The sequence below is a fragment of the Arenibacter certesii DSM 19833 genome (assembly GCF_000429545.1).
In the GTDB taxonomy this organism is placed as follows: Bacteria; Bacteroidota; Bacteroidia; order Flavobacteriales; family Flavobacteriaceae; genus Arenibacter; species Arenibacter certesii.
Genome location: NZ_AUCB01000013.1, coordinates 1 through 57,671 on the forward strand (window position 1 = coordinate 1; position 57,671 = coordinate 57,671).

General features: G+C 37.8%; 42 protein-coding genes (1 of these 42 running past the window's edge). 18 read left to right on the plus strand and 24 right to left on the minus strand.

Annotated features, from left to right (window positions below; translation table 11 throughout):
* The coding region (locus G466_RS0107985) for an outer membrane beta-barrel family protein (protein ID WP_026813199.1) at nt 1-1,578 on the plus strand (1,578 nt) is incomplete at its 5' end.
* 166 nt (nt 1,579-1,744) lie between these two features.
* Nucleotides 1,745-2,800 carry a formylglycine-generating enzyme family protein gene (locus G466_RS0107990; protein ID WP_051315566.1) on the plus strand — a complete coding sequence of 352 codons (1,056 nt, stop codon included), beginning with the start codon at nt 1,745-1,747 and terminating at the stop codon, nt 2,798-2,800.
* Nucleotides 2,801-2,877: 77 nt separating this feature from the next.
* Here the strand turns inward: G466_RS0107990 and G466_RS0107995 are convergent, their stop codons facing one another.
* Entirely contained in the window at nt 2,878-3,276 is a 399-nt protein-coding gene (locus tag G466_RS0107995; protein WP_026813201.1) for a hypothetical protein, read from the minus strand.
* A gap of 225 nt (nt 3,277-3,501) precedes the next feature.
* Here G466_RS0107995 and G466_RS0108000 point away from each other — a divergent pair, with 225 nt between their 5' ends.
* A complete protein-coding gene (locus G466_RS0108000) occupies nt 3,502-5,787 on the plus strand; it encodes a relaxase/mobilization nuclease domain-containing protein (protein WP_026813202.1) in 2,286 nt (761 codons plus the stop codon).
* Between the two features lie 114 nt (nt 5,788-5,901).
* Here the strand turns inward: G466_RS0108000 and G466_RS0108005 are convergent, their stop codons facing one another.
* Both G466_RS0108005 and G466_RS23490 read right to left on the minus strand, forming a co-directional pair.
* Complete coding sequence (locus tag G466_RS0108005) at nt 5,902-7,128, minus strand: site-specific integrase (protein ID WP_026813203.1); 1,227 nt, start codon at nt 7,126-7,128, stop codon at nt 5,902-5,904.
* 367 nt (nt 7,129-7,495) lie between these two features.
* Nucleotides 7,496-7,633, minus strand: coding sequence for a transposase (locus tag G466_RS23490; protein WP_229797188.1), 138 nt, complete (start codon nt 7,631-7,633; stop codon nt 7,496-7,498).
* A 293-nt stretch (nt 7,634-7,926) separates the two neighbouring features.
* On the opposite strand from G466_RS23490, the gene G466_RS0108010 reads away from it, so the two are divergent.
* Both G466_RS0108010 and G466_RS0108015 read left to right on the plus strand, forming a co-directional pair.
* On the plus strand, nt 7,927-8,406 hold the full coding sequence (locus tag G466_RS0108010) for a Dps family protein (RefSeq protein ID WP_026813204.1): 480 nt from the start codon (nt 7,927-7,929) through the stop codon (nt 8,404-8,406).
* A gap of 110 nt (nt 8,407-8,516) precedes the next feature.
* The gene (locus G466_RS0108015; protein ID WP_026813205.1) at nt 8,517-8,819 is read left to right on the plus strand and encodes a monooxygenase; all 303 of its coding nucleotides are present in this window, start codon (nt 8,517-8,519) and stop codon (nt 8,817-8,819) included.
* Between the two features lie 127 nt (nt 8,820-8,946).
* On the opposite strand, the gene G466_RS0108020 is transcribed toward G466_RS0108015, so the two are convergent.
* From G466_RS0108020 to trpB, 5 genes are all read right to left on the minus strand, one after another.
* Nucleotides 8,947-9,783: an alpha/beta hydrolase gene (locus tag G466_RS0108020; protein WP_026813206.1), complete on the minus strand. Its 837-nt coding sequence runs from the start codon at nt 9,781-9,783 to the stop codon at nt 8,947-8,949.
* A 231-nt stretch (nt 9,784-10,014) separates the two neighbouring features.
* Nucleotides 10,015-10,503 (minus strand): hypothetical protein, encoded by a 489-nt coding sequence (locus tag G466_RS21630; protein ID WP_051315567.1) that lies wholly within the window; start codon nt 10,501-10,503, stop codon nt 10,015-10,017.
* Nucleotides 10,504-11,128: 625 nt separating this feature from the next.
* The gene (locus G466_RS0108035; RefSeq protein ID WP_026813208.1) at nt 11,129-11,578 is read right to left on the minus strand and encodes a GNAT family N-acetyltransferase; all 450 of its coding nucleotides are present in this window, start codon (nt 11,576-11,578) and stop codon (nt 11,129-11,131) included.
* An 81-nt stretch (nt 11,579-11,659) separates the two neighbouring features.
* Nucleotides 11,660-12,271, minus strand: coding sequence for a class I SAM-dependent methyltransferase (locus G466_RS0108040; RefSeq protein WP_026813209.1), 612 nt, complete (start codon nt 12,269-12,271; stop codon nt 11,660-11,662).
* Nucleotides 12,272-12,439: 168 nt separating this feature from the next.
* The gene (gene trpB, locus G466_RS0108045) at nt 12,440-13,639 is read right to left on the minus strand and encodes a tryptophan synthase subunit beta (RefSeq protein ID WP_026813210.1); all 1,200 of its coding nucleotides are present in this window, start codon (nt 13,637-13,639) and stop codon (nt 12,440-12,442) included.
* Here trpB and G466_RS23805 point away from each other — a divergent pair.
* Nucleotides 13,638-13,778, plus strand: a complete 141-nt coding sequence (locus tag G466_RS23805) for a hypothetical protein (protein WP_157373834.1) — start codon at nt 13,638-13,640, stop codon at nt 13,776-13,778. The genes trpB and G466_RS23805 overlap by 2 nt on opposite strands.
* A 1,040-nt stretch (nt 13,779-14,818) precedes the next feature.
* Complete coding sequence (asnA, locus tag G466_RS0108055) at nt 14,819-15,862, plus strand: aspartate--ammonia ligase (RefSeq protein ID WP_026813211.1); 1,044 nt, start codon at nt 14,819-14,821, stop codon at nt 15,860-15,862.
* A gap of 58 nt (nt 15,863-15,920) precedes the next feature.
* Here asnA and G466_RS23815 read toward each other — a convergent pair whose 3' ends face one another.
* The 3 genes from G466_RS23815 to G466_RS0108070 form a co-directional block, all read right to left on the minus strand.
* A complete protein-coding gene (locus G466_RS23815; protein WP_157373835.1) occupies nt 15,921-16,097 on the minus strand; it encodes a hypothetical protein in 177 nt (58 codons plus the stop codon).
* A gap of 451 nt (nt 16,098-16,548) precedes the next feature.
* Complete coding sequence (locus tag G466_RS0108065; protein WP_026813212.1) at nt 16,549-17,478, minus strand: PD40 domain-containing protein; 930 nt, start codon at nt 17,476-17,478, stop codon at nt 16,549-16,551.
* Between the two features lie 600 nt (nt 17,479-18,078).
* Nucleotides 18,079-19,056 (minus strand): NAD(P)-dependent alcohol dehydrogenase, encoded by a 978-nt coding sequence (locus G466_RS0108070; RefSeq protein ID WP_026813213.1) that lies wholly within the window; start codon nt 19,054-19,056, stop codon nt 18,079-18,081.
* A gap of 671 nt (nt 19,057-19,727) precedes the next feature.
* Between G466_RS0108070 and G466_RS21635 the strand changes: the two genes are divergently transcribed.
* Entirely contained in the window at nt 19,728-20,564 is an 837-nt protein-coding gene (locus tag G466_RS21635) for a phosphatase PAP2 family protein (RefSeq protein WP_051315568.1), read from the plus strand.
* 43 nt (nt 20,565-20,607) lie between these two features.
* On the opposite strand, the gene G466_RS0108080 is transcribed toward G466_RS21635, so the two are convergent.
* Nucleotides 20,608-21,174, minus strand: coding sequence for a cupin domain-containing protein (locus G466_RS0108080; protein WP_026813214.1), 567 nt, complete (start codon nt 21,172-21,174; stop codon nt 20,608-20,610).
* Nucleotides 21,175-21,559: 385 nt separating this feature from the next.
* On the opposite strand from G466_RS0108080, the gene G466_RS0108085 reads away from it, so the two are divergent.
* The 3 genes from G466_RS0108085 to G466_RS0108095 all read left to right on the plus strand — a co-directional run bounded on the left by G466_RS0108085 (nt 21,560) and on the right by G466_RS0108095 (nt 24,564).
* Nucleotides 21,560-22,243 (plus strand): type ISP restriction/modification enzyme, encoded by a 684-nt coding sequence (locus tag G466_RS0108085; RefSeq protein WP_026813215.1) that lies wholly within the window; start codon nt 21,560-21,562, stop codon nt 22,241-22,243.
* 279 nt (nt 22,244-22,522) lie between these two features.
* Nucleotides 22,523-23,785 (plus strand): putative DNA modification/repair radical SAM protein, encoded by a 1,263-nt coding sequence (locus tag G466_RS0108090; RefSeq protein ID WP_026813216.1) that lies wholly within the window; start codon nt 22,523-22,525, stop codon nt 23,783-23,785.
* On the plus strand, nt 23,785-24,564 hold the full coding sequence (locus G466_RS0108095) for a TIGR03915 family putative DNA repair protein (protein ID WP_026813217.1): 780 nt from the start codon (nt 23,785-23,787) through the stop codon (nt 24,562-24,564). Before G466_RS0108090 ends, G466_RS0108095 begins: the two co-directional genes overlap by 1 nt.
* A gap of 55 nt (nt 24,565-24,619) precedes the next feature.
* Here the strand turns inward: G466_RS0108095 and G466_RS0108100 are convergent, their stop codons facing one another.
* Together G466_RS0108100 and G466_RS0108105 are read right to left on the minus strand one after the other, a co-directional pair.
* On the minus strand, nt 24,620-26,047 hold the full coding sequence (locus G466_RS0108100; RefSeq protein ID WP_026813218.1) for a bifunctional metallophosphatase/5'-nucleotidase: 1,428 nt from the start codon (nt 26,045-26,047) through the stop codon (nt 24,620-24,622).
* A 263-nt stretch (nt 26,048-26,310) separates the two neighbouring features.
* The gene (locus tag G466_RS0108105) at nt 26,311-26,754 is read right to left on the minus strand and encodes a GNAT family N-acetyltransferase (RefSeq protein WP_026813219.1); all 444 of its coding nucleotides are present in this window, start codon (nt 26,752-26,754) and stop codon (nt 26,311-26,313) included.
* A gap of 338 nt (nt 26,755-27,092) precedes the next feature.
* Here G466_RS0108105 and G466_RS0108110 point away from each other — a divergent pair, with 338 nt between their 5' ends.
* Nucleotides 27,093-28,649, plus strand: coding sequence for a serine hydrolase (locus G466_RS0108110; RefSeq protein WP_026813220.1), 1,557 nt, complete (start codon nt 27,093-27,095; stop codon nt 28,647-28,649).
* Nucleotides 28,650-28,798: 149 nt separating this feature from the next.
* Here the strand turns inward: G466_RS0108110 and G466_RS0108115 are convergent, their stop codons facing one another.
* From G466_RS0108115 to ccoS, 9 genes are all read right to left on the minus strand, one after another.
* Nucleotides 28,799-29,608 carry a carbohydrate-binding family 9-like protein gene (locus tag G466_RS0108115; protein WP_026813221.1) on the minus strand — a complete coding sequence of 270 codons (810 nt, stop codon included), beginning with the start codon at nt 29,606-29,608 and terminating at the stop codon, nt 28,799-28,801.
* 367 nt (nt 29,609-29,975) lie between these two features.
* On the minus strand, nt 29,976-30,815 hold the full coding sequence (locus G466_RS0108120) for a metallophosphoesterase (RefSeq protein ID WP_034235062.1): 840 nt from the start codon (nt 30,813-30,815) through the stop codon (nt 29,976-29,978).
* A 272-nt stretch (nt 30,816-31,087) separates the two neighbouring features.
* A complete protein-coding gene (locus G466_RS0108125; RefSeq protein WP_026813223.1) occupies nt 31,088-31,789 on the minus strand; it encodes a sulfite exporter TauE/SafE family protein in 702 nt (233 codons plus the stop codon).
* A gap of 37 nt (nt 31,790-31,826) precedes the next feature.
* Nucleotides 31,827-32,273 carry a FixH family protein gene (locus G466_RS0108130; RefSeq protein WP_026813224.1) on the minus strand — a complete coding sequence of 149 codons (447 nt, stop codon included), beginning with the start codon at nt 32,271-32,273 and terminating at the stop codon, nt 31,827-31,829.
* 80 nt (nt 32,274-32,353) lie between these two features.
* Nucleotides 32,354-33,772: a cytochrome c oxidase accessory protein CcoG gene (gene ccoG, locus G466_RS0108135; RefSeq protein ID WP_026813225.1), complete on the minus strand. Its 1,419-nt coding sequence runs from the start codon at nt 33,770-33,772 to the stop codon at nt 32,354-32,356.
* Nucleotides 33,773-33,978: 206 nt separating this feature from the next.
* The gene (locus G466_RS0108140; RefSeq protein WP_026813226.1) at nt 33,979-34,860 is read right to left on the minus strand and encodes a cbb3-type cytochrome c oxidase N-terminal domain-containing protein; all 882 of its coding nucleotides are present in this window, start codon (nt 34,858-34,860) and stop codon (nt 33,979-33,981) included.
* A 101-nt stretch (nt 34,861-34,961) separates the two neighbouring features.
* Nucleotides 34,962-35,135, minus strand: coding sequence for a CcoQ/FixQ family Cbb3-type cytochrome c oxidase assembly chaperone (locus G466_RS0108145; RefSeq protein ID WP_026813227.1), 174 nt, complete (start codon nt 35,133-35,135; stop codon nt 34,962-34,964).
* 6 nt (nt 35,136-35,141) lie between these two features.
* Nucleotides 35,142-37,340, minus strand: coding sequence for a cytochrome-c oxidase, cbb3-type subunit I (gene ccoN / locus G466_RS0108150; protein WP_026813228.1), 2,199 nt, complete (start codon nt 37,338-37,340; stop codon nt 35,142-35,144).
* Nucleotides 37,341-37,342: 2 nt separating this feature from the next.
* Entirely contained in the window at nt 37,343-37,552 is a 210-nt protein-coding gene (gene ccoS, locus G466_RS0108155) for a cbb3-type cytochrome oxidase assembly protein CcoS (protein ID WP_026813229.1), read from the minus strand.
* Nucleotides 37,553-37,935: 383 nt separating this feature from the next.
* On the opposite strand from ccoS, the gene G466_RS0108160 reads away from it, so the two are divergent.
* From G466_RS0108160 to G466_RS0108180, 5 genes are all read left to right on the plus strand, one after another.
* Entirely contained in the window at nt 37,936-40,584 is a 2,649-nt protein-coding gene (locus G466_RS0108160; protein WP_026813230.1) for a DUF7133 domain-containing protein, read from the plus strand.
* Between the two features lie 733 nt (nt 40,585-41,317).
* Entirely contained in the window at nt 41,318-44,527 is a 3,210-nt protein-coding gene (locus G466_RS0108165) for a SusC/RagA family TonB-linked outer membrane protein (RefSeq protein WP_084418772.1), read from the plus strand.
* A 22-nt stretch (nt 44,528-44,549) separates the two neighbouring features.
* On the plus strand, nt 44,550-46,046 hold the full coding sequence (locus G466_RS0108170) for a SusD/RagB family nutrient-binding outer membrane lipoprotein (RefSeq protein WP_051315571.1): 1,497 nt from the start codon (nt 44,550-44,552) through the stop codon (nt 46,044-46,046).
* A gap of 97 nt (nt 46,047-46,143) precedes the next feature.
* The gene (locus tag G466_RS0108175; protein ID WP_229797187.1) at nt 46,144-49,539 is read left to right on the plus strand and encodes a VCBS repeat-containing protein; all 3,396 of its coding nucleotides are present in this window, start codon (nt 46,144-46,146) and stop codon (nt 49,537-49,539) included.
* Complete coding sequence (locus G466_RS0108180; protein ID WP_051315572.1) at nt 49,526-52,906, plus strand: VCBS repeat-containing protein; 3,381 nt, start codon at nt 49,526-49,528, stop codon at nt 52,904-52,906. The genes G466_RS0108175 and G466_RS0108180 overlap by 14 nt, the downstream gene beginning before the upstream one ends.
* A gap of 140 nt (nt 52,907-53,046) precedes the next feature.
* Here G466_RS0108180 and G466_RS0108185 read toward each other — a convergent pair whose 3' ends face one another.
* Nucleotides 53,047-57,072: a hybrid sensor histidine kinase/response regulator transcription factor gene (locus G466_RS0108185; protein ID WP_026813235.1), complete on the minus strand. Its 4,026-nt coding sequence runs from the start codon at nt 57,070-57,072 to the stop codon at nt 53,047-53,049.
* Nucleotides 57,073-57,631: 559 nt separating this feature from the next.
* Between G466_RS0108185 and G466_RS21640 the strand changes: the two genes are divergently transcribed.
* On the plus strand, nt 57,632-57,671 hold the 5' end (the start) of the coding sequence (locus G466_RS21640; RefSeq protein WP_169720745.1) for a glycoside hydrolase family 5 protein. It continues 1,460 nt past the right edge of the window; 40 of the gene's 1,500 nt are visible here — the first part of the coding sequence; it begins with the start codon at nt 57,632-57,634; its stop codon lies beyond the right edge, outside the window.

Genomic DNA, 57,671 nt, shown 5'->3' on the forward strand with positions numbered 1-57,671 from the left:
CGATTTCCCTCCGATGGGGAACGCAGTTTTGATGAGGTAAATTACAGCGGAAGGTTCACGGTAGATTTTACCCCCGATTCCCAAAACTCCTATTCTTTAGGTTTTTATGCCGGAAAACGACAAAAGGACCGTTTGGCGGATATCACCTATTTTGATAATCATGAAATAACGCCTGCCCAAGGCGGGGAACGTTTAAATACCATTCCATATTATAATCATAACCTACGGGTAAGAAGAGGTGATTTTGTTTTGGGCAGTTTCGATTATGAGCATACTTTTAAAAATGAATCTCAACTTTCTTCATCATTTTTATATGAGTATACCATGCTGGGTGGGCCCACGGTAAATGACAATCTTGGTCATCCAGACCACAACATTATTTATCAACAAGAATACAATACCAACGACAATCCGTTAAACGGAATCCGACTACAGGTGGACTATGCCTGGAAACCTTTTTCTTTCGGGCAATTGGAAACAGGGTACCAATACCGTAAGCTGGACCATAAGGGAGACTTTGTCTATGATAGAAAGAATAATGATACGGGGGAGTTTGAACTGATATCCGAATTTTCTAGCGAGGTAGACCTTGTGAGGGACCTTCATTCCGCTTATCTGCAGTTCACGGGGGGTAAGAATAAATGGGAATATTCCGCTGGAATCCGAGTAGAGGGGATGAACCGTAAATTTGACTTGCGCGACAAACTGGGTACGGTAGACACCACCTATACTTACGACTATGTTAAACCTTTTCCCTCTGCTTCGGTACAATATACTTTTGAGAACAATACGAAACTAAAGGCCGCTTATAGTAAGCGGGTAGAACGTAGCACCACTTTTATGATGAACCCTTTTCCAGAAAGAGAACATTCAGAGACCCTAGAACAAGGTGACCCGACCCTCCGTCCAGAATTCATCGATCTTTTTGAACTGGGAGTGACAAAGAATTTCGGGGGCGGTAATTCCGTTTATGCAACAGCATACTACAGGGATGTTAAGAATCTGGTCAACCGTGTCAATACTATTTATAACGATACCATCCTTAACCGAATCTACTCCAATGTAGGGGACAGCCGTTCAATGGGACTGGAACTTGGAGCGCAATTGAAACCGACCAAAAATTGGTCTAGCTTCATAGGAGGGAATCTTTATCGTTATGCCATTGATGGCGAATATGACGGCAAGAGAGTTGATAGTGATGCTTTTATCTATTCCATTAATGCCAACAGCACGGTAGATTTTTCGGATACTGCCTCCGCACAGTTTACTTTCAACTATATTTCTGCTCGCAATACAGCACAAGGAGAGGATTCTAGGTTCTATTCGCCTAACCTATCCCTTCGTAAGACCTTTTTAGACAGTCGTCTTGTAGCCACCTTGCAGTGGCAGAATATGGATATGGGACTGTTGGATAGTAACGAACAACGTATAACTACCTTTAGGGAAAATGAGTTTTATACAACTACCAATTACGTGTACGAGGTAGATGTAGTGTTCTTGAATTTGTCTTATACTTTTAATAAAAACAAAAATAAATCAAAGTTTATCGAAAGTGAATTCGGGAAACAGGAGTTTTAAAGTTTCTAAAGGAATAGGTGAGTTTTTTGACGAATGCGTAGTTTATGTTAAGTTCGCAAAGCGATAAGCCTATAAGTAAAATAATCATTTGCAAACTAGTCTATAATAAGTGAAAGTAAAACAATATTTTTTCGTTTCGGTCCTTTTTATATCTGCACTACTTTTTATGAATTGCAAAAATGATGGAAAAACCAACCCAGTCAGCCAAAAAAAGAACTCCCCAGCTACTAATATTTTGGTAGAACAACCAAGTGATGTGAAGACTCCGGAAGGAATGGTATGGGTAAGGGGAAAGTCGTTTATCCAAGGTGCCAAGGAAGGCGATAGTTTCGCAATGCACGCTGAGATGCCCGCACACGAAGTAATCGTTGATGGATTTTTTATAGACATCACAGAGGTTACAAACAAAGAGTTCAGAGCTTTTGTTGATGCCACGGGCTATATTACCGTTGCAGAACGGCCCATAAATTGGGAAGAAATGAAAAAAGACCTTCCCGAAGGTACTCCAAAACCACATGATTCAATTTTGCAGCCTGGTAGTTTAATATTTAATAAAGAGGTGAACCAAGTTGCGAATATGGATAATTATACGCAGTGGTGGCGTTGGCAATTGGGAGCAAATTGGAAGCATCCGGAGGGACCAGGAAGTTCTATAGCAGGAAAGGATGACTATCCGGTAGTACATGTTGCTTACGAGGACGCATTAGCCTTCTGCAAATGGGCTAATAGACGACTACCGACCGAAGCTGAATGGGAATCTGCAGCACAAGGAACTAACTCTAATGCAATCTACACTTGGGGGGACGATCCAAATGTTTTGGATGACAGCGCCAATACTTGGCAAGGAATCTTTCCCATCAAAAACGAATCCAAAGATGGCTTTGAACATATTGCACCTGTGAAATCGTATCCCCCAAATTCAATCGGTATTTACGATCTATTGGGAAACGTCTGGGAAATGACCAGTGACTGGTACAATGTGAACTATTATAAGGAGCTTGATGTTACAAAACCACACACAAATCCAAAGGGAGCAGCTACGGCTTATAGCCCTAGCAACCCTTACCAACAGGAGCACGTAATTAAAGGAGGTTCGTTTTTATGTCATGCCTCTTACTGTGCAAGTTTTAGAATTTCTGCCAAAATGGGTATGAGTCCGGATTCAGGTTCAGACCATGCCGGTTTTAGGACGGTGGTAACAGTGGATATGCTTAAAAGATAAGAATTTAGAATATTCTCTTTTATGTTTTCATTTCCTGTTTTATCACCTAGACCTTTTCTTGATAATTTGGTCCTTAATTAATCGGTTTTCCAAAGATACAAATCGTCGATATTAGGAAAATGAATTGTCCTCAATAAAACTGTAGGAAATGGGGTAGTGTCAATTCCATTATTCAGTTTCTGAATGGATGGGATTAAATAAAATGGTTGTTTTGGTGCAATTCCAATTTCCTGCGCGGAAGTCGACAAAACCTTCCACTCTAATCCTCCCCATGCGGACTCGCTTCGCCGGTCCGCTCGGGATGTCTTTCCGTTCCAGTTTTCCTCGACCTCCTCGGGAACGCGCAAAAGCACAAACGGCAGAAAGGCCGCTTGAGCTTTTTTCTCCCTACCTACAATAAAAGGATTATTTCTATGATTTATTTGATGGATATTTTTTATAATATCAGACCAGATGGGTCGTTTGTCTGTACCCATTTGATAGCATGTGGTTTGATATGGTTTTAAGGAGTAAAGTATTGATAATTAGATTGTTATATTCAATTCTGAATTGCTATATTTAACTGTAATTATCCGTTTTTGACGGATAGCAAGTTATGTTTTGCGTAGCGCAAAACCCCTACTTCTGACGAAGTGAAAACCCTGCCTTTTGCAGACAATTGATATAAATCGAGGTAGAGCCATTAACACCAAGGATCTAAAATGATAGTAAGGATACTTTATCGTAATAATGTACATAGTGTGCTGAACTATGTCCTAAGCAAGGCCGGTAACACCATACTAGGCTTCCAGAACACCTATTCTGATACGGATACCAACACCAAGTTTTTTGGAAGGGTTCTTCATTATTTGGGCAACAGGCATGATTCCGAAAAACGGTACGTACATGCCACCCTCAATCTTCCCCGAGGCGAACAATTGGACAACGCTGATTTTTTCGAACTGTCCAAAACATATATGAATCACATGGGGTATGGAGAGCAGCCTTATATGGTGGTCCGCCATCACGATACCAAGCACGAACATGTCCATATCGTCTCGACTACCATTAAAGAGGATTGTCTGCAAATAAACCTTTCCCACGATTTTAGAAGGAGCATGGCCACCCAAAAATACCTGGAGAAACAGTTTGGGCTTTCTCCCTCTCCAGAAAAAAGAGCAGAGAGGAAACTTCCCTTAAGCGCAAACCCCCAGTTTAGGCATAAGGACATCCACGGTGTCCGCTATTATATGCAGGATATCATACACAACACCCTGCAGAAGTATATGGTGAGGGGTTTTGACGAACTTGCCAATCTATTGGAGAAACACCATATCCAAGTAAAAACCGTACACCATGCTGGCAGGGTAGGGGTATCCTATGGCATTGCCATCATGGAAGGGTACAGGTCAAGGTTCATCAATGGATATACTGTACATCCACAGCTGTCCGGACCAAAATTGCAACAGGTTTTTGAGCGCAATCAAAGTTCAAAACTGTTGCCCATGGTAAAGAAACGGCTGGAAAAGCAGTTGCTTACCACCTACAAACTTTTCAGGACCATCAACCCCGAGCATCTCCCGAATATTCTACGCTCCCATCAAAATCTGGATTGCAGGCTAGCGTACGATGCACAGGGACAGGTGGTCGATTTCAGCATTTATGATAAAACGGGCTACGTGCTCAAGAGCGTGGAAATAGCGAGCGGTATTGGAATAAGGAATAATCCCGATTTGTTCGGGACTGAATATACCCAGATGTACGCGGAGAGTGAACAGTTACTAGTAGAACTTCAGCGTTGCATCAAGGAGGCCTTTCGGAACAGCTACTACCAATCAGGAAGCAAAACCCTTTTGTCGGAACATATCCAAAGTAGGTCCATAAAACCTATAGTAACGGAAATGGCCCGAGCGGAACGCTTTCTTTTTCTTAGAAAATACCTGCATATCAATAACGGTCACCTAGGAAATCTGATACGGGCGCAGTTCGATATTATAAAGGACAAATTTTATAATACGGAATTGATAAGGGAAGAACGGGAATTGCAGGCAAAGGCCGGACTAATTAAACAGGCCATTGACCAACAGCTTTTTGATGAGCCAGAGCAAAGGGAAGTCCTTTTTGAGCTAATTCAAAGCCTAGGTGTTAAGTACGACAGCGGCGTACTGACCTATGCGAATTCTAATCTGCATAAACTAAAAGTAGATTTAGGACATAGGCTGTTATTAACCCCCAGGAATAGTTATATACCTCCTAGTTTTGTAAGGGAAAATGAAAAGCTCTTGGAAGGGCTGTTGAACAGTACAACGGCCAAGGAGATCAGGTCTGGCCCGATCGCGATATTTCTCCCATTAATGTTCCCGAAACTTTATGGGGCAATGAACCGCCCGTTTATGGAAAGGTTCGAGAGGTGGGCCCTGAATTCCTATCAGAAATATGCCGAACGCATGCAAGGTTCTTTTGAAAAATCCCCGAACGACTACATTCGGTTTTTCAATGCCAAAGGCTTTTATTTTGAAAGAAGGGAAGAAAAGCTATTTGTTGGATCTATGTATTCCAAGTATCCGGTAACTGCTGCGCTTCCACCGAAAATTCAAGCTTATTTGATATCGTCCAGTGATCTGAACAAAGCTTTGGATAATCAAGTGAAAATCTTGGATGATATCAGAATGGATGGCCGGGACAATTTGAAAAGTCTCTGGTCGGGATATTTAATGGAGAAGGGCCAGTATAAGAAGGCTGCTTATATGTATGTATCGGAGAGGGTGAGGCCCAATCTACCATTAGAAATAGTAGAACACCACATGGAACACGGATTTAAGGAAGCGCTGGTGGCTGTTTCCAAAGAACAGATAGATGCCAGACGGGCACGTCTCATTAAACGAGGTGTCTTTGCCCTAGGCAACCTATTGGGAGGCAAAAATGCCAAAGAGGAAGAAGTTTTCAACGGCTTCAAGGACGAACTGACGGATTACTCGAAGTACAAGAGTAGGGGACTTTCGATATAGCTTTTAAAGAAGTGATTAAGTTATAGAATTTGATTCTGTAAAAAGTACTATTAGGTGGATAGGGAGAAGAAGATAAATTAAGACTTTTTACGATTTTTCATTAAATCAATAAACTTATTCTTCTAATAGTTGTCCAAAAATTTCATCTTGGTACTGGTCCATTTTGCTTTTCCTCAAATTGGCTAAATATGCCTGGGTAGTGCTGATTCGCTTATGGCCTAACATTTGTGAAATAGCCGTTAAGGGTATGCCTATGTCATTTGCACCTGAAGCAAACGAATGACGGGCTGCGTAACTGGTAATTTTTTCTTCAATGCCTCCTAGTTTCGCAAGTTTTCTTAAATTGTCGTTATAACGCTTTCTAGCCCATACAATTTGGTTGTAGCTGGCAGTCGGGTCATTACTTTTGATAACATTTAAAAGATAATCAGTTCTCTGTTTTCCCTTAGAAAGGTGCACTAGTATTGGCTTAAGCTGGTCATGGATTTTTATATTATAGGGCTCATCTGTTTTTTTTCGAGAGTAATGAATGCGCCCATCAACAATGTTGGATAGTTTCAAATGTGCTATATCGACATAGGACATGCCATTTAGAAGGAAGCTCATCATAAATATATTCCTATCTCTAAATAGGGCGGTATTTTTATCCAAGTCCAATTCTGCGATTTTTCGGATAGCATCCATTGGCAAAGCACGCTTTTCAGGTTTACCACTTCTTATAATGTAGTCGTTAAAGGCGTACCCTTCTTTGTCAGCAACACCTGCCTTGATTGCTTTTCGGTTAATAGCCCGTATCGTTCGCAGATATACACTTAGCCCACCAAGTTTATTGCCCTTGCCTAAATGGCTTTTTTCAAAGCGGTTTAGAAAATCAAGATTCAATTCGTCAAAAGTGAAATCCCTATTATTCCTAAAATTCTTAACTGCGTTCAGAGTATGTTTATAAACTCTTGCATTTCCGATACGATTTGATTTAATCATATCTTGGATTTGCAGTTCAGCGAATTGATAAAACGTAACTTCGTTGGTGGATCGGGTAATATGGCTCCTAACTTCTGAAACGCTCATATATTTCAGTTTGTCTTTGTCTTCTAATTGGGTAAGGATATCCACCATATAAGCCATTTTTTTCTGCAACAGATTATTTAAACGCGCTGGAGATTCTGTACCTTTAAAAGATGGCTTTATTTTTTGCCTTTTTTGATCCCAGTCGGAAACGGCTAATTGGTGGCCTGTTCCGATGCTAGTAGTTTTTCTGTTATGGGTTAAACGGTAAATTAAAGGGTAGGTTTTAGTATCTCTACGTCTAGTATCTAAAGAAAGTTTAATGTGTGTGGCCATCTTTCTTAATTTTATTTGCACGCAGATTGCACGCAAAAGTTGGATTAGAATGGTTTTAAATGTACTTGAAGATACGAAAAACCCTTGAAAACCCCTGTATTTATTGAGTTTTTAATACAGGTGAGTTTAAATAAAATCTGCCTGTCACGCAGGGGGTCGCGGGTTCGAGTCCCGTCCGGACCGCTAAAAGCCTTGAAAACACTATGTTTTCAGGGCTTTTTTCATTTTAGGGGACGAATCAGGGGACGAATTGATTTGTTTAATAGGATTTCTTTCGACTATGTTAAAGTGTTATATTAGTGAATTAACTAAATAACCGCCAAAGTTCAATTTAAAGAGCATATCGGATCATGACCAATTGTTGTGTTTATGCAAAAATTGTAGTTAATCTGTAAAGGAAGAATTCTACATTTTTCACCCCTCTGAATTGTGCCCTGAACGCTTTAATTTTTGCATTGAATGATTCTGCAGAAGCATTGGTGCTCCTATTATTAAAATAGTTCAAAATCGGAGATCAAGTCCAATTTCTGGGTATTTGAATATTTATATACATAGTTAATTTAAGTACTATCCGTAACTTTTAAGAAGAGAATCTCTAAGAGAAACTTAAAACTGTTAAGATTGTTTTAAAATATAAGGATGTGTGACAAATGTCACATATCAATACAACTACCTTTTGTACCTTAGAGAATTGATGGAAATAAGATATTCTACAACGGTATTCCCACTAAAACTTGAAGCGAACTTCCACAGAAATCAACAGTTATTAAAAACTAATTGAATACAAAATAATAGATTATGGCGAACACAAATTTAAATGTTATTGGATTGAGCGAAAGCAGCTCTATTAAAACAGCAGAAAAGTTAAATGAACTTCTAGCAAATTATCAAATGTTCTATATGAACCTACGAGGATTTCATTGGAATATTCAGGGAAAGAAATTCTTTGAACTTCACTTAAAATTTGAAGAGATATACAATGATGCTTTGGTAAAAGTAGATGAGATTGCAGAAAGGATACTTACATTGGGGCAACCTCCTGTTCATTCCTATAAAAAATACTTGGAGCTTGCCGAAATAAAAGCAGCTGAAAATATTACTGATGGGGAAGTAGCTGTGGACAATATCCTTAAAGCATTGAAGATTTTACTGGAGCAGGAAAGAGCAATTTTAAAAATTGCAGCCGATGCAAATGATGAAGGTACCGTATCTTTAATGAGCGACTATATAGTAGAACAGGAAAAATTGGCTTGGATGCTTTCCGCTTATAGAAGTTAAGACCATCATTAGATCAAAAATTTTGAAGGTAAAAAAACCATCCTTAGGGGTGGTTTTTTAGTTTCCTTCTCACTATATCATCTTAATTTATAACTGAAAGACATAATATTATGGCAGTAATCATGTATGTAGATTTTCCACATAGAGAAGTTTGGGGAAAAGAAATGGCAAAACAAATGAACGAGCTTGCACAGAGTATTAATAATGAACCTGGTTTTATTTGGAAGTTTTGGACAGAAAATCAGGAAGAAGAAATGGCAGGAGGTGTTTATATGTTCGATACCCGTGAAAATGCAAAGAATTATCTTAGCATGCATACAGAACGATTGAAACAGTTTGGATACTCAGATATCAAAGGAAAGGTATTCGAGATTAACGAAGAGCTTTCTAAACTATGCAAAGCTCCTATCTAAGTTGATGTTGAACTTGTGCCAATGGCACATCTTGCCCATTTATAGTAGGTTGGGGGAAGGTTTGAGACTGTAGATAGATCTTTGCAGAAATTAATTTTAACGGGTGTAGCGAGTTCCCGAACTAATTTTATTCTTTGGAATTACGGCCGACTTTCTTATTAATCCGATCCATTTCTTTTAATAAAAGTTGTAGGCCAGGATCGTGCATTTCTATATGTCCAAATCCTTGAATTTCCATCAACTGGGTTTCGGTATGGCCAGCCGTAGTCATTAATCGTTTTAAATATAGATTTTCTTCATATCTGCCTTCCAAATCAACTTCCCTATCTCCCGTAATAAGTAGTAAGGGTGGCGCATTCTTTCTAACGTGATAAAGGGGTGCATATTCGTCTACAATGACCTTTGACCAAGGTATTCCTCGTTCTTTTCTTATTGTAGAATGGGTTATGGTTTGTCCGCTTAAGGAAATAAGGCCTGCAATATTATCCGCATCGATTTTAAAATTTTGAAGCCATTGTTTATCCAAACCTATCATTTTCGCTAGGTACCCACCCGCGGAATGTCCTGCTACATATATTTTATTGGGATTCCCTCCATAAGTTTTAATATTATTAAATACCCAAGCTACTGCTGCAGCGGCGTCCTCAATATAGGCCGGTGCATTAACTTTTGGAGATAACCGATAATTAACGCTTACAATGCACAGATTGTGGTTCAATAATGAATCTGGAAAATACTTGTCATAAGAATTCAGACCACCACCATGAAACCAAACTACCGTATTAAAATCTTTAGTGTTTTCAGGGTATCGTATGTCTAATTTACAACGCGAAGTAATATACTCGTCTGTGTAAGTTGAATCGTAATAGGCAATCTCTAATACCTCTTTAAAAGCAGAATTATCTTGTGCAGTTACCAAAGATGTAAATAAAAGTATGGCGGAAATCAATAGTGCTTTTAGCATGATGGTTGGTGTAGGTGGTTGGCTGTTTTGTAGATCCCTGATCTTATGGCTTCTATTCAAATATATCGATTTGTTTTTTAATCCGCCTCACCATGTCATGTATTCTTTGGGGCATGCTCCAATTAGAAGAGAATTGGTGCCTTTATTTGAGAACAACATAAAGCACCCATTAATTAACAATTGTTAATTAATGGGTGCTTTATGTTTTATTATCCTGTAATAAACTAGTTTTTATTTAGCAGCATCAAAATTCTGATTACTGTAAGGTGATAGATTGGGTATTTTCATTTCAACATATTCCATTTCCGTTGCGTGGTGACATTTGTTGCAGGTGTTTGTGAGATTGGTATAACTCTCTTTAAATTTTTCGAGATCTTTCTGATCAATAGCAATGTCTACACTATCTATCGCAGGATATATCATTCCTATTAATTGAGTTTCCTTTCTATTGGGGTGGTACTCCTCAATAGCTTCAATAGCCTCCATTAATTCGTGCACTTCAAAGTCGGCAAGTTTCCAATTTTCATGCTGTCCTGCAAACCATAGTTTAGCATGATGCGTTTGTACAGTGCCCATAAAGTCTCCAAATCCAGGTCTGTAAGTATTGGCCAGTTTAACTTCCAAACTGTCAATTCGGTTTTGTAAATCCTTATTGTTGGCCGTTTGTTGGTTGCAAGAAAATAGTCCTAAGGTCAATAGAATTAAAAATACTTGTCTCATTTTACTGTGTTTTCTGTTTTTATGGTGGTCATAAGAATCTGACTACCGTTAATACTTGTTGTATATACTCTTATTTCTCCTTTTACATGCTACACCTTTTCACATGTATTTAAAGAATTATAGTTTGAATAGTGTAACGTATTGTTATTTGGTTAGTTATGAGGGTAATCTGCAAATTTAACAAATTAAAACTGAATTTGCATATTGGTACCTAGTAAGATGCTGTTTGGTCTAAAGGTGAGGAGGTTTGGGCTTGATGAATATTAACTTTAAAACTTAATCTTGCTAATCCAATTTCCTAGAAAGTAACATAATGTTAGATACCCAGTTAACAGTAAGCCTCCCAATACCCACCCTAGATTTCCCATGCTATAAACAAAACTAAAAATGTAGGTTTCCATACTTTCTATGGGTTTTAATGAAATCGAAATATTGTTAGGCTTAGATAAGAGGTCGATTATCAATATAAAAACAAGGTATCCAACTAATACACCGATGCTTCCTGAAATTATTTTATTCTTTTTCATATAGTTTTTGTGTTACCCCCTCTGTACCTTTTGCCTACTTTAATCTAAAGAGATGGATTGGTAGTGGTTTGTTGAGTAGGTGGGCCTAGATAAATTTATTATAATAAATCTTTTGCAAAGCAGAAGCTATCTGGAATGTCTTTTAAGGGACCGTAATTTGGAATGGGCATATACCCGTTTCGGTTATAAAGTGCGTTAGCTTCCGGTTGTTTAGATCCCATAAAGAGAAGGCATTTAGTGCTTCCTAATTCTTTGGACCAATTTTCTAATTCGGATAAGATTTTTTCTCCAATTCTCTGTCTTCTAGCTATTGGAGAAACATACATCCTTTTTATTTCCATGGTGTTCAAATCATACTCTGAGATAGCGCCACAACCAATAGCCTTACCCTCTTTAACCGCTAAAACCACATGATTCAAGTTGCTTATTTTATTAAATTGAGATAGCGGATGAGTTTTTCCATCTCGTTGAGCAAGATCTGCATTGAGTAATTCCACTAGTTTTTTAAACTCGGTATTTTGAGAATCGGTTCTTTTTATCTCTATCATAGTATTATATATACGCAAATGATTTGGTAAAACAAAAGCAGCCACTTCTAGTTAAGTTTAATCAATGTAGTTATTGGGCATTTAGTTCAATTGTCTCTTAAAACTACAAAACAAGAAATTCTGCGTTGTACCAAATGGAGTGGTGTGGTCCTCTGTAGCGCACTTTATTTTATCAAACCCATTTTTAAATTCTTTGGATAATTCTTCCTCATCGTATTGATTAATCTCGAGGCCACTGCATCTTTCAGGACCAGTTTTAGAAAATGTTCCTATCGTCAAGAATCCACTTACAGACTTTCTTGCAGTTTCTATATATTTTCTTTTCTGTTCAGGGCTTGTAAGAAAATGAAATGTAGCTCTATCGTGCCACAAATCAAAAGAAGTAGTGGGTTCAAATTCTGTAATGTCGCATACAATCCACTTTACTTTATTCGCTTTTTCTCTAAGTCGGGTTTTTGCTTTTTCTAGTGCCTTAGCAGAAATATCAAGTACAGTAATGTTTGTATATCCTTCATCAAGTAAGTAATCTACAAGCTCACTGTCTCCGCCACCTATATCTATTATTTTTGCTGATTTATTTAGTTCGAAGGAATGGATAATCTCAAGGGAAGTTTTTGGCATTTCTTGCGTCCAACTAACTTGGTCTGGATTTTTTGTGTTATAAACTGTTTCCCAATGTTTCTTTCTATTCATTATTCGTTTCTCTTATAAAGCTTGTGACTAGCAGTTTATATCCTAGTAGTGTGTGAACTTCCACTTATTAAAAAAGCTCTATTGAAGCATTGTTGATCGCCAAGAAATGGTTGTTAATGCCTTCAATAGAGCTTTAAGGTGTGGGTTGGTTATTTTATCTAAAATACGTTATTCTGGTAGGCCATACGTATCCACCACAAAGTCGATATCCTTATCGCCTCTACCGCTTAAATTGACCAATATAGATTTTTGAGGTTGCTCTTTAGCGAGCTTTAATGCATAGGCTACAGCATGCGAGCTTTCAAGAGCAGGTATTATACCTTCTAATCTACTTAGTTCATAAAAAGCATCAATAGCTTCTTTGTCGTTAATAATATCGTAATTAACCGTGTTATTATCTTTAAGCATACAATGTTCTGGTCCAACAGCAGGATAATCAAGTCCGCTAGCTACAGAATAAACAGGTGCTGGTTCTCCTTTTTCATCTTTAAGCATATACGATTTAAAACCATGCATTATCCCTGGAGTTCCCAATGTCATGGAAGCAGCATTTTCGCCGTATTCCATAGAGCGTCCTGCGGGTTCCACACCATGTATTTTACACTCGTCATCATTTAGAAAAGCAGAGAATAATCCTATCGCATTACTTCCTCCACCCACACAAGCAACAACGTTATCTGGTAATTCCCCGGTCATCTCCAAAAACTGTTCACGCGCTTCAATTCCTACTACGCGTTGAAAATCGCGAACCATCATAGGAAACGGATGGGGCCCTACAACGGAGCCAATGCAATAAATGGTATTTTCAGGGTCTTTAAGGTACGCCTCGAAAGCCGAATCTACAGCCTCTTTTAAGGTTTTTAGTCCGTGGGTAGCCGGTACAATAGTCGCCCCTAATATTTTCATGCGCACCACATTTGGATGCTGTTTTTTAATATCCACTTCACCCATATGAATTTCGCACTCTAGACCAAAATAAGCGGCAGCGGTAGCCAAAGCTACACCATGTTGGCCTGCACCTGTTTCTGCAATCAGCTTCTTTTTGCCAAGGTGTTTGGCAAGAAGGGCTTCTCCCATACAGTGATTTAATTTATGTGCCCCAGAGTGGTTTAAATCTTCTCGCTTTAAGTAAATACGGCCTCCGTATTTTTCTGATAAACGAGAGCAATAATAAACAGGGGTTGGACGTCCTTGGTAGTGTTTGCGTATGCTACGCAGTTCTTGTATAAAATTATGAGATTTACTTATGGTATGGTAAGCATCCGTTATCTTTTTCATTTCAACTTCTAGTGACGGTGGAATAAAAGCACCACCATACTCACCGAAAAAACCTTCACTATTTGGATATTGTTTAAAATAATTGCTCATGAAAATATTCTTTTTAATAGTTAACAACGTAAATATGGAGAAAATTTATCACTTTTTTGCAACTGCCATGGTTTTTGGTGTTGAATGTGAAAACTATGGGCATTTTTCATTCGACTTTCTTTCCAGTCCTTCTAATTAATTGGTAATGCGCTTTGTGTATAAATGGGTTGCTCCTAAAAAACGACCAGTTTTTGGAGAAAGCCAATGGATAGCCGCGCTTTAGATACTTCGTAAAATTAGCGTTTTGTTTAATTTAAATCAGTGTCAAGGAATGCATGTAAAACACAAGGGAAGGGAAACCTTAATTTAATAAGGTGGAGCTGACAGTAGTGGAGAGAGCGATGTTCTTGCTAGGATAATGTTAATCTATATTTTAGGGGTGATTTAGTACCAGCGAGACGTCTACTGGAAACCCCCTCTTTCCTAAATTATCAAAATGTATTCTTTTCATTTGGTGGTGAACTATTTCGAGTGTCGATTATTGGTGAAACATTGCCCGAACGTTAACAGGGCCCTATAGGGTATTACCATTCTCATTTTTAAATCTTTTATCCATGCTTTTATTGGGGAATTATTTCCCTAGAAACCAAAATATATGAGTGCAATCGGAGCATACAAAACAGGTGGCACTTTTATTGGCCCAATCTAAGTTGAAGAAAGATGCTACGGCTGAATTCAGTTGAGCTCTTCTAGTCCAGAATAGATTGTTATTGCATACGGGGCATCTTAGCGTATTTCCTGATACTTCAACAGGCTGAGGTTATTTACTTTTAGATGTCTTCATCATTATTATGCATTTATTAAACTATAGTAATTTCCATTGGTTTTTTAACTTGAGATCAACACGTTGTGTACAGTTAGTAAAAACAGCAATGAAACTAATTTAACAAAAAGAAACAGAACCTTTTGGGGAAATCTAAATAACTTCTGAGAATGGAGTAGGGTGGTGCAACGTTTTTATACATCTTAAGTTTCCCTAAACCTAAATCTTGTTTTTATTGTCGGCAGCCCACAGAAGACATCTAAAATGTACCAAATAGCATAATCTCGTTATAAGTCTAACATTTTGTGACTTCTCATTCAAGACCGTTTTGATATTCTTTCTAATTATCGCATTTTTGTTTTTTAATATACAATTAAAAAAGCGAGTTGCTAATCAACTAATTAAATGTTGCCATAATGGGTTATAAATTACAAATCCCGAAAGGATATCAACCACAATTAAATATACAAGAGACAGAACAAGCAATTAAATTGATTAAAGACTTTTTTGAGCTTAGTTTATCATCAGAATTGAGGTTAAGAAGAATCACAGCGCCTTTATTCGTAAAAAAAGGATCTGGAATTAATGACGATCTTAGTGGTGTAGAAAGACCTGTGACTTTTCCAATACTATCTATGAACGATGCGGAAGCTGAAATTGTTCATTCCCTTGCAAAATGGAAAAGACTTGCTTTGGCCCGATTTGAAATTGAGGAAGGTTATGGAGTGTATACAGACATGAATGCATTACGTCCCGATGAGGTTTTTTCCAACATTCACTCTATCTATGTAGATCAGTGGGATTGGGAAAGGGTAGTTAGTAATGAAGAAAGGTCTGTTGACTTCCTAAAATATATAGTAAATAAAATTTATAGCGTTTTTAGAAGAGTTGAATATACTGTCTATGAGCGTTACCCGCAGTTAAAGCCAATTCTTCCAGAAGAAATAACCTTTCTTCATACTCAAGAATTAGCAGATATGTACCCTAACCTTTCACCAAACGAAAGAGAAACAGAAGTTGCTAAGAAGTACGGTGCCGTATTTATAATTGGAATTGGAGGATTATTATCCAATGGGGAGAAGCATGACGGTAGAGCTCCCGATTATGATGATTGGAGTACCGAAACTGAAAATGGACTTAAAGGATTAAATGGTGATATCCTACTTTGGAACCCAATTCTAGAAAAAGCTCTGGAGATTTCATCCATGGGAATTCGTGTAGATAAAGATGCTCTAAATAAGCAGTTGGCCATTGCAGGTGCAGAGGATAGAAAAGAATTAATGTGGCATAAAATGCTTCTTAATGATGAACTTCCACTGTCTATTGGAGGTGGTATTGGGCAATCTCGTTTATGTATGTTTTTCTTGAAAAAAGCACATATTGGAGAGATACAGACCAGTATCTGGCCAGATGAAATGATTGAAGAATGTAAGCAAGGAAATATTCCTATTTTATCCTAATCTTCAAAACTTTAAAACGCATAGGAAATGGCTGCCGATTTTAATTGGCAGCCATTTTTTAATTTCTTCTAATTGAAAAAACAATAAAAAGTCCAATTATTGCCAATGCATAAAAATCACCTGTTGGGGTCAGTGAAATAGATGTAAAATAAAGATCAATATTTTCGTAATGGGGTAATCCAAAATTTGTTTTGGGAGATATCATCTCAATACCTTTAAAATGGTATATCATCATCCCTTGTTTTTAAATATGGATAGTAATCTATTCCTAAGTAATATATTTTTCTTGTAATAAGGTGTGTTACGTCAATATGCACATTAGGGCTTTACGTGAGTTGTTGCCTATGCTTACTCATATCAAGTTAAATGTATATTGGCATATAAAAATCTAAAGAACTTTAGTTTTGGCATATTTAGGAACCACTGATTGGGCCATATTATATCCTTTGTTGTTCAGTATTATTTTTTTGCCATGCGGATTTTTACAATCTGCTGAACCCAATCCGAATCCTTGCTCAGTTAAAAATTGGGCGTTATTAATATGGTCTCGTATTTTCGTAATTTATGGTCATTGTTTTTTGTGAGCGACGCGGATCAAAGGCCAAAGGGGAGATAGCAGGACTTATTTAGATTCTTTTTTGTAGCATTTGATGCTTGTGCAACAGGTACTGTTGTTGAAACGAGATTTATTCAATTTTAAAAGAAGTCATGTAGATTTTACTTAGACCATTGCTGCCATGGTTAATATATTTTTTGAAATCTGAAATAGAATTAAACTTTTTAGGTTTTATATCACTTCTCTTGCTTGTAAAATACAATAATTCATTTTTTTCATCATAGAATGGAGCGTATTCCATATATTTTGTATTCAAGGGAACACCTAAATTTCTTGCCTTTTTCCATATGCCGTTAGCATCCTTTCTGGAAATATATAAATCACCACTTCCTTGCCCATCGTCTTGGTTATATTTAGAATATATTATAAAATCTTCTTTCTCTGAGATATAAGCATTAAATTCATAACCTTCACTGTTTATACTTTCGTCCAATAAAACAGGCTTTGAATATTGGTTGTCTTTCCATTCGGAAAAATAAATATCATCTTTTCCTAAACCCTCTGGTGAACTCATTGTAAAATATAGGTTGTTGTTTTTACTTACAGAAGGATAAAATTCGTCTAATTCAGAATTAATGGGTTTACCAATATTTTTAGGTTTAGACCATTCACCATTTTTTTTGTCTCGGTCTACATACCAAATGTCAAAATCTTTTTTAGTAGTAATGGAATCATTTAACGGTCTATCAGAAACAAAAAACAATCGGTTATTATTAAATGATAAGAATGGTTCTAAGTACATAAAGGAATCACAAAAGGGTAATAATTCTGGTTTAGACCATTGATTGTTTTCCTTTTTAATATAGGCTATTTGCGAGATTTCTTGATTTGGACTTTGTATAGTGAAATACGCCTCATTGCCAACTTTTGAAATAGTAAAATCTCGAACGTTATGAAACTGATTTAATGATTTGTCAAATTGTACAATTTCAGATATATGCTGAGCGGACAATAAGTTTGAGATGAGAATTAATAAAATTGTGAGTCTAATATTTTTCATTTATAAAAATTTGCAAGGTAATTATGGTCAATTTGTTTGTGTATGATTTTGTGGCGTGTTTTGGTATCAACCTCTCCAAGTGCGCATTAACTTAGCCATAACTTAATTACCGTATTGATATTTAATATAATAGTATGGCGTGTCCAGCATTAAAAATAAAAAGTGTATCGAATTCATTTTTCGGTTTACTTTTATCTAGGAAGTTTTCACCTGTGAATTTTGAGAGAAAGAGCCCTAGATATACAATACTTCCAGTCGCAATAAAAATAGACCAAACTGCTATAAAATCAGAATAAAATATCACCAAACGCCTGATAATTTACCAAACTATTAATCCAGGTAATGACGTAGCTAGAAATTTTTGATTTATAAATTCAATCCGCTGTTGTTCAAGTGCTCTTATCTTCATTGGTAAATTCAGTTAATTTTATCTTCCTCTAAAATTTAATTTTTCCAGATTACTTTTAGATGAACTTCTACGATTAGAGTATGCCGCGTGGTATTGAAACGCAAGCCAGGGTCAGTAAGAATTATTAAATCGTAAGGCAGGAAATTAAGAGCCTTTAAGAGCAATAAGGTATAGGAGTTGTTGTGGCACCGTTAACTTAATGTAATTACAATTTTACCATTGTGCAGGCCATCCCCAAATCGTTGAATCGCCCAGGGTATTTGGTCAAAATTATATGGACCATCTATGACACAATATATGCTATTTTCCTTATAAAGCTTATTGATGTACTTCAAGTCCTTGTTAGCTTTTAACATTAACATATGCACGCGTTTATTACTTACCAACTTTAGTATTGGTTTCATATAAAGCATTTGCAACAGCTTGCTGGATTTACCACCTATTGAAACATATTTTCCTTTGGGTTTAAGAACTTTTAAGAATTTCCAGAGCGATCGATTGGTCTTGCAATCAAGGATTAGATCATATTGCTCATTACTCTTTGTGAAGTCTTCTTTCTTATAGTCTATTACCTTGTCAAACCCTTGAGCTTCCATTGCTTTTAATTTTTCACCTGTATCTACCCCTGTAACATCTGCGTTGTACAGTTTGGCTATTTGGATTCCGAATGAACCAACGCCGCCACCACCGCCATTGATCAAAATTTTCTGCTTATCTTTAATACGTCCCACATCCCGCAGACCTTGTACGGCAAGCATTGCTGCGTGCGGAATACTAGTTGCCTCCTCAAAACTCATGTTATTAGGTTTTTGCGCTAGTGCTTTCTCATTTATGCAAAGGAACTCTGCAAAGCTGCCAAATCCGTATTCTGAGATATCACCGTAAACGGCATCACCCACTTTAAACTTTGTGGCATTATTCCCAACCTGCTCCACAATCCCTGCTACCTCCATTCCGGGTATCAGTAATTTTTTTTTGGGTCTAAATACCCCAAAGAACAAACGATACGATATAGGCCTGCCCGTGGTAATACACCAATCGTAATCATTGATTGTTGTTGCATAAACTTTAATCTTGACCTCGGTACTTTTAGGCTTTGGTTGTTCAACTTGTACAAGTCTAAGCACTTTTTCAGGGTCTCCGTAGTTTTTAATATTATATGCTTTCATTTTTATTAAAGGGGCCACAATGGTTTAATATATGATTGGCTGCGGAAAAAGTTCGTAGGACCTTTCCTCTGTATCATAAAATTAATAAATATGAGTAGATTTTCGTTTAGGAAATTGACAGCAATGGATTATAGGAGTTCTTATCGATCGTTTTTATTTGACCATCCATTATTTTTAACGTTCCAAATAGCATTTTTTGCTTAATTCGATAGACGACCCAAAACCATAAAAGTCCGATTGGCATTAGCAACTATTTCCATAGAGGGAAATCCGTTTGAGTGGCAAGTCCGGCTACGTCCAGATTGGAGATTCGATTTGGTGCAGATGGGAAGTCTAGATTATGCGATTAATAGGGTTTTTTAGAGAAGCAAATAGTGTTTTATAATTTATTTGTCCATAAATAATTCCATCGAAAATCTTATATAGATGTATTAATAGTTGAGCTATTCCGACTTTATCGAGTTTTAGATTAAATGAAAAAGGTTTTTATGAATCATAGCGCTAAATTCTTCAGTGTCTATAGTATCCGTGGCAATATGTTGTTGTTAGGATCGTTAATTTTATAAGGAGGTATAATAGAAAATGGTCATGTATAAGTCCACGAACTTTTTTCTTCCTCTTGTTAATGTCATTTTGTTTATTTGTAGAATCTTATTTTAATAAATTGGCGTATGAATACGGTCCTAACTGTTAAACGTTTGGTTTTCGGTCTTTTTTTTATGGCGAATGCGCTTTTGGGAACTGCGCAGGATACATTGAGTACCAAACAGATGTTTGTTTCAGACTTTAAAACTGCTCTAGGTGGCGTAAAACATGCTTATACTAGGCCTTTGCAATGGAAAGAAAAAGATTTCCTCTCGGCTGGGTCTATCATATTAGGGACCGCAGCACTATATACTTTTGATGAGGATAGTTCCAACTGGTTTAGGAACCAACAAGATGATATTCCAACCGTACTTAAAGAGTCGGGTTATTATATTGGAAAACCATTGTACAATTATTCCCTAAATGGCAGCGTGTATTTGGTGGGCTTGTTTACCAAGAACGAAAAAATAAGACATACCGGTGTTCTCTTGCTTTCCTCCTCAGCAGCTATAGGTATACTCCAGAGTATCAGTAAAACTGTTGTGGGAAGAGCGAGACCAGTTACGGAATTGGGGAAAGGAGAATTTAAACCGTTTAGTAAGGAAGCCGCTTATCATAGTTTTCCCTCAGGACACACTGCTTTGTCCGTAACTACATTTTATGCTATAGGAAAGCAATTTAAAAACCCGTGGATCAAGGGCGGATTTTATACCCTTGGGATGGTTTCCCCAATATCTAGATTATGGGATGGTGCACATTGGCTTACAGATGTAGCCGTAAGTGTTGCAGTGAGTGTGGTAGTGGTAGATACCATAGATAAATTCTTAAAAAAGGCAGAGAATAAAAATCAATTCTCAGAAGATAGGATTAGTTGGACCCTGCAAATGGGGCCTGGAACTATTGGCTTGAGGGGCACGTTTTAGAATCATGCCCTAACAGTACTCATGAAAGGCCAAGGCCATGTTCCTATTCTAACTTTAATGGTGGGCCAACTACTTTCATTCCATTATCCGCGAAAATTTGCTCAATTTCTTTTGATGTGGGTTCGTGATCCATACCTGCCATGGTAATAAAAAAATCTTCCAATTTCCCTGCGGGCTGTAAAGTAACGGTCATTCTGCTCACAACTGATTCCTGTGTCCATGCATGTGGTACTTTTCGAGGCAAGAATATGCTGTCTCCAGCGACTAAATGAAATTTCTCCTCTCCAACTTTAAAAAAGTATGCACCCTCAATGACGTAAAATATCTCGTCTTGGGAATGGTGCACATGCAATGGGGTTCCTCTGCCTGGAGAGAGTGAGGTCTGCTCAAATATAGCCAAGTCTCCTTGAGTGTCCTTTCCAGAAATTTTTACATCCAAAATATTGGAATTTACTCCTTTTAATTTTATGTGTCCGTGAAATCGACCTTCACCAGCACTAATTTTAAACCCCTTTGCTTTTCTTTGTATGGTTCTTTCATTGGAAGGAAATACCAAGAAGGGTAGGGCGGTGATGGAAAGAAGTGCTGCAAAAAATCCCTTTCTTTTCATGATAAAAGATTTATAAGAGTTATGAAGCGTCCAAATGATTTATTACTCTAATTTACGCCATAAATCAATTCCATTTTGGAATGCTTAGTTAAATTTAAGCTATTGCAATTAAGGTTGAAATTGATCACTATACCCAGTAATGTAATATTCGGCTGTGGGTAGCAAGAGCCTCGTAAAGTGGAGTCATCCAATCCTTTCGGGTTGTGCGTCATAAAGAGAGTTTAAACTGTTTTAGGGGTGAGGAAGAGGAGAATTATCTATCTAATAAGTATTTTTATGATTGATGAATTTTAATTAACTTTCAGTAAGAAACTATATTTCCTTATATCCAAAAGTGAATAAAAAAGAGAATTCTATATTTTTCCATTCTATTTTCAGAAAGAAAATGAATACATTGCTGTGTGGAGGTAAGGTGGGAGAAGATTCCATCAATTTAAACCTGTTGTATTATATAGAACAGTTGGGAAATAAATTAGGACTAACTTACTTAACCCAAGAAGAAACCGAAAGTAATGTGTGCTTTGTAAATAGTCCTGACTTAAGGGACGATTATAAAACTTCTTTTTCTTCCAAGGACATTTTAGATTTCAGTTATGCTGTATTGCATTCAGAACCTTATAGGGAAAAATACCTAGCCTATCTAGAAAACGACTTCCTGCAGTTGCCGTACCCAAAAGATTCCGGTGTGTTTTGGCGGCTGGTGGCTATAGGTAGTGAATTGTGTGCCATTCATAATATGGACGCTGCTAAAGTGGGAAAATTTATTGCAAACTTTCCACAAGAGGGGGATAATTCTGTCACAGTTAGAATTCAGGAAACGGATTGGGAAATAGTAGATGTGGAAAACAATTTAGGCCGAGTGTGGATAAATGAGAAGCAGTATTTTGATACAATCCCCATATCCGTTTGGGAGTGTAGTATTGGAGGGAAGCTACCTGCTAAAAAATGGTTGAAAGATCGTAAGGGTAGTATTTTGGAGGAGGATGATATTTTGGAATATCAAAAAATAATTTCAGCACTTGTAGAAACCGATAGGCTCATGAAAGTAATTGATAAAATGGTCGTCTAATAAGTAGTTGTAAAGAACCTCTATTGGTTTTTTAGATTAAGTATCATTTTTCATAACGGCGCAAGCATCAATAACTAGATTTTACATCCTTTACGTTAAACGATTTGCTTCTGATGTGATATTTCGTAGGTGTACTATACTAAATTCGGGTATTTAAAAGTAGCCCTTATAGATTAAAAATACCTTCGGCCAACAAGCAATTCGGCACAATTGTTGAATTGTTTTACCCGCTTTAAAATCAATTGGTTAAGCAATAAAATTTTTCTAAATCCCCCATCTATGTCTTTTGAACGAACCCAAGAAAAATTAAAGATACTCGCAGACGCTGCTAAATATGATGTTTCCTGTGCTTCTAGTGGCAGTAAGAGAAGTAACTCCTCTAAAGGGCTTGGGGATGCTACTGGAATGGGTATATGCCATTCTTATACAGAAGATGGACGCTGTGTGTCCCTCTTAAAGATTTTGCTGACCAATTATTGCATCTTCGATTGTGCGTATTGTGTCACTAGGAAAAGTAACGATATAAAGCGTGCTGCTTTTCAGGTCCAGGAAGTGGTAGATTTAACCATCAATTTTTATCGACGTAATTATATAGAAGGCTTGTTTCTGAGCTCTGGAATTTTTAAGAGTGCAGACTATACTATGGAACGATTGGTAGCTGTAGCGAAGAAACTGCGGTTAGAAGAAAATTTTCACGGGTATATCCACCTGAAATCCATACCGGGCGCTTCTGATGAATTGATGAAGGAAGCGGGTCTCTATGCAGACCGGTTAAGCGTAAATATTGAGATTCCCACTAAGGAAGGTTTAAAACTTTTGGCACCCGAAAAAAATAGGGAAGACTTTATTAAACCCATGGTAAAAGTCAAAAATGAAATCATTCTTTACAATTCTGAAAAGAAACTTATTAAGAGTACACCAAAATTTGCACCAGCCGGACAAAGCACACAGATGATTATAGGTGCAAGTGGCGAGAGTGATCAGCAGATTATGTGGACATCCAATTACTTCTATAAAAAGTTTAATTTGAAAAGGGTGTACTACTCCGGATATATTCCTATTAGTTACGATTCCCGCTTGCCGCAAATAGGTACTGCTGTACCCATGCTTCGGGAAAATAGATTGTATCAGACTGATTGGTTGATGCGATTTTATGGATTTGAAGTGCACGAGATCCTGAACAATGATCATCAGAATCTAGATTTAGAAGTAGATCCAAAATTAGGTTGGGCATTGCGAAATTTAGAGCAATTTCCGGTGGATGTAAATAAAGCCGATAAGCGAATGTTGGCCCGTGTGCCAGGTCTGGGGATGAAATCAGTATACAAAATACTTCAGGCCAGGCGGTTTCGAAATCTTAATTGGGAACATTTACAAAAGATGGGTGTCGCTTTAAACAGAGCGAAATATTTTCTAATTTGCCAGTCTCGGGATTTTGAGCGGCGCGATTTAACGGGGCCACAATTAAAATCACTGATCCTTCAAAACTCTACGAGCAAATATCAAAAAATCCTGAGCCCACAACTGAGTTTATTCGAATAATGATACTTCCTCAAGACTATACATTGGTTTACGATGGCACTTTTGATGGGTTTCTAACCTGTGTGTTCCACTTGTATGATTTAAAACTGAAGCAGGTCCATATACAACGGAAAATTCACGTTCAAGAATCTTTGTTCGGCACCAGTGAGGAGGTGCTAACAGATCTGGAAAAATCGGATCGGGTTTGGAAAGGCATTAAAAAGAAAACTTCGGCAAAAGGACGCTCCCGATTGTATTATGCATTTTTAAGCGAACAGGAACAGATAGAAAATTTGCTATTGCGATATATACAATATGCATTGAAAAGCACCATGTTAATAGATGCCGATTTTGCAAACCAAGACGTGCTAAAAGTAACCCAAGTAGCCAAAAGTGTAGGACGGGAAAAACATAGAATGGAAGCTTTTGTACGGTTTAGGTTGACGAAAGACGGACTTTATTTTGCAAATATAGAACCGGACTTTGATGTCTTACCCCTTATTTCTGCACATTTTAAACGTAGATATGCCGATCAAAAATGGGTTATTTATGACCTTAAGCGTAACTACGGACTCTTTTACGATTTAGAAAACGTGGATATTATTAACCTATCCTTGCCAGATGATTTTGATGCCACCAAAACCACTTCCGATTTTTTTGCTACCGAAGAATTGGAATTCCAGACGCTATGGCAAGATTATTTTGAGAGCACTAATATCCCCTCTAGGAAAAATATGAAATTGCATATACAGCACGTACCTAAACGGTATTGGAAATATTTAAGTGAGAAGCTGAGGTGATTTACGCTCTGTTAGGTATGGCTATTAAGTACCCCCTGAAAATTTATAAGCTGTATTATACAAGCCTATATGTTTTGTTCTTTAAGGGAGAAAAGTGAGGATGTGCTTCTAAATATCGCTTTATAGCTTCTACTAACCTAAATCCTGTCTGTTGTCTATTAAAACCATACTTATTGGGCACCCCCTGTACAGTTATAAAACTAACCTTATAGGTTTTGTCCATTTCTATGTGGTTCCCCTTGTACAGCAATTCTTGAATTTTTTCTCCATCTGGGTTTTCTATTCTAATATTGAGATGTAAGCCAAAAATACGTTTGGCATAACCTCCCATTTGTTTCATAGGGTCGCAGGAGAAGGTGCGAGATAAATTTTCCTCTAACATGGACTTAATTTCCTTTCCAGTAAGCTCAATTACGGAAACTGGCGGATTCATAGGGGCCATATTATATAAATCATCCTCCGTAATATCCCCTTTGTCAATTGGAATACCATATCGCCATCCATTAGAAAAGCAAATATCGGTATCGGTCACAAAACAGGCTCCCTGATGCATCAATTCATCCAAACTGGCATTTATAGTAGCATAGCGGTGTAATATCTGTTCCGTTTTACCCACTATATTGTTCTGTATGTCTTTATAGCCTTCTAAAATGCGGTCCACCAGCACTTTCATCGCCTCGTTCTCTTTAATTTTATCATCTATTGTAATCAATTCATACCAATGCGACTGAATTCTACCTCCCTCAATATCCAGAGTCATCCTTCCAATAAACGACCCGTGACACCCACATTGTATTAGCATAGCGTCTTTAACCTTTACAGGGGAATACAACCGATTATGGGTATGGGCACTTAAACAAATATCAATTCCTTCTACTTGTTTTAATAGTGCTGTATCTTGTGGCATGCCATTGTGGGAAAGTAGAATTATAACAGTTGCGCCTTCTTTTTTAAGCTTATCTATATGCTGGGGCACTTCTTTAAGTCCATCAGTAAACCGCAAATCCCCAGCAAAGGAAGGGGGCATAACCTTGTCTACAATTAAAGCAGCGACTCCAATGACACCAATCGTAACGCCTCCCATACTAAAAAGCTTTGATGGTGTAGAAAACAATTCCCCATTTGGTTTAAAGATATTACAGGCCAAATTGGGGTAATTTAATTGATCGGTGATAGTCTTATGTTGCTCGGGCCCATAAGCAAAATCCCAATGACTGGTCATGGCATCGAAATTCATTTTATTAAGAATAGGTACCATTGCTTCTCCCTTGGAATCTACAATAGGTTTGGTGCCATGAAAGGTGTCGCCCCCATCAAATAATAACGTGTTTGGGTTTTTCATCCGTATTTCTTCAACCTTGGAATGCAAACGAGCATATCCTCCCGCTTCAGCTATATACTCCCCATTTTTACCATAAAATAATTCATTATGTGGAGCAATGTAACCATGTACATCGTTAATAAATAGTATGTCGAGTTTCATTCTAGATTTTTTAATTAGTAGTGTCCTTATTCAAATACGCCTACTTCTTTTGGTATTTCAACTTCATGGAGAAGAACAGTACAATCGTAAATAAAAGATACTACAATTACAGTTTGCCCCCGTGCTTAATTGGGAGTATTTGTTGCGTTATCCACTTACATAAATAATTAAAAACTAAAATTTACTCAGGAGGGAGCATGGCTTGGAGGACTATATGGCGTGATTAAAAGTGGATGATTTTGGGGTGAGGGTATATTTTTACCTCATTTTATAAACTGTATTTTTCTAATTCCTATTTCCGTGTCCCATTGTTTTACCTCATGAAAACCCAACTTTTTATATAATGTGGTGGCAGGAATATTTTTAATTGCGGTCTCCACTGTAAAGTGTTTAGAATCAAAACTATCAAATACGAATTCTATTAATCCTTTCCCTATACCACGTCTAAAAAACATAGGATGCACCGCCAAACTATTTATCTCTGTGTATGTGGTACTGTGGGAAATCTCGATAATTCCTGCCCGTTCTTTTTCTACTAGATATCCGTAAAAGACACTAGTGCTTTTTTGATAACTTTCAATAGGCCTTTTAAGGGGTGGGAAATATTTTAGATTCAATAATTTAGCTTCTACAGCATAGGATAATTGAAATAAGGAATGGATGCTGTTGGCAACTTCCTTCTTGCTGTTCTGCAGTATTTCTATCATTATAAGTGGCGTTATTTATTCTGTTTATGTACAAAAGTGGAATATGATAAGGTGAGAGAATAAAATGTAGTCTTCCATTTAACTTAAATACCATTCGCTCCAAGATAAAACTTTTTTATAATTAGGTTCAATCGCTCTACGCTCCTCTACTGTTATACAAGTTAAGGATAATAATAGCCTCCTTTTTACCATAATAAATTTCTAAAAGAAGGTTGCTTGTTGATTCTGAGGCAAACCGGTACTTTAATAGTTGTTTATCTCCGTAGAAAAGCCCTTGTTTACTCGGTTCAGGTGGAATAGTTTAAACTTGTAAGTATATTTGGGAAAAATCTATATCCATGACAAAACGTAATTGTAATAGCTTCTCGTTAGCGCTCGTTGTATTTTCTGGTTTTTTATTTTCTAGCATTTTCGCTCAAGAATTCCTACCTGCAAATTTTGATTCCTGGTTAGAGTCCAGCAGACAGGACTGGAAGATTCCTGGAATGGCAGTAGGTATTGTAAAGGACGGGGAAGTTGTCTTCGCAAAAGGCTTTGGCGAAAAGCGGTTGGGAAGTGGGGAGCCGGTAGATGCTAATACTATTTTTAGTATTGCTTCGGTAAGTAAAAATATGACCGCAGCGGCACTCGGAATTTTGGTGGATGAAGGTAAAATAGGTTGGGATGATAAAATCACTAAACATATTCCATGGTTTCAGCTTAAAGATCCTTGGGTAACGCAGGAAATTACCTTACGCGATGCCCTAACGCATCGGGTGGGATTGGGAAGAATATTGGGTAATAGGCTCCAGTTTATGACGGCTAGTCCACGAGATAGTGTGCTGTATCAAATGCGGTATATGGATTTGGAAAAGCCTTTCCGTTCGGAGTTTGTTTATAATAATATTATGTATTCCTTAGCAGGACAGATTATTGAATATACCGACGGACGTACCTGGGATACTTTTTTAAAAGAAGCTCTTTTTGCTCCGCTAGAGGTGAACGGTACTACTACTAGTATTACCCAACTGAAAGCAAACGATAATCAAGCCTATCCCCATCAAGAAATCCAAGGAAAGGTAGTGCCCATCTCAAGAAGAAACTGGGATAATGCCGGGCCTGCAGGGGGTATTAACGCTTCAATAAGCGACCTAAACAAGTGGATGCTAATGCAATTGGGGACTTCTGGAAGCTATAAGGGAAAAACTTTAATTAGTACAGAGCAGATGAACGAGATCCATAAGCCACAGATGGTCCGTTCACAGTCTAATGCCATGGCGCCGCAAAGTAGCTATGGCTTTGGGTGGACTATAACCGACTATAAGGGAAAACGTGTAATTACCCATGGCGGTGCCACAGACGGATTTAACTCGGCCATGTACCTAATGCCAGAATTGGACCTGGGTATTATAGTAGTAGGGAATACTTTTAATAGTTTGGGGAATGCTGTGGCGTATCAGGTTATGGATGCTTTCTTAGGAGAGAATGGGGTAGATTGGAACCAACGCTATTTGCAATGGTATAAGAAATCCTATGAGCATGCTTCCGCAGCTCGTGAAGAAATCCATCAGGCCAGAAATAAGAAAACAATTCCAAGCTTGGAATTAGATGCTTATTTAGGCGTGTACCAATCGGCTGGATACGGAACGATAGATGTGAATAAAGAAGGGAAAGATTTGGTACTTCGTTTTTGGAAGTCAGACAACTTGGAAGCAAAGCTAGAGCATTGGCATTACGATACGTTTAGGGCGATTTGGAAAAATCCTGCCCAACGCGAAGAGTTTATGCAATTTCATTTGAATAAAGAAGGAAAGGTAGCCGTGTTGGAATTTGAATTTGCCCTACGGCCATTGCTGTTGCAAGTAGGGGCATACCCCTCTAACTACACGCATACAGAGCGATTTATAAAACAGTAGGGTAGGGGAATGGGGTGTTGTTTTTAAATCTTATTTTGAATGATATTAGTATTTGGTTGTTTTAGAGGTTAACGTTGTGTGATTTTTCTCATTTGTTATTTGCCTGTTAAGGCATGATACAAGTAGTGCTTTAACGGGGCTGATCGCTTTTAATCAGCAAATTTAATTTTACTCCATTTTTCAGGTAGATGGGCATCGTAAGCTCCATGACTATTTAAAACCATGGCAGGGTGTGGTTGTACTGCTTTGCCACCAACGACCAACTTTTGAAATCGGCCTAAAAACATTTTCCAAATGTCCCCATTGGTTGGAGGTAAACTTCTGCCATTGGCTAACCACTCCAAACTGCTCCAAGGAATAGCAACTTCTAAGTGCCAGCCTTTATCTACATTTTTATTATCATTTAAAACGCCATCTACATGTACTGCTGTTTCTAAGTTGGGTAAATTATAATTGGTGAAGGCCCACCGAATTCCCCTAGGATGTGTTCCTTTCCAGAAAGATTCACCCTCACGGTCATAATTTCCTCCAAAGGTATACGCCTCAGTCTGATGTACGTCAAATTGCGGGATATCAAACTTGCCCCCTTTTTTATAAGCATCCTTCCATATAAAAAAGGCTTCATAAATAGTATTGGCAGCATTTACTTCTAATTCATAATAACAGTCCCCGCCGTCTATAATGATTTCTAAATCATTTTCTAAAAAAATAATGCTGCCTTTCTCTGTTAGTTTGGCCTCTACATAAGGTTCCTCTGCCTCAAAAGCAATATAAAGGTGGGTATTGTTCCATAATATGGCTACTTGTGTATTATACAGTGCTGGATCTCCTGTTACTAGGTCTACAAAGCGCCTACTCCAATTAGCGTTTTTCCAAATTGGTTTCTTTGTATTACCGTCTACCTTTATGGAACCCGATATCTTTTTAGCGGTATAATCTGTACTTGTAGTTTGATCCATTATTTATTTCTTTATAGCGGTTAAATGTTTAGGTAGGAAAAGTTCTCGGCAGTCAAACAATTTTTCACTGCCAAGGAAATAGTTAAATCACCTTTATTTTGGTAATCATCAATGTATTGCCGAAGTATAAATAAGGTTTCTTCTCCTATTTTAAGTTTTGCTGACTAAACTTTTATCGTTCACTCCAAAATCTAGTAAGATATAAAAAGTAAATCTATTATGACTGGAATAAACAAACCATAAAAACTGGGAAAGATCATAAGTACTACAAGCACTCTGGTTATAGAAACGTATGCGCCTATTAAAATACATTTAAAAGATTATAGCCTACGCTATTTTAATCGGTCTATCCACCTCGCAATAATATCTACTGTCCGCTGTCCTGTAATTTTATCATGCGACTGGTTTCACGCCCGTAACCAATAATTTCTAATAATTCTGAAGATACTTTTACCACACCATAAGAATTCTCCTCAGTATCTACCATGCCTTTCATAGTAACATAATGGATACCATTTTTTACGCCGTAATTGCCTTCATGATTATGCCCATTTATGTAGGCTTTTACATTAGGGTAGCTTTCTAGTGTTTCTATAACTTCATCTGCATTCCATAGATTATGGATGTTTTCTGGATACACTGGAAAATGACAGTATAGCACCACCTTCTCCTTGTTGATTAACGACTTGTCTAAGACATCTCTAAGCCATTGCATCTGCGTGGGACCTATGGCTCCATTCCAAAAGGGGGAGTCGGCATGATTTTCTACATAGTAATTGGCGGCATTAAGATAGGCTTCGCTATCCTCTGGATAGGCGTGTAAACTTATGTCATTTCCATCCAACACTATAAATCGCCAATCTTCCACTTTAAAATCATAGTAGGGGGAGGGCATGTCCATCTTTTTATAGACATCTGCTTTTTCATCATCTTCTACGGAATAATCATGATTCCCCAGTACATGGTATTTTGGCATGTTTAAACTATTGTAGATTGGGGTCACCACATCAAAACTTTCCCAATCCTTATCAATAAAATCACCCAGGTGTATGGTATAAGCTAAATCCATGGTGTTAAAATGTGTTACACATTCCTCTAGTTTCTGCTCGGATTTGGCATATTTTCTTATTCCTGTTCCTTGCTCATTGCAGTATTGGCAATCTGCGATTACGCCTATTGAGAACTGGGCCTTGTTGGTGTTAGACATGGTACTTGTATTTTGTTGACTGTGACAGACATGAACAGTCAGCTGTGAAAATAGCAATATCCCTAAGAATTTTCTACCTATCATATTTCCTAAAATTGTATTGCACTTTTAGTCCCCTGGTACTTGAGATGGTTTCTATGGAATAGCGTATTGAAATATAACCATTCTTTTACAGAACTTGGACCTTTGCAAGGGTCCAATAGGCTTAAAACAAACCTACTTTAAATAAGTGGAAAAATAAAACTAGGTGCTAATAAAATACTAACCCAATATTAATGGCATTCCATAACACTAGATACGGTCTCCGTAATGGGGGCAGGAGAAATATAGGGTATTCCCAGCCCCATTCCCCTCAGTATAAAAAGAAGTCCGATCAACACTACAAATACAGGTATCAATCGTTGTACGGATTGTTTGGCCTTGCCTTTTAGCATACTGCCAAAATATACGGCGGTGGTCATTAAGGGAATGGTTCCCAAACCAAATAACATCATAAAAAGAGCGCCCAACCAAGGATTTGCAGTGGCAATACTAGCAAATACCGCCATGTAAACCAGACCGCAGGGTAAAAAACCATTTAGGAAGCCAATGGTTAGGAAGGTATCTGGACTTTTCTTTTTTAGTTCCTTGCCCATTTGGCTTTTTAATTTGGATAAGAGTCCATAGATAGGTTTGGAGAAATTATATTTATTAAAGGTTTTGTAAGGAACAAGAACTATAACGATCATTACTACCCCTATGATAATAGAGAGCTTTTGCTGTAATCCAAAAACATATAGGCCTTTTCCTAAAAAGCCAAATACCAAGCCTATAATACCGTAAGCAGCTAACCTCCCGAAATGGTACAGAAATACTTGCAACAGTTTTTTTCCTGGTCTTTGGTGATCCACGGGTAGCATAAAGGCAATGGGTCCGCACATGCCTACGCAGTGAAAACTCCCCATTAATCCTAATAATACAGCAGTCGCCAGCATGGTTTATCTTTTTGGTAGTAGTTTGAAAATGATGTTTTTAATACGTTATTTTATCCTTGAACATATAAGCTTCGCCTTTGTACTCCCAGGAGACTTTAATGTTCCAACGACCTGCTGGCAGACGTTTTTCAGGTATAAGTAGATTGTTGTTGGATAACGTTATAGGCAGGTCGAAATCCAATTGTTTGTCAGATGGTCTGTATAGGGTAACTGTACCTGTTATGGTTGTTTGATCCAACTCTTTAGGGAACTCTAATCGCAGACCTTCCGAGGTACTTACCAGTTTTAAGTCCACATTGTTTTTGTGCGAATTTATTTCAGCATCCAATTCCTTTTGAAATCCCATCTCCGCCTGGTAGTAATCTTCCCGGACAAGATCATGATTGGTCCTATCGTCCATTAGCATACTTACTACAAAGAATAGGATAAAACTTATAAATCCTATAAATGCCAGTACTATTCCAGTTCCCCAATTAATTTTCATATTCTAATTTTTAGGTCTTGCTCCCAAATGGTTGGGAGATATTTGTTTATTTAGTTCTTAGATAATCACCTCCTGCTTATTTACCTGTAGCTTCTTGGAGCCATAAATCTTGCTGAGGTAGTCTCAATTTGTTCTTCTCCGCTAAATACCCCAATTTTCACCGTGTTTTTATCACCGTCTAATGCGGCATTATTTATTTCTATAAACAAGGTCCCTTCGGTTAGCTCTTGTGCAGGAACGGTAAAATTATCATTTCTAACGAGTGATATAGTTCCTTTATGTGACAATAACTTAAAGGTAACATCGGGTATGTCCCTAGTCGTTTTATTGACCACCTTAAAGGTGTATACGTTACTGATGATATTACCCTCCTTATGCTCATACAACTGTCCGGGTAATCGCAATATATTGGCCTCTAAGTCATTTCTTAAAAATAGCATCCCAATTAATATACCAGTAAGGATAATCAGTACTGCAGTGTAACCTTTAAGTCTGGGTGTAAACTTAAATTTGGCTTTTTTCTCAATATTATCTTCACTAGCGTATCGTATAAGGCCTTTAGGCAGGTCTACCTTCTCCATTATCTCGTCACAGGCATCAATACATGCAGTACAATTAATACACTCTAATTGAGTCCCGTTTCTGATGTCTATTCCGGTAGGACAAACGTTTACACATTGGAAACAATCTATACAATCACCGTGCCCAATTGCTGCTCGATCTTCTCCTTTTCTGAATTTTTTTCTTCCCTTCTCTGCTTCTCCACGTTTATGGTCATAGGCTACAACGATGGATTTATTGTCTAATAATACTCCTTGCATGCGGCCATATGGGCATGCAATTATGCAGACTTGTTCCCTAAACCATGCAAATACAAAATAAAATACGCCTGTAAAGATCAAGAGAGAGACCATGGTGCTAAGATGTTGCATTGGTCCATCTGCGATATATTTAATAAGTCTATCGCTACCTATAAGATAAGCGAGAAATACATTGGCTATTATAAAGGAGATTATAAAAAAGATGAACCATTTAAGAACTCGTTTTCTAATTTTCTCTGCGTTCCACTCTTGTTTGTCCAACCGTATCTGTGCTCCTCGGTCCCCATCAATCCAATATTCTATCCGTCTGAAAACCATCTCCATAAAAATAGTCTGAGGACATAGCCAGCCGCAGAAAATACGCCCAAAGGCAACGGTAAACAGGGCAATAAATACTACCCCTATGATCATTGAGATTACAAAAAGGTAAAAATCCTGTGGCCAGAAAGGAAATCCAAAAATATTGAACCTGCGCTCTAGTACATTGAACATTAAAAACTGGTTCCCATTTATTTTTAAAAATGGGGCAAGTAATAAAAATGTTAATAGAAAATAACTTACATATTTTCTGTATTTGTAGAAGCGGCCTTTGGGTTTTTTTGGAAATACCCATGCCCTTTTCCCCTCTTCATTTATTGTCCCTATGGAATCCCTGAAATTATTTTGCTCCTGTGCCATCTTTGTAATACTGTATTGTGCTAGTGGATATTATTGCAATCCGGTTTTAAATTCCACTCTTAGTACTTAACTGCACATCAAACTATAATAAGTGCTAGAGATTACCATGTTTAAATTTTAAACCAGTCTTAAACCTATCCATTTTCTAATATAGCTATGCAGATTATTTATATTTGCAATACTAAACTCAAGATCGGTAATGGTATTTAATTGTCCGCTTTCCAAATTTCCCCCTCTGGTTCTTTCGGATTGGCCGGAGTTGTACCGGTCAATTCGGTAAGGATGTAACTAGATACTTGGGCCATTTCAAGTGGTTTAAGCATTTGCTTCCAAGCTACCATTCCTTTACCAGCGCGACCTCCTTCGGAAACGGTATGGAAAACATCTTTAATGTCCCCACCTAGGATCCAATATTCATCCGTTAAGTTTGGGCCAATACCCCCACCGCCATCTGGCATATGACAAGCAACGCAATTGGCAGTGTAGATTGCTTCTCCCGCTTTTATATCCGCAGCATCGGTTAGTAATTCTACTGTATTGACATCTACCAATCCCTTGGCCGTTTTCTTATACTCCTCTATTTCCACTTGAGCCTCTGCAACGGCTCTTTCATACTCCATATCCTGAGTGTCCCCACCAAACACATGGTATCGGGCCATGTAGACTATGGCGAAAACAATGGACGCATAAAATAGGTAAACCCACCATGGCGGAAGATTGTTGTCCAATTCTTGGATGCCATCGTAGTTGTGGTCCAAGATAATTTCGTGTTCCTCTTCAATAGTTTTTTCCCCAATCATCTTCTCTCTAAGTCGCGCTATCCAATTGGTCCCTCTTTTGGAGGTTTTGGTTTCCAAATAGCGCTCCTTGGCCTCAGGAGATAAGGTTTGGAACATAACATTTTCTATGGTCCTTAAAATAAGCTCAATTCCAATTAATAAAAATAGGACTACCCCCATAAATACGAATAGGATGGGATGTTCCAAAACGGCCGGTAAGCCATCCGTTTCTACGAAGTATTCCATTAATCCGAAGATTAGAAAGAAAACTAGCGGAATTCTAATCCGCCAAAGTGTGGTATTTTTCATCTTTACTGTTTTAAGTGGTTTGCTTAGGCTGCAATTGTTATTATTTATTCTGGTAGGGAATACATAGACTAGTAGAGCCTATATATTCCCTTTGTATTTCTCTATTGATCATCTTCTAGCGGCAATTCACTAACTTCTTTAATGTGTTCTTTGGATGCTGTAAGTACCCACCAAAATAGGGCGGCAAAAAAGACAAAGAATATCAGTAGGGAAATAATGGGGTAGGTAGCTATCCCATCGATAGTTTCCATATAACCTTTTACGAATTTTAGCATGATTGTTTAGTTTTGAGAAATCTCCTCGTTCGTATCCTTAATTTTTATATCGGTTCCCAGGCGCTGTAGGTAGGCGATCATAGCTACAATCTCCCGATCTTTCATTTCTATAAAATTCTCTCCATTTTCTTCAGCATATTTTTTATCTGCTTCATAGCTCGCTGCAAAATCGGGATCGGTATATAGGTTTTTCTCTATTTGGGCTGCCTGTTGGTCCATAAGTTCAAAGGCATTAGCAACTTCTTCTTCGGAGTAGGGTACGCCCAAGGTGATCATAGCTTCCATTTTTTTCTGAATATTACTCCTGTCGTGTTCGTCCCTAATTAACCATGCATATGCAGGCATAATAGATCCGGAGGAGGTTGTTTGTGGATCATACATATGGTTAAAGTGCCAGCTGTCGGAATATTTACCTCCCACTCGTAATAAGTCTGGCCCAGTACGTTTACTACCCCATAAGAATGGGTGGTCGTAAACAAATTCCCCAGCTTTGGAATATTCCCCATAACGCTCCACTTCACTTCGGAAAGGCCTTACCATTTGGGAGTGACAGCTTACACAACCTTCCCTAATATATAGGTCCCTTCCTTCCAATTCTAATGGGGTGTACGGTTTTACACTAGAGATGGTAGGAATATTGGATTTTACTAATATGGTAGGTACAATCTGTACAATGCCACCAATTAATATCGCTATGGTAGCCAAGATGGTTAACTGAATAGGCTTACGCTCCAACCATGTGTGGAAAGTCTCGCCTGCAGTTCTTTTCTTGGAAACTCGGGTTAGGGCCGGGGCCTCTGCAAGCTCGTCTTCTACTTCGCTCCCTGATTTTACGGTTACCACTAAGTTGTAGATCATTACAAGGGCTCCAGCTATGTACATACTACCACCAATAGCACGCATCCAATACATTGGGATGATTTGGGTTACCGTTTCCAAGAAGTTTCCATATACCAAGGTGCCATCGGGGTTAAATTCTTTCCACATTAAAGCTTGTGTAAAGCCAGCGACATACATTGGTAAGGCATATAATATAATGCCCAAGGTGCCAATCCAAAAGTGAAAGTTGGCCAAGGGTACGGAATGCAACCTAGTTTTAAACATTCTAGGAACTAACCAATAAATCATTCCAAAGGCCAAAAATCCGTTCCATGCCAAAGCTCCTACGTGAACGTGAGCAATAATCCAATCGCTAAAGTGAGCAATAGCATTAACGTTCTTTAAGGATAACATGGGGCCCTCAAATGTAGCCATCCCGTATCCGGTAATAGCGACCACCATAAATTTTAAAACAGGATCTGTCCTTACTTTATCCCATGCCCCCCTTAGGGTTAAAAGACCGTTGATCATACCACCCCAAGATGGTGCTAGCAACATTATAGAGAAGGCTACCCCTAAATTTTGTGCCCAATCTGGTAAGGAGGAATATAAAAGGTGGTGAGGTCCTGCCCAGATATAAATAAATATCAACGACCAAAAGTGAACAATAGATAACCTATACGAATAGACTGGCCTGTTTGCGGCCTTTGGGACAAAATAATACATTAAACCTAAGAAAGGTGTGGTTAGGAAGAATGCCACAGCATTATGTCCATACCACCACTGTACTAAGGCATCTTGCACCCCAGCGTAGACAGAATAACTCTTAAAAGCACTTACAGGAATAGATAAGCTATTAAATATATGTAGTACAGCAACAGTTACAAAGGTGGCGAGATAGAACCAGATGGCAACATATAAGTGACGCTGCCTTCTTTTTAGCATGGTCCCGATGAGGTTCCAACCAAAGGCGACCCAGACAATTGTAATGGCAATATCTATAGGCCACTCTAGTTCTGCATATTCTTTAGTGGAGGTATAACCCAATGGCAAGGTAATAGCGGCTGCTACTATAATTGCCTGCCAACCCCAAAAGTTTAATTTACTTAATGCATCGCTATACATTCTAGCCTTTAACAGGCGCTGTGTGGAATAATATACCCCCGCAAAAATGGCATTGCCCACAAACGCAAAAATAACGGCGTTGGTATGTAAGGGGCGTAATCGCCCAAAACTTAACCACGGTATACCATCGGTAATGTTTGGGAAAAGAAACATAAGAGCGAGCAGAAGCCCGACAGACATTCCTACTATTCCCCAAAACAGCGTAGCATAAATGAATTTTTTTACGATTTTATTATCGTAATAGAACTGCTGTACTTCCATAATTACAATATTTGACTTTCACTTATTTGGTTAGATTTTTCTTTTGGCTTTTTCTCTGAAGGGTGCTTTACCAATTCATCCTCAAATAGCATACGTATAGATGGGGTATACGAATCGTCATATTGTCCCCTTCTAACAGAAACTATAAAAGCGATAAAAAAAACAAGGGCCACTAAAATACTTAGGGCTAACAATAGATAAATCACGCTCATTCCTAGTCGATTTTCGCCGTAAAACTAAACAGGCTGTTTTTTTAATAATATGACATTTCTCAGTTTTTAAGAATTTATAAAAATTAACATTTTTTTATAAAATAGGTGTCAGATTAAAAGAAGGAATAATCGCCTGTAATTGAATTGTTTAATTGTTGAAGACCGTGAGTTTTATTTGATGGAGGTACCTTAAAAATTATATATTAATCGTCACATTTAATAAGAATTATGTTAGAGACCTTATTTTAACACTATATACTTCATTAAATGAAAGATTTTATGCGAAAGATTTTTAGTTTTGCGACTTTCATATTAAAAATCCCCTAATCAGTAGGGTTTAATATGTAGTAAGTGATAAAATAATTAGGTTAATAGCGTAAACTATGTTTCAGAAAATTGGTATTTTTTTATTGTTGGGGCTGCTTGTTGTCAGTTGTGGGGAAGATAAGGTTCCATGTGCCCCAAGTGGTGAGGTCATTGATTATCCCATGGCAGATTCTTTGGCACAGGCTTTTAATTGGCCAAAGGATTTAAAAATAACCGGATTTGCCGGTCCTGACCTTACGCCAAGTCCAGCTTGTATGGCGGTGGCAGCTACAGGAGAAGTCTTTGTAGGTGTAGATATGATGGGTTCCCTTGGTAAGGATATGGGGAAAGGATTTATTAAAAGGTTGGTAGATTGTAATAACGATGGAGTAATGGACTCCTATACCAAATTTGCTGAAGTAGATAACCCAAGGGGAATATTACCTATAGGAAACCAATTATTTGTTCTGCATACGACGTTTACCGAAGAAACGGGAAAAGCCGATAATATGGACTTGATCGTTTTTGAGGATTTAGATAATGACGGCGTTGCAGATGGTCCTGCAAAAGTATTGATCAAAAACTTGAGTAATTCCAAATATCTCCAAGAAAGAGGTACGGATCATGCTACCAACGGAATTCAAATGGGAATTGATGGGTGGATCTATATCGCAGTGGGCGATTTTGGATTCCATAACGCTACCGATCGTGATGGTACACAGCTTACTATGTTAGGTGGTGGCGTACTGCGCGTGAGACCCGATGGTACTGAAATGGAAGTGTATACCCATGGATTGAGAAATATTTATGATGTTGCAATCGATCCCTTTATGAACATTTTTACTAGAGGAAATACCAACGATGGTGGGGGATGGAACATCAGATTCTCACATCAAATGCAAACGGGAGAGTATGGGTATCCTATGCTCTTTAAGCATTTTACTGAAGAAATTATTCCAGGATTGGTAGACGTAGGTGGTGGATCTGGAACAGGAGCATTGTTTATGAACGATGATCGCTGGCCAGAAAAATACAACAACGTACCTATGATGGCAGACTGGGGACGTAGCGAATTGTATATCCATAGGGTTACCGAGGATAAAGCTAGTTTTACACAAAATGAAGAAAAGTTTATAAAACTGCCACAGATCACGGATCTAGATGTAGATGCCGCTGGTGTAATGTACCTATCCGCTTGGGATGGGGCAGGATATTCCGGTAGTCCAGATAAAGGTTATATTGTAAGGGTAACACCGGAAAATTTAGAGTATAGAGCTTTTCCACAGGTAGAAAATATCTATTGGACCAATAATGTAGTGAACTTGTTAAAGTCTGGAAACGCTAAATCTAGACTAAGTGCTCAATACGAATTGATCAAAAGAGGTAAAGGTGCAAGTGGAGTTTTAAAATTAGCTAAGGATAGCTCATTACCTTTAGAGGTGCGTTCTGCAGCCATTTTTACTTACGCTCAATTAACCGGAGCATCTGGTATAAATGATTTAGTATCCTTAACTAAAGATTCAGCAGTTCAGGAATTTGCACTAAGAGCACTGGCAGACCGCAAGGGGATTGTGGAGAATGTGCCATCAGAACCCTTTATAGAAGCATTGAAATCTGATTCAGACCGAGTGAAGGCCGCTGCTATTGTAGGTCTAGGGAGATTGGGAAGAAAAGATCTTGCTAAGCATTTATTAGAAGTTCCAGTTCCTAGTTCTTTTAAAGCTCCAACTTTAGGAAGTGAAGGACCACACGCTACGCCTAATTCAGATATCCTACTTCCGCATTTAGCTGTAAAAGCCCTTGTTGCATTAAATGCAGAAGATGCTGTGGTAGAAGCGTTAAATACTAAAAATAAGGACTTGGCGCTATGGGCTACTCGTTATATGCATTCGCCAAAGGTGGTAGACGGATTAATTAAGGCTTATGGGGAAACCAATGATGAGGTAGTTAAAGAGAAGATAAGTAATTCTTTGGCGCGACTTTATCATCAGGAAGCGCCTTACGATACTTCATGGTGGTGGAGTACAAGACCTGATACTCACGGACCTTACTATAAAACTGTAGATTGGGAATACACTTCAGTAATTGGCGACTTCCTAACTAAGGAATGGGAAAATACGCCAGAAGATAAAAAGGATTTGTATGCCGAACTTAATAGTAAGTACAGATTGGGAATAGAAGAATTTGGAATTTTGGAGAAAAGAGAGCCAAAAGAAGATATGCCTATAGTGGACTTCGATAAGATCAAAAACAAAAAAGGACAAGTAGGTGAGGCGTCTATAGAAGACATTATGATTGCACTTAAGCAGATTAAAGGTGATCCAGAAAGTGGTAAGAAAATTTATGCAAGTCAAGGTTGCTTTGCGTGCCACAGTATTAGTGCCGATGAGGTGATGAAAGGACCTTTTATGGGGCAGATTGGTTCTATTATGAACAGAGAGCAAATTGCAGAGTCTATATTAAAGCCAAATGCCTCCATTTCTCAAGGATTCTCTACAGTTAAGATAGAGACCAAAGGTGGTGATATCCATGTAGGATTCGTAACCAAAGAATCGGCTTCCGACCTAACTATACGTAATATTGCTGGGATGGCTACAGAACTTAAGGTTGCAGATATTGCCGAAAGGGAAGAATTGCCAACCTCAATGATGCCTGCCGGATTGGTGAACTCACTGAGTTATGAGGAATTTGCCTCCTTAATCGCATTCTTGGAGCAGCAGAAGTAATAAAGCGTTTTGCCAAAACGTATATTGGCTAAATAATAAAAGGAAGCAATCTTTAGGGGGTTGCTTCCTTTTTTTTGTTGGGTGGTTGTTGGAAGATATAGCTGGTGATTGTTTTGGGCGTTCTCCTATCGGGTCGCTCTTTCCGCTGTAGTTAGTATTAAGTACAAAGTATTGAATAGTGAGACATGGCCTGTAAATAATTGACTGGTATTTTAACTGCTGGCTTTTATTAGGTACTTATAATATATCGCGATATAGTTTTAAAACTATACATCTATTGGTTACAACCAATTTATTATCAAAATAAACCGTTCTTTAGGTTTGGATAAAGGAGTTGATATACATACGGGTATTGTTAAGGTATTTGTTGTTTTAAAGATTGAAACAACACCGTTTAAACAAAAAAATTACATCTAATTTTAACCACTTTGAACCACTAAATTTTAAGTGGTTAAGTAGTGTGCATTGGAGGCTATCGTAATACAGTACTACTTCCATAGGATTCCGAATCTGTGTCAAACCCCATTGAAACTGTGTTAGGGCCTCGAAATTATGTTATACTTTTTTGATTCTGTTCTAACAGGAGTGCTTTGCTAATAGGTAATATTGCTTATGATCATTTCATGTTCCGTTCTTTCCAAGAATTATGGCAATAAAAGGGTATACTAGAGCGTCAACTATTCTTAAGGAGCGTAATAAGATTTCACTAAAAATCAATTAAAACCAACCACGTATGCGAAAACTTAGAAAGTTTAGGCTTTTTTTATTTAAAAGGCCTAAAAATCAACAACTGCCAACGTGCTTTGCACTTTTCTTATTTGTGCTGTCTGCAAGTATGATGCAAGCGAACGTTATTAATGAGCCTAAGACAGATAAAAGTCTAATGGCGGGCATTATTCAGGATAATATTGTTACAGGTACTATTCTGGATGAAAACAATGTGCCAATGCCGGGTGCCACCGTTTTGGTAGAAGGTACATTAATTGGTACAACATCCGATTTTGATGGTAACTACAGCATTGCTGTACCAGAAAATGCCACAAAACTAACTATATCTTTTATAGGTTATCAGACCCAAACGATTGCTATTGCAGGAAGAACAGAAATCGATGTTATTTTAAAAGAATCTGCGAATACTTTAGATGAGGTAGTAGTTACGGCCTTAGGTATTGAGAGATCAAAAAGATCCTTGGCATATTCAGTTTCAAAAGTTGGAGGGGACGAGTTTACCGAGGCAAGGGAAACAAACATAGCGAATAGTTTGGCTGGTAAAGTAGCGGGGGTCAATGTTTCCAGAACGGCATCTGGACCTGCAGGAACATCACGAGTTTTAATTCGTGGAAACTCCTCCTTAACTGGAAACAACCAACCATTGTATGTTATAGACGGTATTCCTATCGATAACACAAACAGGGGTTCTGCTGGTGAATGGGGCGGACAAGATGGTGGGGATGGTATTGGAAATATCAACCCAGACGATATAGAATCCATGTCCGTTTTAAAAGGGAATTCGGCTGCAGCCCTTTATGGGTCTCAGGCTTCCAATGGGGTTATTCTTATAACCACCAAAAGAGGAAAAACCAATCAAGGACTACAGGTAGAAGTGAATTCTAACTTCGTAATGGAAAGTGCAATTAATCATTTAGATCTTCAAAAAGAATATGGATCTGGGCTTAAGGGCCAGAAACCTACTACACAATCAGAAGCTTGGGATGCAGGGGAGTTTTCATGGGGGGCTAAATTAGACGGGTCTAGCGTAGTACAATTTGATGGGGTAAGTAGACCCTATTCTTATGCTGGTGATAATTTCGATAGATTTTATAGAACCGGAAGTACAGCCACAAATACGGTTGCGTTAAGTGGAGGTTCTGCAGATATAGGGTATAGATTTTCTGCTTCCAATATGGAAAACGAGAGTATTCTTCCTAATTCAGGAATGAAAAGACAGACCTATAGTGCTAATCTGCATGGTAAGGCTTTAAATGATAAACTTTCTTTTCAATCGAGTGCACAGTATATTTTACAGGATGTGAAAAACAGGTCTCAATTGGCCGATTCCCCTGGTAATGCTCACTACACAGTTTGGCAGCTTCCAGTTACCGTAAATGTGCTAGATTTAAAGGGAGACCCTAATAGATTAGGAGCAAATCCTGAAGATGCAACTAATCTATATGGGGCTACAATGGGACAAAAAGGTTATGAATTATTACCCCAAAGCTCTATTTGGAATCAGAATCCTTATTGGGCAACATATCAGCAAACTGATAAGGATTCCAAGAATCGTCTGATAGCAAGTGCTTCCTTACAATATGAATTAAATGATTGGGCTTATATAAAAGGTAGAGCTGGTATTGATCAATCTGATCGAATAACCGAAAGTGTTAACCCTACCGGAACAGGACATAATGTAGATGGTGGTATGAGCCAGGGTCAATATAAATACCAACAGTCCAACTTTGATATCATGATAGGTTCCCGTCACGAATTTGACAATGGAATTGGCTATGACTTCTTGGCTGGGGCTAATAAAATGAGACTGCAGGAAGATGGAACCTCTGCATCTGGAAATAATTTTGCATTGCCATTTTTCTATTCTATCGCAAATGGTATTAATAATGGAGGGGGTAGTTCTTATTCAAAACTAGGCTCTCATTCAGTTTATGGGCAAGCAGAGATTTCATATGATAATTGGTTGTTTTTAACAGGATCTGCAAGAAATGACTGGTTCTCTGTATTGGATGGTAGAGATGTTTTTTATCCTTCAGTGGGATTAAGTGCAGTGTTATCGGATGTGTTAACCTTGCCAGAGGCAATCGACTTTTTAAAGGTTAGGACCTCTTGGGCACAGGTTGGTAGTGTAGGTGACATTGGAGCGTATTCCTTAAATCAGAATTATAGTCTAGGTAGAGCGCAACTTGGAGTTCCTCGTGGCTCTATAAGCGGTGGCTCAGTAAGAAATGCTAATCTTAATCCATTATTGGTAACGGAATTAGAACTAGGATTTAACATGCAGTTTTTGAAAAATAGATTAGGAATAGACTTCTCTTACTATGATAAGAAAACTGAAGATGATATATTAAATGCAGGTATTTCTTATACCTCTGGATATTGGTCTACCGTGGTGAATGTTGGTGAACTTACCAATAAAGGAGTAGAATTGTTGCTAACAGGTACTCCAGTTATGACTCAAGATTTTAAATGGGATGTTTCATTTAATATGAGTTATAATGTGAGTAAAGTGGTTAGTCTGGTAGATCCGGAGAATGATGAAGAGCGTTTTAATATTGGACTAAGTAGAGCCAGGCACGCTTGGGTAACCCATATAGAAGGAAAGCCTTTTGGACAAATAACGGGAACCACTTACCTTAGAGATGCAAATGGAGAAATAGACCTAGATGATAACGGATTGCCACAAGTAGATGTAGATGCAGGTACGGTGGCTTTTGGTACTGGCGTTCATCCTTTTAATGCAGGATTGCAGAATAATTTTAGATACAAGGATTTCACATTAGGCTTTTTATTGGATATGAAGGATGGAGCTGTAGGACACAGTGGAACCATGGCACAATTTTACCGAAGAGGTATTCATAAGAACACCTTGGTAGGTCGTGAAAATGGAATTGGGGTGATACCTGCAAGCGGCATTAGAGATTATTATGAGAAAATATATAATGACATTGCAGAGGAGTTTATTTATGATGCTAGTTTTATAAAATTAAGGGAAATAACGCTTGGCTATCATATACCATCAAAAATATTGGCAAAGACTTTCATTAGTAAGGCCAACGTATCCCTAGTAGGAAGAAACCTTTGGTTGATTCACTCTAACGTTGATAATATTGATCCAGAGTCTAGTTATACTTCAGGCAACGCTCAGGGATTAGATTTCTTTGCTATGCCACAGTCTAGTTCATTTGGAGTTAACGTGAACCTTACTTTTTAGTAATTAATTAAAAAATAGTATTATGAAAATAAATAAAATCAACATAAAGATTGCTTGTTTTTTTGTTGCAATTTCGGCTATCTCCTTCATATCTTGTGCAGACGATCTAGCAGAATTGAATGAGAATCCAAATGCAATTGCAGACTTGCCTCTTGGGCTTCAGCTCACTGATATACAATTAAAAGCAGCTGGTGCACAATATGAAATGCGTAGAGTAGGTCTAGGATGGGCATCCTCCTCCGTTCAACAGTTGGCCGACGTTAATATTGCGACCAATCTTTTGCCAGGGGATAAGTACATAGATTTCATCGATTATAGCTATGCAGTATTTGATGAATATTGGGTAAATGAAGCCAAAGATGTAATTGACTTTGTGACACGTAGTGCTGAAGATCCTACAGCAGTGAATTACAACGCTATCGGACGCATTATGAAGGTCATCTCTTTCCATAAGGTAACCGATCTTTATGGGGATATTCCCTACTCCGAAGCTGGCCAAGGATATTTAACCAATACTTGGTTCCCGGCATACGACCGCCAGCAAGATATATATGCAAGTATGTTAAATGAATTGGAAACTGCTGCAATGCAATTGACTGCATCTGCTGAAAGCCCAGGTAGTCAGGATGTTATTTATAATGGCGATCTTACAAAATGGAAAAAATTGTCGTACTCCCTAATGCTAAGATTAGGACTTAGAATGTCTAAGGCAGATCCTTCTTCTTCTGAAACTTGGGTGAAGAAAGCCATCGCAGGTGGTGTTATGACCCAATTAGATGACTTGGCAAAAATTGAACATGAAGAAGGTGGGGTTGAAAGTCCAATTGGTTATTCATTTGTGGTAGATAAGTTCATGAGATTAAGTGATACTTTCGTCGGCTGGATGCAAGAAAATGACGACCCTAGATTAGAACTTTTATCTTGGGTAGAGTCAGGTGCCCCTCATCAGGGACTGCCTAATGGATTAGACCCTTCCACGCTCATAACGGATGGGCCTGCTGGAGGAGACCTTTTAGACTACTCACAGGTTAACCAAGACTTGGTGCAACGCGATTCACCATCAATGTATATTACCTATGCTGAAGTGGAATTAATGTTGGCAGAGGCTGCCTTAAGAGGATGGTATACTGGAGATGCGGAAGTACACTACAATAAAGGTGTACATGCTGCCATGGCAAACTGGAGTTTTTATGGTGTAGATGCACCTACGACGGCAGAAGTTGATGCATATTTAGCTGCGAATCCTTTTGATGAAGCCAACGGGATGGAAATGATTGGTGAGCAATATTGGGCGGCTACTTTTTTAAATCCTCTGGAAGCATATTCAAATTGGAGGCGAGTAGAATATCCTGTGTTAACACCAGTAAATTATCCAGGAAATGCTACAGGAGGAACTATTGCAAGAAGAATGAAATATCCTTTGGTAGAATTTACGATTAATGCAGAAAATGTAAATGCAGCAATAGCCAATCAAGGGCCAAACACCTATACTACCCGAGTATGGTGGGATAAACAATAGTATCTATACTCTTATCACATTACTATGTTTATTTTAAATTAATTTAATAAAGGAGGGGAAACCCTCCTTTGTTGTATTTTTATTTATTAGGTTTATTATGATGAAGACTAATGAATCAACCACCCATTCTTGGTTATATATACTAACCATACTGCTATTTCTAACCCAACAATCTAATGCTCAGGAAGAGAAGTTGTTTACGCTTTTAGATGCTTCTTATACGGGTATAACTTTTCAAAATACCATAAAGGATACCAAGGAAAGTAATATTCTTATTTACTCTAATTTTTACGGGGGTGCAGGAGTCGGAATAGGTGATTTTAATAAGGATGGATTTCAAGATATTTATTTTGCAGGAAACTTGGTGAGTGATCGGTTATACCAAAATAATGGGGCTATGCAATTTGAGGATATTACCCAAGCTGCAGGTATTGAAGATAATGGCGGCTGGTCTTCTGGTGTTATCGTTGGAGATATTAATAATGATGGTTGGCCCGATATTTATGTGACCCGGGAACTGTATGATGGCAACCCCGAGATTAGAAGGAACAAACTATTTATAAATACCACTAAAGAGAACCCCGATCGTAAAATAAGCTTTAAAGAATCTGCTGCCGAGTATGGTCTGGATAACAGTGAAAGAACAAGACATGCTACTTTCTTAGATTATAATAAAGATGGCCTGTTAGATATATTTCTTCTAAATCACCCTCCCAATCCTGGAAACTATTCTGAAATGTACGATGTAGATCGTAATCAAGAAAGATTTGCTCCTAGACTGTATAGAAATAATGGGAACAAAAGTTTTACCGATGTTACCATAGAAGCAGGAATCTTAAAGCTGGGCAATGCCAATAGTGTTTCCATTTTGGACGCTAATAATGATGGTTGGCCAGATATTTACATTGCTCATGATTTTGGTCCTCCAGATGTCCTTTTTATAAATAATGCCGATGGAACCTTTACCAATACCATAGATGCCTCTTTAAAGCATATTTCCTATTTTAGTATGGGAGTCGATGCTGCGGATATTAATAACGATGGGCTCCTAGATCTTATGGTGGTTGATATGGTAGCTGAGGATAATTTTCGCATAAAATCCAATATGAGCGGAATGAACCCAGATTCCTTTTGGAATATAGTAAACAATGGAGGACATTACCAATATATGTATAACACCTTGCAGTTAAATCAGGGAGTATTTTCTGGGGTACCCCAATTTAGTGATATAGCACAAATGGCCGGCGTGTCCAGTACCGATTGGAGCTGGTCTAATGTAATAGCCGATTTTGACAACGATGGATTAAAAGATATTTATGTAACTAATGGCCTTTTACGCGATATAAGGAATACGGATTCAGATAAGGCAGTGGGCAATTATATTACCAAGACCGCTAATGACTTTGTTAAAAACAATCCCAATGCAGGAGATGTTTCCATTTGGGATATTCTTGATCTCGATGAAGCCCTAGATCACATCCCATCCGTTAGATTGTCTAATTATGCCTTTAAAAATAAGGACGGAATGATTTTCGATAAAATGTCTGAAGAGTGGGGCTTATCACAGAAATCGTTCTCCGCTGGTTGTGCCTACGTAGATTTAGATAATGATGGAGATTTGGATCTAGTAGTGAATAACGTAAACGATCTGGCATTTATTTATCGTAATAATAGTGAGAAAAATAAAGGTCAAAATTACCTAAGGATCAATTTAACAGATACAGAAAAAAATACTCCAATTTTAGGAGCAAGAGTGGAATCGGTTCAAGGGAATTTAAAACAGCTGTATGAATTTACCAGTGTACGGGGAATGTATTCTACTAGTGAACAAATTGCCCATTTCGGATTCTCCGAAAATAAAACTATTGATACCTTAAAGGTAACTTGGCCCAATAGGCAAGTTAGTTTCTATACCGATGTGGTGCCAAATCAGTTTCTTACTATTGATATAGGCGATGCTAATCAGCTAATCCCTGATCCTCCCACTAAGAAGGATTTATTGTTTAGTTCAATTGAGGGTATTGAGTTTAAACATATAGAGAATAAATTTAATGAATTTGACCTCCAGGTACTGTTGCCGCATAAACAGTCCCAGTATGGTCCTGCTTTAACGGTCGGCGATGTGAATGGAGATGGTCTGGAGGATGTGTTTATTGGGGGTGCTGCTGGTTTTGAACCTGTTTTATTCTTGCAAAATCAGGTAGGGGAATTTGTAAAAACAGATAGTAAGACTTGGAAGGATGCTGCTAGATATGAGGATTTGGATGCCATGTTTTTTGATATGGACAATGATGGGGATTTAGACCTTTATGTAGTGAGCGGTGGAAATGAATGGGAACCCAACTCCCATTATTACCAAGACAGACTATACATTAATGATGGAAAGGGGAGTTTTGAACTTACTAAAAATAAACTACCCTATTTTACAGAAAGCGGATCAGTGGTGCGTGCCTTTGATTATGATAATGACGGATATTTAGACCTATTTGTGGGTGGACGACATATGCCTTGGGACTACCCCTCTCCAGTAAGTAGCAGGATATTGCAAAACAAAAAAGGGTCCTTTAAAGATGTAACTCGCAATGTGGCCAAAGACTTATTGGATATAGGTATGGTTACCGATGCAGTGTGGATGGATTTTGATGGAGATGGTAATACAGATCTTGTTCTTACCGGTGAATGGATGCCTATTACTTTTATTAAAAATACGGGGGATAAATTTATAAATGTAACGGGCTCCCTAGGAATGCAAGATACCGTGGGATGGTGGTATAGTTTGGAAGCAGCAGATATGGATAATGATGGGGATATAGATCTTGTTGCCGGTAATTTGGGACTAAACTATAAATACAAAGCTAGCGAGGAAACCCCTTTTGAGGTACATTACAGTGATTTTGATGAAAATGGTTCTAAAGATATTGTACTTAGTTATTACAATTTTGGGGAGCAGTTCCCGCTCCGGGGTAGGTCTTGTTCCGCAGAACAAATACCTATGATTGCGAAGCGGTTCCAGAGCTATGATGTTTTTGCGTCTGCCAATTTAACAGAGGTATACGGGGAGGATAATTTGCAGACAGCATTGCACTATTCTGCGAAAACATTTGGCAGTGCCTATTTTGAAAATAAAGGGAATGGAAAGTTTAGTATGAAAGTGCTACCCAAGGAAGCGCAGATTTCTAATGTGGATGCTATTCTTCTGGAAGATTTTGATGGGGATGGTAATAAGGATATTCTAATGGCGGGTAATATGTATCCCGTAGAAATAGAAACTACAAGAAACGATGCTGGTGTGGGTATCTTTCTAAAAGGGGATGGCAAAGGTGAGTTTACTCCGTTATTACCTACCGAAAGTGGCATGTTTCTAACGGGCGACGTTCAGAAACTAAAGCGGATAAACACATCTGGTAATAAAATGATAATAAGTGCTGTTAATAATGGCGAAATGGAATGGGTTAAAATAAATGGAAAATCAACCGCGCATGAGGAACAATAGAAAGTGGATATACATTGCCTTTGGATTCGCTCTTTTCTCCTTTGGAATTCATTTTGTTTATGCCCAATCCCCTCATAAGAAGGAAGGAGCAGAAAAACTATTTTCATTACTACCCAGTTCTAGAACTGGTATAGATTTTAATAATACGGTTACAGATACCCACGAGGCCAATGCTCTTATTTATGAATTGTTTTATAATGGTGCTGGTGTAGCAATAGAGGATATTAATAATGATGGCTTGCCGGATATTTATTTTGCCGGCAATCAAGCAGCGGATAGGTTGTATTTAAATCTTGGTAATATGCAGTTTAAGGACATTACCAAATCAGCCGGAATATTAGATAGAGGTGGATGGTCTATGGGGGTAAATATGGTTGATGTAAATGGGGATGGCTATAAGGACATTTATGTAAGCAAGAACTTGTTTGATGATAATCCAGAACTGAGAATAAATGAACTATACATTAATAACGGTGACTTAACGTTCACAGAATCGGCACGGGAATATAATTTAAACGATCCTTTTAGAGCGATTCATGCTAATTTCTTTGATTTTGATAAAGATGGGGATTTCGACCTATTTCTGATAAATCAGCCGCCAAACCCTTCCTTATTATCTCCGCTTAAAGGTAGGAACTGGCTTAGTCCTGAGCTAACCTATAGGTTCTTAGAGAATACGGGAGCAGGTTTTAAGGATATTACAGCAGCAGTAGGGCTAGAGAATGTGGGTTACGGCCTCAGTGCTGTGGTGGGCGACTTTAATAATGATCAATGGCCAGATCTCTATGTAGCCAATGACTATGAAGGGCCAGATTTCTTCTATATAAACAATGGAGACGGAACCTTTACCAATAAGGCCAACGAATACTTAAAGCACATTTCATTTTTTAGTATGGGTGCAGATGTTGGGGATATTAATAATGATGGGTTGTTAGACCTAGCTGTGGTTGATATGGTAGCAGAGGACAACTATAGGCTTAAAGCAAATATGGGGGGGATGAATCCCCAAGAGTTCTGGAACATTGTAAATCTTGGTGGGCATTATCAATATATGTTCAATACCCTGCAGTTGAATAATGGTGCCGATGCAGATGGAAATCTACGTTTTAGTGAAATTGGTCAATTGGCGGGGATGTCTAATACAGATTGGAGTTGGTCTGCACTATTTGCTGATTTTGATAATAATGGTTTTAAAGATTTATTTGTTACTAACGGCATTAAAAAAGATATTAGGAATACAGATGCCCTTAAAAATATTGATGCTTATTTGGCTAGGGTTGCAGCTAAGCACCAAATTGAGCATGTTTCAGCTAACTTAGCCCAGCTTAGAGAGTTGGTATCGTTGGATAGTATTTTGGCTTTTTTTCCCTCAGAAAAAATTCCCAACTATGCATTTAAAAACATGGGTGGATTAAATTTTGCAAAAGTCGCCAATGAGTGGGGAATAGACCAACCTTCATTTTCTTCTGGCGCCGCTTATGGGGATCTGGATAACGATGGGGATTTGGATCTAGTGGTGAACAATGTGGATGATTTAGCCTTTATCTATGAAAACAATTCCAATAAATTATCGAAAAACAATTACCTCAATATAAAATTTACAGACGGAAATAAGCACAAAAGCTTCTTTGGTACTAGAGCCAGTATCTATTATGATGGAGGCATTCAGATAGGGGAGTTAACAAGTGCTAGAGGGTTTTATTCCAGCAGTGAAAGCCTTGTTCATTTTGGATTGGGAACTGCTAAGAAAATAGATAGTTTGGTGATTTCTTGGTATGATGGAGCAAGTTCAGTAATACATAAAATTAAACCAAATCAAACCCTTATCCTCGATCGGGAAAAATTAAAAATAACACCAGTAAATAAGACAAAAATTACTAAAAATCATTTTTTTAAAGAGGTTTCCAAGGAAGTCGGTATAGATTTCGTGCATCAGGAAAATAACTATAATGATTTTGAAGTAGAGGTCTTATTGCCACATAAAATGTCTGCCTTTGGTCCCGGACTCGCAGTAGGTGATGTGAATGGAGACGGTTTGGAGGATTTTTTTGTCGGCGGGGCAGTAGGGCATAGCGGAAGTATCTTCCTTCAAAATAAGAATGGAACATTTACCAAAACAGGGTCGGAGACCTTTGCTGGTTATCCTTTTCATGAAGATATGGGAGCCCAATTTATAGATGTAGATATGGATGGGGATATGGATTTGTATGTAGTGAGCGGTGGTAATGAATACGATAAGGGAATTGACCTATATCAGGACCGATTATATATTAATGATGGCAACGGAATTTTTTCCTTATTAAAATCTGCTTTACCTAAATTAACTGCTAGTGGCGCTAGAGTAATTATGGCCGATTATGACAATGATGGCGATATGGATCTATTTGTTGGTGGCAGACAAGTGCCTGGTCATTATCCGGAGCCAACTGAAAGTTACCTATTAAAAAATACTTGGAAGGAAACTGGACAACTTAAGTTTGAGAAAGTTGTAATTAATGACCTAATTGACTTGGGTATGGTAACGGATGCTTCTTGGACAGATTATGACCATGATGGGGATCTAGATCTTATAGTGGTCGGGGAGTGGATGCCAATAACATTAATTGAAAATAAAGAAGGGATTTTTAAGAAAGTTGCCTTACCAACCTCTCTTCAAAATACTACGGGATGGTGGTTCAGTGTTCAAGCTGCTGATTTAGATGGAGATGGGGATGATGATTATGTTATGGGAAATCTGGGGCTCAATTATAAATATAAAGCCAATCCAGATGAACCGTTCACTGTTAATTACGGCGATTTTGATCAAAATGGAAAAAATGATATTGTTTTTGGGTACTATAATTACGGGGAGCACTATCCATTAAGAGGTAGATCTTGCTCTTCCCAACAAATCCCTGGATTAAAGAAAATATTTCCTAATTACGATACCTTTGCCTCCGCGTCGCTTAGCGAAGTTTATGGAGAAGAACAATTGAGTAAATCTCTTGAGTATAAGGCTCATATGTTCCAAAGTATTGTGCTAGAGAACTTGGGAAAAGGAAATTTTAGAATTCATGAATTACCTATAAAGGCGCAGGTATCCAGTATTAATGATATTATAATTGCCGATGTAGATAGCGATGGGAATTTAGATCTTATCCTGGCAGGGAATATGTATGGTTCGGAGGTTGAAACCCCGCGTAACGATGCGGGGATCGGACTACTTTTAAAAGGAGATGGAAAATGTGGTTTTACGACCATTCCAATGCTAGAAAGCGGTTTAAGTCTGCCCTATGATGTTAAAGAAATGAAGTCCATAAAACTGGGAACAGCTAGAGGAATTGTTGTTGGTATTAACAATGGGCCATTGAAAATTATAAAATATTAAATGCTCTTATTATTAACATGAGAAGCAGATTCGCCACTTGGATAATTCTGCTTCCTCTATTTGTATATCCTCGTACAACGGATTTAATGCTGAACTCTTAGAAAGTATAAGTTAAATTGGTGTCTAGCATTAATTTTCTCTTAATTTAAATCCTTTTTTGCCATAGTTGGAGCTGTGGTTGGACAGTAATCTCTAGGGAGTACTCCAAATTCCGCTTTAAAGCAACGTGTAAAATAGGATGGATTGTTAAACCCAACTTTAAACAAGACTTCGCTAACGGTATAATCTCCACTGGCAAGTAATCGTGCGGCTTTTTTTAATCGCACTAAACGTATGAAATGGTTAATGGACAGTCCGGTGAGTGCCTTTATTTTTCTATAAAGTTGATCTTGACTCATATCCATATTCTCTATAAGGCTTTGCACCGAGAATTCCGAATCTGAAATATTAGACTCTATTAGCCCAATGATTTTTTCAATAAACCGTTCGTCTACAGATTGTGGCTGGGCCTCCCCTAATAGCGTGTCCGATTCTAGCATTTTCTTTCTTATACTCTCCTTTTTCTCTATTATTTTCTTAACTCGTGTTAGTAATAGCTTACTGTTAAAAGGTTTCTCTATATAGGCATCGGCACCTTTCTCAAAACCTTCAATTTTAGAATTCATAGATGTTTTAGCGGTCAACAATATTACGGGAATGTGAGAGGTATTTACATTGGATTTAATCTGTGAACACACTTCTGTTCCCGTAATACCTTTCATCATTATATCGGTAATAACCAGGTCTGGCATTTTGTTTTGGATAATAGATAGCCCTTCTTTGCCATTGTCTGCAGTATATACCTTATATTCGTCCTCCAAAATTTCTTTTAAATATTCTCTAATATCCTCACTGTCGTCAATTATTAATACAGAATAGTCTTTAGAATTTACGGATGAGGTATCATTTTTAGGGGAGTTTTCTGTGCTAAATTCTGGATTGGTTTGGATAATATGATGCGGATAATTAGAGCATTCTCGAATTATAGGGAAGTGAACAATAAATTCCGTCCCTTCATTTTCTACGCTGTGCACCTCAATCTTTCCGTTGTGTATTTCTGTGTATTTTTTAACTAGGGTTGTGCCAATTCCGTTCCCTTGTAAGTCTTCACTATTCCTGGATCTATAGAACTGGGAAAAGATAGACTCCAAATCGTCTTTAGGTATACCAATGCCTGTGTCCAACACACTAATGGAAATATAGTCGTCATCATTATATACGTGTACCGATACCTCTCCATATTTTGGTGTAAACTTTATGGCATTAGAGATTAAATTAATCAGGATAGATTCCAGTTTAATAGAATCTGCCACCAGTATCAATTTTTCTTCCGGACAGCATACTTCAAAATCTAATTTATTGGTTTCGGCTAATTCTTGAAATTGGGAACATGTATTTTCTACAAATGCATTTAGATCAATTTGCTCTAACTCCAAATCCATCATGTTGCTCTCTGCCTGTCTAAAATTTAAGATCTGATTTACAAGATTTAATAACATCTGCCCATTTTTGTGCATTCGCAATAGTTTTTTATGAAACTTCTGATTTATCTCACTGCTAGAAAGCATCTCTTCTAGAGGACCCATAATGAGGGTTAATGGGGTGCGTAGATCATGTGATACATTAGTGAAGATGGAAAGCTTCTGTTGGTAGAGCTCGTGAATTCCCTCTTGTTTTATTTTTTCGATTTTCAATGCCTGATTTATTCTAATCCGTGCTTTTACCTCTTTTAAAATAATATAGAGAATAAGTAGTAGTAATAAAGCGTAGGCCAAATATGCTAGTGGTGAAGTCCACCAAGGCTTTAATTTGATGATGGTTAGTTTTCGGGATTGTGGATTCCAACCCAGATGTTCATGTCCTACTCGAACCTCTAACTCATAGTTACCCGAAGGCACATTGGTGTAATTGGCGGTGTTGGATATACCCGTAGATTCTCTCCACTCCATCTCAAATTTGTTAAGTCGATGTTGTAATCGTACTTTCTTCTTTCCAGTATAAGTTAGGGCGTTTAGGTCGATGGAAAAAGACTGACTATCATGGGGTAATATAATAGTGTCTAAGTAATTTAGATTTTGGGGCAAAATTACCTTGCCATTAAATTCTTTTTGAGGGGTTATGGTCTGATTTAAGACATTCAGTTCCGATAGCATTAGGGTTGGGAAAGGAGGAAGACGTAAAGGTTCGGCGGGTTTTATTTTGAGCAATCCATCATCTGTACCGGTCAAAATTGTATTATCCAAAGGATTGTACAATACATTAAAACAAGAATATTGAGAAAGGGTATAAGTAGCCGTTACCACCTCTGGATCTAGTTTAAATATCCCTTTTCTGGTGCCAACCCATAGGTTGTTAGAGGCATCCTCCGCTATTCCTGTAACCACACAACCATCAATTAAAGGGTGCCGCTTTGGAACTCCGTTAGGTTTTACTATTCCGATGCCATTTCTACATAAAACCCATAAATCTCCGTTATTATGTAGGAATAGATTCTCTACATAAATCTTATCACTATTGGTAGCAAAAGTTTCATATTGTTTTATGTTCCCGATGTTGCCGTTCTCATCAAGTTTTAATGAAAAAAGTCCGTTTTTGAATGATCCTGCCCATAATAGGTTGTTTAAATTATCGCTTTTCAAGCTTTTTATATCGGTAGAGGATGTAGCAGTTTCATTGGGCAATTTTATTTTTTGTAGCTGGGTTTTGTCTTTTTGGAGTTGAAAAAGTCCGTTGTCTAAGCTACCTATCCATAAATTACCTGCTGGACCGCGGGTAATGCTGGAAATACGATCCTGGTTTAATAGGCTTAAGTCATATATGTTGGGTACAAGTTTATGTGTTTCAGGGTCGAACATTTTAATTCCATTGCCCCAAGTTCCAATAAGCAATAGTTTGCTGATGGGATCATAATAAAGGGAGGAGATAGATCGTATAGCTTCATTATTAACTATCGATTTAAAGTTTTTTTGGCCTGTGGTGTGCTCTCCCAGTCCATTGCCATGTGTGCCAATAAAAACTCTGCCGTCGGGTAATAGGGCTGTTGCCCAAATTATATTAGAGAAGAGATTCTTCTCATTTTCCTCATCATAGATAACCGAATAGTTTTTTTCGCTTAAATCAATAACATTCATTCCTCCAAACCAAGTGCCAATCCAAAGATTATTATTGCTGTCTATAAAGGTAGTAAGTACATAATCGGAGTTTAAATTGTTGCGTTTGTTCTGTTCATATTGGAAATGCTCCAGCTCTTTGCCATCTATGGACAAATTATAAATACCTTGTCCTTCCGTACCTACCCAAATGGTATTTTTGTAAGGAGTAAGGGAGCGTATCTCAGTCTGGTCTAATTTCCAAGTATTGGTAAGGGAGTATACTGTTTTGTTTTCTTTCAAGGAGAAATTTTGCACTTTATAAAGTCCTTTGTCCGTTCCTAAAAACAAGATGTCTTTGTCAATAGCTAAGCTTGTTATCCTAGAAGCTCCCTCTACCTCAATAGGATCATCTATAATGTAATTGTGGTTTGATTTTCGGATTCTAAATATCTTTGAGTCTTCTATGCCAATTAACATGGTGTTTCCCACTTCTAGAATAGTATGAATTGCTCCCGACAAAGTGGTAAGAACTTCTGCATCCGTCAACTCATAATCAGAAGTATTTGAATCGATATCCGTAAGGGGAAAAGAAAATAACGTTCCATTCTCACTACCTACCCATACTATATCATTGCTATCTAGAAATAAGGAGTTAATACCAATTAAGGATTCAAAATCCACTTTCTTGACAACTAAGGGGACTATCTTATTTTTCAGTTTATCCAATAAAAAAAGTCCCATATCTCGGGTGCCGATCAATATCAGTCCTTTTTTTAAAAATAAAGTTTGTGAGATCTTATTGCTAAAGCCGTCGGTATTGTGCAAATTAAATAGGGTAAACTGGCTCCCATCAAAAACATTTAAACCTTCTCCAGTGGAAATATAGATAAGCCCTTCATCATCTTCACTTATATGATCTACGTTATTAAAAGCTAAACCATCTTTTGTATTGTAATTAACAATCTGTGAAGACGCCTTATTCCCTAAAAAGAATACGACCAATACAATGGGTAAAATAAAATTTCCAAAGCTCATAAATAGATGTTGCTGTCTTTGGTGAAAATAACGATTTGATAGGAATATTAAGAAACCTTTTCCGAAAATATGCCAAACAACACCGAATTTGTTGTATTTCGTGAAATTGTGCCATAGATATTAGAATCTGTTATAACAACTAATATAGTTTACAATGTATTATTGAAAAGTTAAGATTAGTTGATAATATTCTGTAAGAAGAAGCGTGCATGGCTATATGCTCTTTTTTTTTTGTGAATGTTATAGTTTCTTTAGAAAGTTAGTTTTTTTTGAGTTGTTTAATTTGAGTTCAAAGGGTGATTTTTATCGCCCTTTGATTATTGTAGTGAGTCCTAAATTGTCGATGGTTGTAAAATTTAATGTGGGGAAATAGTTTTTTAAGTAAAAGAAGAACCAAGGGTTAGTGTTGGTAGTGTAATAAATTAATTGAAATCTAGAGTTAATTTTAATGAAGATAAATAGTAGGATTCGGATTGTCCCAGTAGTGATATTGTTGCTCGGGATTTTATTTATAACATGCAAAAGCAAAGGTAATTCTCGGATGACTAATCAATCCAATTTGCCAAAGTCAATTACAATTATCGGTAATCGGTTTGTAG

Bases quoted from the DNA above. Each gene is read 5' to 3' on its own strand.
- G466_RS0107990 (WP_051315566.1), top strand. From the start codon at position 1,745: ATGAATTGCAAAAATGATGGAAAAACCAACCCAGTCAGCCAAAAAAAG.
- G466_RS0107995 (WP_026813201.1), bottom strand. From the start codon at position 3,276: ATGGGTACAGACAAACGACCCATCTGGTCTGATATTATAAAAAATATC.
- G466_RS0108000 (WP_026813202.1), top strand. From the start codon at position 3,502: ATGATAGTAAGGATACTTTATCGTAATAATGTACATAGTGTGCTGAAC.
- G466_RS0108005 (WP_026813203.1), bottom strand. From the start codon at position 7,128: ATGGCCACACACATTAAACTTTCTTTAGATACTAGACGTAGAGATACT.
- G466_RS0108010 (WP_026813204.1), top strand. From the start codon at position 7,927: ATGGCGAACACAAATTTAAATGTTATTGGATTGAGCGAAAGCAGCTCT.
- G466_RS0108015 (WP_026813205.1), top strand. From the start codon at position 8,517: ATGGCAGTAATCATGTATGTAGATTTTCCACATAGAGAAGTTTGGGGA.
- G466_RS0108020 (WP_026813206.1), bottom strand. From the start codon at position 9,783: ATGCTAAAAGCACTATTGATTTCCGCCATACTTTTATTTACATCTTTG.
- G466_RS21630 (WP_051315567.1), bottom strand. From the start codon at position 10,503: ATGAGACAAGTATTTTTAATTCTATTGACCTTAGGACTATTTTCTTGC.
- G466_RS0108035 (WP_026813208.1), bottom strand. From the start codon at position 11,578: ATGATAGAGATAAAAAGAACCGATTCTCAAAATACCGAGTTTAAAAAA.
- G466_RS0108040 (WP_026813209.1), bottom strand. From the start codon at position 12,271: ATGAATAGAAAGAAACATTGGGAAACAGTTTATAACACAAAAAATCCA.
- G466_RS23805 (WP_157373834.1), top strand. From the start codon at position 13,638: ATGAAAATATTCTTTTTAATAGTTAACAACGTAAATATGGAGAAAATT.
- trpB (WP_026813210.1), bottom strand. From the start codon at position 13,639: ATGAGCAATTATTTTAAACAATATCCAAATAGTGAAGGTTTTTTCGGT.
- asnA (WP_026813211.1), top strand. From the start codon at position 14,819: ATGGGTTATAAATTACAAATCCCGAAAGGATATCAACCACAATTAAAT.
- G466_RS23815 (WP_157373835.1), bottom strand. From the start codon at position 16,097: ATGATGATATACCATTTTAAAGGTATTGAGATGATATCTCCCAAAACA.
- G466_RS0108065 (WP_026813212.1), bottom strand. From the start codon at position 17,478: ATGAAAAATATTAGACTCACAATTTTATTAATTCTCATCTCAAACTTA.
- G466_RS0108070 (WP_026813213.1), bottom strand. From the start codon at position 19,056: ATGAAAGCATATAATATTAAAAACTACGGAGACCCTGAAAAAGTGCTT.
- G466_RS21635 (WP_051315568.1), top strand. From the start codon at position 19,728: ATGAATACGGTCCTAACTGTTAAACGTTTGGTTTTCGGTCTTTTTTTT.
- G466_RS0108080 (WP_026813214.1), bottom strand. From the start codon at position 21,174: ATGAAAAGAAAGGGATTTTTTGCAGCACTTCTTTCCATCACCGCCCTA.
- G466_RS0108085 (WP_026813215.1), top strand. From the start codon at position 21,560: ATGAATACATTGCTGTGTGGAGGTAAGGTGGGAGAAGATTCCATCAAT.
- G466_RS0108090 (WP_026813216.1), top strand. From the start codon at position 22,523: ATGTCTTTTGAACGAACCCAAGAAAAATTAAAGATACTCGCAGACGCT.
- G466_RS0108095 (WP_026813217.1), top strand. From the start codon at position 23,785: ATGATACTTCCTCAAGACTATACATTGGTTTACGATGGCACTTTTGAT.
- G466_RS0108100 (WP_026813218.1), bottom strand. From the start codon at position 26,047: ATGAAACTCGACATACTATTTATTAACGATGTACATGGTTACATTGCT.
- G466_RS0108105 (WP_026813219.1), bottom strand. From the start codon at position 26,754: ATGATAGAAATACTGCAGAACAGCAAGAAGGAAGTTGCCAACAGCATC.
- G466_RS0108110 (WP_026813220.1), top strand. From the start codon at position 27,093: ATGACAAAACGTAATTGTAATAGCTTCTCGTTAGCGCTCGTTGTATTT.
- G466_RS0108115 (WP_026813221.1), bottom strand. From the start codon at position 29,608: ATGGATCAAACTACAAGTACAGATTATACCGCTAAAAAGATATCGGGT.
- G466_RS0108120 (WP_034235062.1), bottom strand. From the start codon at position 30,815: ATGTCTAACACCAACAAGGCCCAGTTCTCAATAGGCGTAATCGCAGAT.
- G466_RS0108125 (WP_026813223.1), bottom strand. From the start codon at position 31,789: ATGCTGGCGACTGCTGTATTATTAGGATTAATGGGGAGTTTTCACTGC.
- G466_RS0108130 (WP_026813224.1), bottom strand. From the start codon at position 32,273: ATGAAAATTAATTGGGGAACTGGAATAGTACTGGCATTTATAGGATTT.
- ccoG (WP_026813225.1), bottom strand. From the start codon at position 33,772: ATGGCACAGGAGCAAAATAATTTCAGGGATTCCATAGGGACAATAAAT.
- G466_RS0108140 (WP_026813226.1), bottom strand. From the start codon at position 34,860: ATGAAAAATACCACACTTTGGCGGATTAGAATTCCGCTAGTTTTCTTT.
- G466_RS0108145 (WP_026813227.1), bottom strand. From the start codon at position 35,135: ATGCTAAAATTCGTAAAAGGTTATATGGAAACTATCGATGGGATAGCT.
- ccoN (WP_026813228.1), bottom strand. From the start codon at position 37,340: ATGGAAGTACAGCAGTTCTATTACGATAATAAAATCGTAAAAAAATTC.
- ccoS (WP_026813229.1), bottom strand. From the start codon at position 37,552: ATGAGCGTGATTTATCTATTGTTAGCCCTAAGTATTTTAGTGGCCCTT.
- G466_RS0108160 (WP_026813230.1), top strand. From the start codon at position 37,936: ATGTTTCAGAAAATTGGTATTTTTTTATTGTTGGGGCTGCTTGTTGTC.
- G466_RS0108165 (WP_084418772.1), top strand. From the start codon at position 41,318: ATGCGAAAACTTAGAAAGTTTAGGCTTTTTTTATTTAAAAGGCCTAAA.
- G466_RS0108170 (WP_051315571.1), top strand. From the start codon at position 44,550: ATGAAAATAAATAAAATCAACATAAAGATTGCTTGTTTTTTTGTTGCA.
- G466_RS0108175 (WP_229797187.1), top strand. From the start codon at position 46,144: ATGATGAAGACTAATGAATCAACCACCCATTCTTGGTTATATATACTA.
- G466_RS0108180 (WP_051315572.1), top strand. From the start codon at position 49,526: ATGAGGAACAATAGAAAGTGGATATACATTGCCTTTGGATTCGCTCTT.
- G466_RS0108185 (WP_026813235.1), bottom strand. From the start codon at position 57,072: ATGAGCTTTGGAAATTTTATTTTACCCATTGTATTGGTCGTATTCTTT.